This window comes from Vibrio sp. SCSIO 43155 (assembly GCF_023716605.1).
In the GTDB taxonomy this organism is placed as follows: Bacteria; Pseudomonadota; Gammaproteobacteria; order Enterobacterales; family Vibrionaceae; genus Vibrio; species Vibrio harveyi.
Genome location: NZ_CP071852.1, coordinates 1,669,777 through 1,727,447 on the forward strand (window position 1 = coordinate 1,669,777; position 57,671 = coordinate 1,727,447).

A 57,671-nucleotide genomic window follows, 5' to 3' on the forward strand; every position below is an offset into this window, starting at 1 on the left:
GTGACTGAAGACGCGGTATCTACCGACACAGTAGTGGCAACACTCGTTGTTGCTGATACAGATACGCCAGCAGATGAGCTTACCGTTCAGCTAGAAAACAACGCTGACGGTTACTTCGTGCTCGATGGTGACCAAGTTAAGTTGACCGATAAAGGTGTCGAAGCGGTTAACAATGACCAGCTAGATTTGAATAGCCTGACTGTCACAGCGTCGGTATCAGACGGCGTGAACCCGAAAGCGACAGACACGGATTCGTTGGACGTGGTTCGCGTAAACGACGCACCAACCATCGACGTCACAGCCATCGATAGCGTGACTGAAGATGCGGTATCTACCAACACAGTAGTGGCAACACTCGTTGTTGCTGATACAGATACGCCAGCAGATCAATTGACGGTTCAGCTAGAAAACAACGCTGATGGCTATTTCGTCCTAGATGGTGATCAAGTTAAGTTGACCGACAAAGGTGTCGAAGCGGTTAATAATGACCAGCTAGATTTGAATAGCCTGAGTGTCACAGCGTCGGTATCTGACGGCGTGAACCCGAAAGCGACAGACACGGATTCGTTGGATGTGGTACGCGTAAACGACGCGCCGACCATCGACGTTACCGCGGTTGATAGCGTGACTGAAGATGCGGTGAGCACCGATACAGTAGTGGCAACACTCGTTGTTGCTGATACAGATACGCCAGCAGATGAGCTTACCGTTCAGCTAGAAAACAACACCGATGGCTACTTCGTCCTAGATGGTGATCAAGTTAAGTTGACCGATAAAGGTGTCGAAGCGGTTAATAACGACCAGCTAGATTTGAATAGCCTGACTGTCACAGCGTCGGTATCAGACGGCGTGAACCCGAAAGCGACAGACACGGATTCTCTTGATGTCGTTCGTGTGAATGATGCACCGACCATTGATGTCAAAGCGGTTGATAGCGTGACTGAAGATGCGGTGAGCACCGATACAGTAGTGGCAACACTCGTTGTTGCTGATACAGATACGCCAGCAGATGAGCTTACCGTTCAGCTAGAAAACAACACCGATGGCTACTTCGTCCTAGATGGTGATCAAGTTAAGTTGACCGATAAAGGTGTCGAAGCGGTTAATAACGACCAGCTAGATTTGAATAGCCTGAGTGTCACAGCGTCGGTATCTGACGGCGTGAACCCGAAAGCGACAGACACGGATTCGTTGGACGTGGTTCGCGTAAACGACGCACCAACCATTGACGTTACCGCGGTTGATAGCGTAACTGAAGATGCGGTGAGCACCGATACAGTAGTGGCAACACTCGTTGTTGCTGATACAGATACGCCAGCAGATGAGCTTACCGTTCAGCTAGAAAACAACACAGATGGCTACTTCGTCCTAGACGGTGATCAAGTTAAGTTGACCGATAAAGGTGTCGAAGCGGTTAACAATGACCAGCTTGACCTAGACAGCCTAACGGTAACTGCTTCGGTATCAGACGGCGTGAATCCGAAAGTAACAGACACCGATTCGTTGGACGTGGTTCGCGTAAACGACGCACCAACCATTGATGTCACAGCGGTTGATAGCGTGACTGAAGACGCGGTATCTACCGACACAGTAGTGGCAACACTCGTTGTTGCTGATACAGATACGCCAGCAGATGAGCTTACCGTTCAGCTAGAAAACAACGCTGACGGTTACTTCGTGCTCAATGGTGACCAAGTTAAGTTGACCGATAAAGGTGTCGAAGCGGTTAACAATGACCAGCTAGATTTGAATAGCCTGACTGTCACAGCGTCGGTATCAGACGGCGTGAACCCGAAAGCGACAGACACGGATTCGTTGGACGTGGTTCGCGTAAACGACGCACCGACTATCGACGTTACCGCGGTTGATAGCGTGACTGAAGATGCGGTGAGCACCGATACAGTAGTGGCAACACTCGTTGTTGCTGATACAGATACGCCAGCAGATCAATTGACGGTTCAGCTAGAAAACAACGCTGACGGTTACTTCGTCCTAGATGGTGACCAAGTTAAGTTGACCGACAAAGGTGTCGAAGCGGTTAACAATGACCAGCTAGATTTGAATAGCCTGAGTGTCACAGCGTCGGTATCTGACGGCGTGAACCCGAAAGCGACAGACACGGATTCGTTGGATGTGGTACGCGTAAACGACGCGCCGACCATCGACGTTACCGCGGTTGATAGCGTAACTGAAGATGCGGTATCTACCGATACCGTAGTGGCAACACTCGTTGTTGCTGATACAGATACGCCAGCAGATCAATTGACGATTCAGCTAGAAAACAACGATGACGGTTACTTCGTCCTAGATGGTGACCAAGTTAAGTTGACCGACAAAGGTGTCGAAGCGGTTAATAACGACCAGCTAGATTTGAATAGCCTGAGTGTCACAGCTTCGGTATCTGACGGCGTGAACCCGAAAGTAACAGACACCGATTCGTTGGACGTGGTTCGCGTAAACGACGCACCGACTATCGACGTCACAGCAGTTGATAGCGTGACTGAAGATGCGGTATCTACTGACACAGTAGTGGCAGCAGTGACCGTTGCTGATACAGATACGCCTGCAGATGAGCTTACCGTTCAGCTAGAAAACAACACCGATGGTTACTTCGTCCTAGACGGTGACCAAGTTAAGTTGACCGATAAAGGTGTCGAAGCGGTTAATAATGACCAGCTTGACCTAACTACCTTGTCTGTTAGTGCTTCGGTATCTGACGGAGTGAACCCGAAAGCGACAGACACCGATTCTCTTGATGTGGTACGCGTAAATGACGCACCGACTATCGACGTCACAGCGGTTGATAGCGTGACTGAAGATGCGGTATCTACCGACACAGTAGTGGCAACACTCGTTGTTGCTGATACAGATACGCCAGCAGATGAGCTTACCGTCCAGCTAGAAAACAACACAGATGGCTACTTCGTCCTAGACGGTGATCAAGTTAAGTTGACCGATAAAGGTGTCGAAGCGGTTAATAACGACCAGCTAGATTTGAATAGCCTAACGGTAACTGCTTCGGTATCAGACGGCGTGAATCCGAAAGTAACAGACACCGATTCGTTGGACGTGGTTCGCGTAAACGACGCACCAACCATTGACGTTACCGCGGTTGATAGCGTAACTGAAGATGCGGTATCTACCGATACCGTAGTGGCAACACTCGTTGTTGCTGATACAGATACGCCAGCAGATCAATTGACGATTCAGCTAGAAAACAACGATGACGGTTACTTCGTGCTCGATGGTGACCAAGTTAAGTTGACCGATAAAGGTGTCGAAGCGGTTAATAACGACCAGCTAGATTTGAATAGCCTGAGTGTCACAGCTTCGGTATCTGACGGAGTGAACCCGAAAGCGACAGACACGGATTCGTTGGACGTGGTTCGCGTAAACGACGCACCAACCATTGACGTTACCGCGGTTGATAGCGTAACTGAAGATGCGGTATCTACCGATACCGTAGTGGCAACACTCGTTGTTGCTGATACAGATACGCCAGCAGATCAATTGACGATTCAGCTAGAAAACAACGATGACGGTTACTTCGTGCTCGATGGTGACCAAGTTAAGTTGACCGATAAAGGTGTCGAAGCGGTTAATAACGACCAGCTAGATTTGAATAGCCTGACTGTCACAGCGTCGGTATCTGACGGAGTGAACCCGAAAGCGGCAGACACGGATTCGTTGGATGTGGTTCGTGTGAATGACGCCCCAGAATCTACGCCAACAACTGTGACTCTGAATGAAGATGCGCAGGGCGCAGATGTATTGCTTGATTGGGCATCTTTCGGTGTGACGGATGTGGATTCTGCAGACGCTTCACTATCGATTCAGATTACCTCGCTGCCGAATGACGGATTACTTGAGTACAAAGACGCTCAGGGTGATTGGCAGGCTGTTCAAGCAGATCAAGTTCTCGATAAGTCGCAGTTTGACGCTGACGGTGTGAGATTTACTCCGGAGACAAACGAGTCTGGTGATAGTAGCTTTGGCGGTACCAATGTTGGTGATCAATCTGGTCATTATGCTCAAATTGGCTTTAAACCAACAGATGGTCAGAACGAAGGTCAACAATCGACGCTAACCATTGATGTCACCCCTGACGCTGATGCGCCAACCTTGAGCACCGTAACGCCAGGCTTGTCGGTACCTCTGCAAGAGTTCAATGTTACGTCTTGGAACAACGTCGTAGTGGGTTCTGGTAATGGGCTAGGTGTCACAGGTCAGGTTCTTATCAATGCAATTGATGCTCTTGATTCTGCTAACGGTAATCAATCCACAACTTCGAATGTGCAAGATACGTCGTCTTATGCGACAGCCGCAAATGAAGCAGTACTTGTGACAGGATTGGTTTACCTAGAAGCGGGTACAAGCTACGACTTCACTGGTCGCGCGGACGATAGCCTTGCAATCACAGTTGGTGGGTCATTGGTCGATGAAGCTCGTTGGGGTAATGCTCAAGGTACAATTACGGGGGGTGCATTCGTACCTACTGTTTCTGGATTCTACCCGCTAGAGATTTACCATCACAATCAAAGTGGTCCGGGTAACTTCAACGTCGATGTTTCTATCAATGGTCAAGCGCCAGTTAACCTAAGCAATAGTAACTTGGTTGTGGTTAGTGATGTTAACGCGTTAGACGCGACTGATATCAGAACCTCTGCACTACAAGAAGTGAATGGTGTTGAAGTCTACGAGACCTACCAAGTAAACGAAGGTCCTCAGGATACTGCGATTCCTCTATCTGAAATTAGAGCAAATCTAAATGATACTGACGGCTCAGAATCGCTTGAAGTGACATTGAAAGGTATTCCTGTAGGCGCGGTGATCTCGGATGGCACTAACTCAATTACTATTGCTAGCGCGGATGCGGTAGATGTAACCGGATGGGCGCTAGACGGACTGACGGTGACTCCTCCTGCAGGTTCTCATGATGATTTCACTATCACGGTAACTGCGACAGCAACAGAAGAGTCTAATGGTGATACTGCTGACTCTACGGCGACGATCAATGTAGTTGTGCATGAAAACTTGCCAACGAATACAGCAAGTGATGTTGTTACAACAGACGAAGAACAGCAGTTACAAGGTAACGTCCTGCTGAATGATTCAGATGGCGATAACGTTCTACTGGTTGACCATATCACGGTTAACAACACTAATTATGCGGTTGGTCAGACGGTATCGCTGAGCAACGGCACGCTGGTTGTGAACCAAGATGGTAGTTACACGTTCGACCCAGTAAAAGACTGGTCAGGTGACGTACCGACAATTACGTACACGACAAATACTGGAGCGACAGAAACACTAGATATTGACGTCGTAGCGGTAGCAGATAAGCCAACAATCAGTATCTCTGTGGGTGATATGTCGAAAACCGACGCGGTTGAGTCTAATCACAGCTTGGTAACATCGGCAACAAACAATACGCCGGCTCAGAACAAAGTCATCGCAGATGCAATTGGTTTAGATGGCGTTCAACAAGGAGTGAATCCGGTCGCGAATGTAGCCTTGGGTAGTAACAATGACACTTCAGATACTGATTCGTTATTTGTCGGTACAAATTACAACGACACCTTCTATGGTGGCGCTGGTGATGATGTCTTTGTTGGTGGTCGTCAAAATGACTCTTTCTACGGTGACGATGGAAGATCTACAACGCAATATGATGGTAAAGACACGGTTTACCTAACTGGTAACTTCAGTGACTACCAGTTTACGTTTAAGAACAACCATAGTGGCCAAGTTCCGTATTGGATCTTCCTAGACAAGCGTTCAATCGATTCAGAAAATGACAATACGGGCTTTGAGGACCGTGGTGATCACCTGTACGAAATCGAGCGCGTTGTCTTTGCGGATAAGGTGATTGAGATAAATAAAGATGGCACTTACGAGGTTCTACAAGATCGTTGGGTGCCGATTGAAGTGGATGTTGACTTAGCTGACACTGATGGCAGTGAGTCATTAGCTCAAACTGTCCTTGTTGATGGTCTACCTGATGGTGTTGAGTTGTACGTCAATGGTCAAGCCGTTGCGGAAGAGCCAAGCGGTGGCTATATCGTGAACCTCGATTCTCAAGGCCAAGCTAACTTTGATGTAAAAGTACCGTACGATTTTGAAGGTAGCCTGGACTTCCCATTAAGTGTCACTGCAACATCGATTGAGTCATCAAACAATGACCAAGCGACTGAGACCGAATCGGCTCAAGTTTCAGTTCGCGATTACGAATACGTTACCGGTACGCACGGTGATAACGATATTACCGGTACAGCTGATGACGACATTATTGTTGGTGATGTCCAAGGTCTGCAGATTGTTGAGGGCGAGGATTACAACATTGCTTTTGTTCTAGATACTTCAGGCAGTATGGGGTATGACGTAGGTAAAGCAGAGGCTGAGATTCAAACGGTTCTTGATACCTTGATCAGCAGTGCTACCGGTTCTCATTCGGGTAAAGTGAATGTCTTGCTAACAACGTTTGCAACGAATGATAAGTTGCTGTTGGAAGTTGATTTGAGTGACCCAGACGCTTCAACGAAAATCGCGACTGCATTTGCAAACAATAGAGACAATGGCAGTGGTAACACAAACTATGAAGCTGCATTTGATTCAGTGCTAGATTGGTTTGCAGGTAAAGATAGTGATGCAAATAACGTCACATACTTTATCTCTGATGGTACGCCGAACCAAGCTGACCACAATAGCGCTTATGATTTGGTTTCGATGACTAATGTGGTGATTGGTGCTGAAAATGGCAAAATTATTACTTTGGGAGACGTGTTACCAAGCGATTATCAACGTGGTGATGTTGTGACTTACAACAACCAAACGGTTATTGCGAGCAACACAGAGGTTTATTCTTTGTCGACTGGCGACCGCCTTGGCTACATGTACAGCAACACGGGTTACTATGACTACAGCAATAGTGTTACCGCTCAAGCTGATAATATGTACAAAGCATTGGAAGAGTTCAGTGAAGTGCATGCGATTGGTCTTGGTAACAACTTGGACGCAAGCACACTCGAAAACTACGACTCAGACAATACAGTGCGAACCAACATTGATGTTTCACAGTTGGCTGAAGTTATCCTTGGTAAGGAAGTTGCTCTGCTTCAAGGTAGAGATGACATCGATAGTCAAGCTGGTGACGATATTATCTTCGGTGATGCAATTCGATTTGGTTCTAGTGATGAACAAGGTGTATCCGCATTACAAGAGTATGTTGCTGGTCAATTAGGTAAAGATGTTGGTCTTGTTACCGAGAAAGATGTTCATAACTACATTACTGACAACCAAGCTGAATTTGAGCAATCTCGTTCAAGCGACCGAGCGGATAACCTGTCTGGAGGTGAAGGCAACGATATCCTATTCGGGCAAGGTGGCTCAGATACGCTGGACGGCGGTATAGGTGATGACATCCTGATCGGTGGTTTGGGTAACGATATCCTTACCGGTGGTGATGGTGCAGACATCTTCAAGTGGGTGGATGTTGCAAATGAGACAGATACAGTAAAAGACTTCAATGCAAACGAAGACTCTCTTGATTTCTCTGACTTGTTCGAGGATCTATCTAAGGATGAACTTGGTTCGTTACTGGATGATCTGAAGTCGGGTGATCACGCTGGCGATGTTGGTAATTACCATGTGGAAGTTACGCAAGATGGAGCAACAGACTCTAACTTGAGTATCTCTAAAGGTGGAACGACATTAGATATCCATTTTGATGGAGCAAGTGTTGATGACGTCACTTCACACCTGATTGCAAGTCTGGATTCTCAACTTAAAGATATGTAATCAAACCAACTGAAGGTATGAAAAAAAGGTCTAGCGTAATGCTAGACCTTTTTTGTTTTCAGTCAGGTATAAGCCTTTATTGGCGTTTTCTGTGTTTTACTACAAAGTGTAGATGTCATGCTCTCGAAGCAGGTACAACGCGAAGCAAGCTGCGAGCATTGGCCACGCAGCAAAGAACAGCAGGTTGTTAAATGGGTCTAGGTATTTAGCAAACGAAGAAAAGGTTGAGCCAGCATGTAAAACTAAAATGGCGAGGTAGGTTATATTTTTCCATAAGCCAGCGACAAAAATCCCAATAAATACTAATTGGGCAAGCCCCATCGCGACAGAGATTCCACTTGAAATGTCTAAACCATAAAAGCCGGCAAATACTTTCATTGCGTGTTCTGGAACAAAGACTTTATCTAGTGCCCACATAATAAACACCAAGGCGATACTTAATCGCAATGCTAATAATCCTAGTCCTAACTGTTTTTTGAGTTTAAGTGGCAGTGTTTCTTTCATTTGGAGTCCTTTAAAGAGTAATGAATAAGTTCTCAATGGCAGACCGCGGTTTTTCTTATCTGATTACAACGGGATATGTAAATATTCGTGAATTGGTTATCTTGAGAAGCAAGTCCGTACAGGGTGATCCCGCTTGAGCACTAAAAGCGCGATGAACAAAAAAGCCGACAGAGTCGAATTCTGTCGGCTTTTGATTTACAGCGGTTTACTCAACGGACAAATACTCAGAAGGGGATTTGTCTGGTTTTGGTAGTTTCATTGCCGCTACGGCATTGAAGCCTACTTGTGTTAAGCCACCAGAGTAATCAACACTGCCATTTGGTAAGTTGGCTTTAGTTTCTGATGGATTCCACTTGCGGAAGTAATCTGTCAAATCGTACTGGGTTAAATAAGACGTACACGCCATCAGCAAATCGCCTTGGCTTAACTGGCTGCTCTGCGTTGAACAGTAGTTAATACCGTGGTCACCAACACTGTCACCACGAGCTTTGCGGTGAGCCAACTTGAAGAAGTTCCAACCCTGATCTTCACCAAAAATGCTTGGTTTAGATGCTTGATTAGAGTACCAAGTGTCAATGTCAAAATGATCTTCTGCCCAAAGCTTCAACTGACCGAACATGGCTAAGCGCATACCGACATCTGCCTCACTCCAAGCGTGACCTTCAAAGCGGTCTAGCCATAGAGGTGACTTAGATAAGTCACTTGCGATGCGCTCCATGAGTGGTGTGGTGTTACGTTGTTCCTGCATGTATAACGCAAGGATGTTGTTGGTTACCTCGGTTGAGCCAGCCATCATAAATGGTGCTGATGCTAAGTTATGACCTACCTCGTGCCATAGTAACCAATCATTCGTTGGATTCGTTGGGACCTTTGTCGATGTCGGCCAGTAGCTGTTGCTTTGTACTGGGTAACCAGAATGTGCTGCACCAATAGAGATTTGTACATCATTCACAAAGCGGTGTCGGTTAGCCAAGAGAGCATCATAGGTAAATCGACGATGCTTGCCATCTTCCGTCACCTGATCGCGTCCGTAAAAGTCGCTTGCATGATTTGCGAAGGCGTTCAGTTCATCAGCGAATTTAGGTACATCAGTTTCCTGTACGTTGTTGACAGGAGTGGTGTAGATGAAATGACCAGAATCGATTTCGGCAAGTGGTACGTCAGCATTGATGTTGTTTACCCATTTGCCATCTTTCCACCAAGATGCTTGTAGTACGCCGTTAAAGTTGAACGTCACCACATCACCTTGAGCAGTTTCAAGAGGCTGGATGTAAATCAAACCACCATAAGGGACTTTAAAGGTTAATGACGTCCCGTCATATTGGAAGGTCTTCTGAACGCGAGGTGGACGTTTCAAACTCAACTCATGATTCGCGCGCCCTGTCAGATCATCAACTAACGCCACGTTAATCGAAGCTTTTACGCCCCCGGAAATCGTCACATTTTCAAGTTGTGGAGCCCATAAACCTGTCGATTGCATACTGCCAGCGGTGCCAATTACGGTTTTGTTGTTAGTGTGAATATCGACACTAGCCGAACTTCCAGATTGCAATGGTCGACCTGGGTAGCCTGTCGTATCGACACTGATGTCTAAATCCCAGTATGAGCGACCTAGCATCATGCGAGTTAACGGTTTTTCCATCCAGTTTAGTGGGTAAGAAGGGTTAAGTTCGCCTGATTCTGTAATCATTGACCATTTAGCTAACTGCTCTTGTGTCTCTTGACCACATGCACTTCCGCCTTGGTGAGTGTTGTTAGTGTAACAGTTCAGTATTTCGACTGCGCGTTTGAAGCCAAGCTCGTCTTGTACGTCCTGTTTATACTCGTATTGTTCGTCATTCCATAGCCAAACTGATAGGTTGTCGTAAGTTGATGTTAACTCCGCTTGCGACAAGCGTTCACCAATCTCACCTTTACTACGGTAGTAAAGCTCGTGAGAGAATAAGCGATCAATGTTTGCACCTAGGTTTGCAGCCTTGACCATACTATCGACGACTTCAGGACTCATTTCATAGCGAGTGAAGTCAGGACGATGGTGGTTACCTCGGCTCGGAATACCATGACCTTTACGTACTTCAATACAGTTAACTTCGTATTGGTATTCGTCCTCACACAATGGCACGCCTGGGAAGTTCTTTTGCAGTTCCGCGATGGCTGTTTGTTTCTCTTGCTCAGATTTCACCATGTGGAAGGCGTAGCGCTGATGCTCTTGGTCGTCAACAGTTACCTTGTACAACGGAATCTCAAGCGTTGGCATGTCGATATTGCCAGGCCATGTGACGGTGCCATTGTCATTGATTTCAATTTTTGTGGTATCGGCATAACGCTCATAAACCACAAGATCGAATTCCGCCACTGTGTGTAGGTTAGGGACGTTTGGACCCGATGTACTATGACACCAATAGCTATCTGAACAAAGAGACTGGAAAGTCTTCGCAACGTTTGCACCGCCTACAGAGACGCCAGCGGCATCAGCTAAACGAGCGATAGGCTCAGGATTACTTTCCTCTAGAGCATCAAAGAAGATGATGTTGCCGCCGTTGTTTACATATTCGATCAGCGCTGTGACGTCATCTGCATCCAACTTAGGCTGTTGAATATCAGAAACGACGGACTTAGTATCGTAGCCATCGGTTTTAATCTCATAAGATTGAAGCAGTAATAGCGGAGTCGTCGTTGCATCAAGAGTGCTGAATGAACCACTATTTAGCAATTCCATATCACCAAGTTGGTAGCTTGGGTTAACGAAGAAGTCGTAGATTTGACCCTCTTTGCGATCCCAACGGAAAGCGTGCCCCTTGCTGATGTTTGTCGCAATGGCAATCGAATCCTGTGATGCGTTTGGTACTAGCCAATTGATCAAGTTGCCGAACATCTTTTGCATGCTGCCGTTGTCGGTACGAGTATCTGCGTCTTGAGCAACTTGGTTGTGTGGCGTGCTGTAGCGACATGTTTGTTTCTCGCTTTCAATGCCCAAATCTGCGCCTGCCCAGTAGTTTTCTGGACACGAGAAAATAGAGGTGTACATCGCGTTACCCAAGAACACTACTTTACCTGAACCAATCATACCCGCGGTCATGGTTGGTAAATTGAAGGTCGCTGTTTGTTTCGAGATTTTTTCCGGACGCTGCATCTTGACTGTCGATGTTTCATCAATGGTCGTTGCATCTACGATGTAAGCTTTCTTGTCTTTACCTGAGCCACGTGTCCAAGCGGCCTCTTCACCAAAAGGAAGCCAGTAACTGTTGTCATTACGTGGCATTAGCACTGGGAATGCTTCATTGGTTAGGTTGAAGTTACGCATTGCACGTGTATAACCAGAACCGCCCCAACCATGGTTATCATGGAAGATGTGCACGCTATCCACGCCTGCATAAATTTGATGCAGAGATTGCGTTACATAATTGCTCCCTGTAGCGCGAACGGTACGCAACATAGGTGCCGCAAAGCCTGACCACTGTGGTGCTTGTTTCAACTGTCCATCGATGATCTGCGTTAAACCTTGGCTAAACTGTGCAGCAAACTCGTTTGGCGTCGTGAAGTTAGTACCTTCAATCTTTGCGCCGTTTGGTAAGCTAAGGTTGATCAGTTCATTGATTACGTTAGGGTACTGCGCAAATACCTGACGAACGTTATCGTTGATCTCAATGTTGCTGTCAGTCTGAATACCATAACGATGAACAAACGCCTCTAGGTTTTGTTTTACCAACGGATTGTCACTTAAATCCGCAAGTTGGTAATTCACTTTATTGCCTTTAACTTGCCCGAGTGTGAAGGTATCGATACCAAAGATCAGGTTCTCGCCCCATAGGTATTCAAACTCGCCGTTTGCATCTGTCATACCACGTGCAGAGTGGCTGAAGAACTCAACACCTGCAAGGGGGTGGCCTTGCGAGTCCGTCAAGCGACTTGTCGTTAGTGGCTTGTTAGCAGCGCTTGGTTTGTATTCATAAGTTGCTTCGGCGTTGGCAGAAACAAACGACCCGGTTAAGTTGTTACTTGCACCTGGGGTAACTTCTGGCTGAAGCTCTGGATCAACGTGTGCGCTTGGTTGCCCACCTTCATTCGCGACACTTGGATTGAGAAACTCATCAATCGCCGCTTGATCTTCGCTTCGATACAGGTCTTGGATATCGTAGCTGTTGATTTCATCTAAACACACTTGTGTATCTTGAGTAGGGCATGTGTCGATCTTGTTTAACAGCTTAGTGACATTACTTGCGTGTTTACCTAGCACATCTTTAAGATCATACGCTTGAGTTAACTCAGATGGTTGTGAACCTTCACGTGTTTGTTCTGGCACTAGGTAGTTGAACGTACCTAGAGGAATACCACCGAATTGACAGGTGAATGTGCCTTCAGAAGCGGTATAAGTGAAGTAGCCTGACTCACTGATATCTTGATCATCACACTCAAGATCACCGGTTAACTGTTTACTATGAATAAACAGCTTACCTTGATAGATATTGTCCTCGATATCAGGTATTTCTGGAGTTGGGAGTTCTGTTGAGTTGTTGCTTTCATCGCCACCGCAGCCAAACAGCAGCGAAGCGACAAGGATTGAAAGAAGACTTCGTTTCAAAGACTAAACCCTTATGAAGTGCCATCATCATTTGGATGGCGAGTTGGTTGAGAGTTACTTTATTTTAAAGCTCAAATCTATCGAGATTATGCTGTTAAGTAATTAACTTTTAGTAAGTTTTTAGGGCTCGATAAATGCGCGCGCATTCTAGTTTTAAAAGCGGCAGGAGGGAACAAAAAGATTAGCTTTGTATTGAACAAATTTTCACAACTGAGGGTGGGATTCACAGAATGAATAAGCCTAGTGGTTAGTTGGACTTTCTTTTCTGCAAAAATAGCGTACAGTTTGTTGGTTTTTCACTGAAATCATCCGATCATGACCAACGCAAAACTCCTTCTTATTCGTGGTTTACCAGGCTCTGGAAAAACGACGCTTGCTAAGAAATTGTCCAAACAGCTCAAAGCTAAACACTTTGAAGCTGACATGTATTTTGAGAATGAAATTGGAGAATACGTTTTTGATGGTACCAAGCTAGCGGATGCCCATGAATGGTGTTTTCAACAAACCCGTAAGTGGCTTAATAAAGGTAAGGTGGTGATTGTCAGCAATACCTTTGTTCGTCATTGGGAAATGAAGCGCTACCTAAAGTATTGTGAGAAAAAGCAAATTGAAGTGGAAGTGCAGGTATGTCGTGAGCAATATCAAAGCATTCATGATGTGCCATTGGCGACGATCGAAAACATGCGTCGCCAATGGCAAGAATAACGTTTTAACCTCTTTTGGTCTCAAGAATACTACTGACCCCTGCCATCGATCATTACAACCAATGTTTTGCTCATAATGGCGATGTCCATCGAAATCCACGAGTAAAATGAGCTTAAGCTCAATGCGTAGCTGTGGTCGAAGCCGACTTTACGGCGAACATCCTCAATACATGAGTCGTAGCCTTGATTGACTTGTGCTAACCCTGTGATGCCTGGTAGAACACCGTAAGTGCGTTCAACAAAGTAAGGAATCTCATCTTCTAGCTTTTGGTAAAAAGCAGGGCGCTCAGGACGAGGACCAATCAACGACATTTCACCTTTTAGCACATTGAATAACTGTGGCAGTTCATCTAAGCGTGTCTTACGTAAGAATCGACCGACAGGTGTGATTCTTGGATCATTCTCTGAAGCCCATACCGCGCCGGAACGTTGCTCGGCATCGACATACATAGTGCGAAACTTCATGATTTCAAACAAGTCCATCTTGTCTGGTGTACAGCGCCCAACACGAAGCTGACGATAAATCACAGGGCCTTTTGAGTTCATTACAATTGCTAACGCAATCAAAGGCATAATCGGCATGGTGACGAGCAAGATGAGCAGTGAAACAACTACATCGAAAGCGCGTTTTGCTAGATGAATATTTGAGTCGTAGCGTGAAGTTTTCATGATGCTTTCCTTATTGATTAACGCGCTTCCAGCGTCCGTTTTCCATTCCAAGTAGGTAGCGTAGTCCGCCTGCGAAGTTAGCTATGTGTCCAACCACTAAGTAATTGATTAACTTAAATGGCTTAAACAAATTTAATACTGGTACTAAGTAAGTGAAGAGAGCAACTGAGTAGACTGCCAGTTGTGCCAGCATTAGAAATTGAAACGCTGGGTAGTGAATTAGCAGTAATGAACTCACCAAACACATGATCATTAGGTAAGGAGTCGCAAGACGCAGTACCTTTCCTGATAAAAATGCAAATGCAGTGCCACGATAGCGGGGTAACAGCAGCTTTTTAAGTTTCAAGAACTGCTGCATATTGCCTGCAGAGATGCGTAGACGTCGTTTGAAGTCAGAGTTATCAGAGCTTTCTTCTAGCTCAAGAGCCAGCATCCTAGGTTCATAAATGGATGCATAACCTTGTAGTACGATACGCATTGGTAAAATGAAGTCATCGTTAATGATCTCAGGTTCGAGCGGCGTGAACAGTTTGGTTCTAAATGTATAGAACGCGCCGTGAGAACCAATGGTTGAGCCAATCAACGACTCTTTGTATTTCACATTAGATTGGTACTGCCAGTAAGCTGCTTCACCTTGGTTTTGTGTCGCCATGATTTGATAAGTCGCATTGACTACACCGATATTCTCATTTTGATAGTGTTGGCTCGCTAGCAGTAAGGAATCACAAGAGACTAGGGCAGAAACATCACTAAGGACGGTAATCTCAGTGGTTATGTTTTTCATTTCAGAGTTGATGAGCGTCACTTTGCCACGATTGATTGCGTGGTCTCGAATGATGAATAAAGTGTCAGCACAGATCGCTTCTTGAATGGTGTTCTGTGCTATCTCTGCTGTGTTGTCGGTGCATCCATCACAAGCAATGACAATCGTTAATTTATCTCGCGGATAGTCAAGGCTTGCAAGGTTTCGGATCTTTTCTGCGATCCATTGTTCCTCGTTGTAGGCAGGTACAACGATTGTCATCGTAGGTAAGATGCAGTCGTTTTTGGATGCTTTGTAACAACGCTCTTTTACCGTTGCTTTCTTCGCTACCTTGCGCTGTTCACGACGTGTTGAAAGCCAGTTCAGAACAAGAGGGTAGCCAACGTGATGGTAGACAATTAATAGCGCAGACAAAACGAAGCCAGTGGTCCAAAGTAAATCAATCATAAGTCCTCTCCTTGAGCTAACATCGCGTAGCGGTTAACCATATTGCGGATATCGAAATGCTTAAGAATATGGGCTCTAGGCGAACGCGGTATTTCTGATAAATGCTGTGACAATGCATCCGCTAGAACGGGAACTTTATTTGGCTCAACCAATGCGCTTGTTTGTGGGCATAGCGTCTCTTTTACCGCACCAACATCACTAGCAATGCAAGGGACGCCGCAGGCTTGTGCTTCTAAGGTTGAAAGTGGAAAACCCTCTTGAAGTGAAGGTAGACAAAAGACATTTAAGCTTTGGTAAAAGTGCGGCATGTCACTAACCAAGCCCAAGAACGTTACTCTGTCTTCCAGTCCCAAAGTGCGTACCTGCGCTTCTAATAACTCTCTTTGGCTACCGTTTCCTGCAATGGCAAGGTGTGTATGTGTTGGTAGATGTGAGAAGGCTTTGATTAGGATCTCTTGCCCCTTAACGGCTTCTAAACGACCTGCTGTTCCGACAATGAACTTATCAGTGGGAAGCGAAAAGCGCTCACGGGCTTGGTTTTGATTACCATTGGTGAACTTTTCACAATCAATCCCATTATGAATAGTGCTGACTCGAAGATAGCCTAGCTTGTTGGTTATTTGGTCAGCGACAAACTCAGCGTCTGCAACAACTTGGGGGCGAAGACTCTTGAGTAATACTGTTTGTAATCTAGCTGCTTTTTGGTTGTTTAAGTGCCAAGCATCATGCTCCGTGTGGATTAAGGTTTTAATGCCTAGCAATCGTGTCGCAATCCCGCCATACAGCAAGGGACCGATATGGTGAGTATGAACCACATTTGCGTTGAGTCTTTTGAGTATATGTTTCAATGCTCGGAGTGTGGTTAGGCTAAAACCTGGCGCTTTATCGAGAAAGCAAAGTTGATCTCGGTAATCCAACAACTTACTCCAATGACGAAATGCAACCGTTTTGTTCCCCTCAAGACTGACCACAAAAACGGAGTCTTCTGCTTTAGCAAAACGAAGCATCTCTAGTACCAGAGTTTCTAATCCGCCGGGGGCGAGATGTTGGACGACGTGTACAATCACATTGCCGTTCTTGGTTGATGTTCGAGTGTCTGAGTTTTCCATTCCTGAGTCCTCGATATATTTGTTTTTCTACATGTTGACTTGTGCACGCTATGTGCCAAAAATTAAAGTAATTAAAAACAACAAGTTAATGATTTGGACGTGCTGAACATCAAAATGAGAAAAGAATATTCTCATTTTGAAATTCAGAATTCGCGGATGAAAGAAATTCCCAGTTAATTGCTTGATTTAATGGGAATGGGGATGAGAAAGCACTCAACGAACGAGTGCCTTCACATGATGCTGAAATTTAAAATTCTGGCTAGAAGATTACTTTAGGGATAGTGGTAATCACGGGGACGCCCAAGTGTTGTTCAAGGGATTTTCGTGAGCGAATCGAGTTATCTGCCAGTTCCGCAATGGTTGCTAATCCGATACCTAATCCAGCACCACCAATGAACCCTAAGATAACGAACATAAAAGCGGGTAAATTGGCTGGAATTGTGGGAGTGTAGGGCTCATCAATGACTTTCACGCGTTTATTTTCTTCAAATACACCCAAAGAACCGGTGAGTTGGGCCATTTCATAACGTTCAACCAGTTCTTCGTACAATTGGCGTTTGACTGTCACATCTCTTGCCAGTCGATTGATTTCAGTTGCGGTGCTACCAAATCGATTCGCATTGGTTTCTAACTCTTGAATCATGCTTTGCAGACTCGCTGTCTCTTCTTGAAGCGATTCATATCGACCGCGCATGATTTGCAATTGATGGAGCTGAGAAACAAGCAGAGGTTGCGCATCACCAATATTGCTTACCGTTGCGGTGCTGGCGATATCCCAAAGCTGGTTACTGTTCATCTCAGGTTGTTTTGAGTTGAGTAGAACGGCGCGCTCTTGTTCTAGGCGATTCAATTCTCGCAATTTTCCTTGGACCATACTGTGCGCTTCTGTGTACTTGGCACGAAGTAGGGTTAGTTCACTGCGGATCTCGATGATTTGCTCTTCAATTTTACCAATCACTGGGTTGGTCTTAGAAAGTTGTTGGTCCAAGCTGCCCAAGCTGCGTTTTACACCAGCCAGTTCCGCTTCTTTCTCTGCCAATGTCTGCTTTAGGCTCGCTAAACGAGTCAGGCTTTGTGCCTGCATCTCTGGTGTTGCGTGCGAATAGGCGTTTTTGTATTCGGCAAAGGCTTGCTCGGCTTTATCTAGTTCCTCACGACGTTTATCAATATGCATGGTAAGAAAGTGGCTTGAGTCTTTAATCGAAGATCGCTCAGGGGCAAGAAGTTGTTCTACAAAATGATCGCTGACGGAGCCAAGTATATCTTCCATACCTTCAGACTTACTGCTGGTTAACTGGATTTGAATGAAGTCTTTACCAAGCTGTTGCACCGTGAGGCGATTGGCAAGCTCTTTAATGATGGACTCTTGTTCTTTCGGTCCCATGGTGTCATCAATCAAGCCTTGTTCTTGAGCAACCGAATACAGCACATGACGGCTTTTCAATAGGGTACTTAACGCGCTCAAGCGATCTTTCAGCATGGTTGAGACGGCAAGATCTTCGAGGAATGGATTCATCTTGGCTGTTTCTTGAATCAGCATACTAGTGTGTGCCACATATTTCGTTGGCATCATTTTACTGACGACAAAGCCTAAGATAGGCAATACCAACATAGGAATAACAATCAGATAGCGACGTCGCCATGCACCATGCAGTAATAAGGTGATGTTGTCTCTTAAATCGTTCATAACGCCCTCACTAATCGCTCAACTTGACGTGCTCTTGATTGCCAACTTTGTTGTTGGATGATCGAGAGTGAACCCTCTGGTGGTGGGAGTAAGTGATTCAGGCTCGCACGAACATCATCCACATCTGCCACAACATGCAGCATGTGTTGGTAGGGCTTAAGTGCTGGGAAAGCCGTACTGATGACCGGTGTACCTGTTGCGAGGTATTCCAATAATTTAAGTGGATTACAGGCTTGAATTTGCGCGTTATCAACGAATGGCAGCCAGCTCGCATCCCAATGTTGTGAGTAGCTAGGTAAATCTTGATGTGCTCGAGGTCCTAGGTAATGGACGTTGCTTCGTTGTGGCAACGGGTTGTGAGGAAATTCATTTGGACCAATAAAGACCAAGTCCCAATCCTGCGCTTGATCGGCCACTTGCTCTATCAAACGGTAATCTAACCATTCTGATAGGCTGCCGTAAAAACCTAGTACCTTACGACCATTGTTTGGCATATCTTGCGCTTTCGCCGTTGGCTCTGAAAACAAACTGAAGTCCACACCATGCGGTAGAGTCACGGTTTTCTCTTGCGGAAGCTCCGCGGCAAGCTTATCGCTGGCAGCCAAAATAAGGTCTGCGTTCTCAATCAAGTCAGCTTCATGTTCCAAAATGGTTCGATGATCGACACCCGCGAGTGCGCCAAAGTCATCACCACAGTAATAAACAATGCCTTTGGTACTCATTTCTCGACAAATATCCACAGCGGTAGGCAGTGACGTCCAAAAAACGGCATGTTGAAAGCCGAGCTCATTCAGTTTTTTGCTCAGTTGATGTTTCATCATTTTCGTCGCGACGCTACGTGCCCATTTCGATTTGGGAGCAGGGATCGTCAGCAAAGTGATGGTGTGGATGTTTGAGACATCCTCTCGGCCGAAAGGCGTTTGAACCTTGTCTTGTTGTTTGAATGATCCAGTCAGTTTGGTGACGAGGCGTTTAGCGTCTTTTGGTGTGAACTTTGGTTGTCTTAAGCCAATCGAGTTGACCCAAAGAATACGATGGTTATTCGCTAGGTGCTTTATCAGATGTTGAGTGGAAGATGGCAAGCCGCCGAAGTCTTCTCCAAATACTACGATATCTGTCATCGTTCTCTCCTTGAGCCAATTGATTCGTTGTTGTTACTCAAAGACGTATCACGATGCGTGCCAAAGACTTAAAATTATCTAAAACAAGGGGTTAGGTTATTTCTTAATTTGAGAAGGTGACGGTTTCTCATTTTGACAATCAGTTTGAACGATGCGATTTATCACTATGGTTAGTGCCGCAAGTATGTAAATCGGCCAAGTGAAACCTTGAGTGAGGAATGTCCCCGAGACTATGGTGCCGATAAGTCCGCTTAATACGGCGTTTGCACCTACAGATAAGGTGAAGTGCGACTTCTCAGTCAGAAGTGAGATTGAACCTAATGACGTTTTGACCAGAGAGACAATCAGAGTAATGAAAACCGCTAAACCAACAAAGCCGGTTTCAGCCAGTACACCAAACCAAGTACTGTGCACCGCGTGGTTAATGCCATCCCAATGCGGGCTGTAGAAGAAGTAGTTGTAGTAGAAGTTCTCTAAACCAACGCCGGTTATCGGATTGTCGAGTGCCATTTTGAAAGCTGCTTCCCAGGCGTACAAACGTCCCATTGCCGAGGCATCAATACCGGCTTCTGCAGCGCCGCCCGATGCTCGCCCAGAGATCCCAGCAACAGCGTAAAGAATCAAAGCCGCGACTAAGCCTAGGAAGACAACCAATGCCTTGCTCTTGATGTGTTTGAACGCGAAATACGCGAAGACTGAAAGCGCTCCCAATAAACCACCGCGGCTTTGTGTCTCAAGGATCGACATAAACAAGATGATACAAGTGAGCAGCGCAAAACCTCGCAGCCACATGGACGACCGTTTCTCGACCAATTGGCTCACCGTAAAGGCGAGGGGGAACATCAAAACCAGCGCCAAGTCATTGGGGTCGCCTAATACCGAGCCGAACGAACGACCAATCGACACACGCGTTCCTTCAACAATATCAATGCCGTTAGTGGCGTTATAAAGTGCAACAAGTCCGACCAACAACCCAGCAACGATAATCGCTTTTGACATTTGTGCGAGTTGTTTGGGGGTGGTGATAAGCCAAGTGATCGCCAGTGTCATCACAATGATCTTCCAGTACGTATTCTTGAACACCGTAATCGCGATGTCGCGTGCTGAGGCGAACACAATACCGATGATGACTAACGCCCAGAAGATGAACAGCCACTTTAAAGAAGGGTGCCAGAAGACCGATAGCTGACGACTGATTAACAGATGAAAAGATAACGCGCCAAGTGCGCCTAAAGACAACAACAATGGGATTTTGAAGTTGTAGATAACGGGAAACGCTTCGTGTATTCGAAAGAAAGAGAAGATGATGAACAGAGTCACCAGCCAAAAGGTTTGGTTGAGGACAAACAAGATGGCAAGCGGAGCAAAACAAATTGCGACAATTAAAATTGGATGCGGCATCACTAACCACGCTAAAGCGATGACCACAGTAACGGTTGTCGCAGCGATGATTTGGGTTGGTCTCACATCCGTGGCATTCATAACGTCACTCTTTTCGCTTCCGTTCTTAATCTCATCACAAGATTGCTACGTGTTTCCTTAGACATGTATCGGAAGGCGGTACCAGCAAACAGTGTGCATGTCAGAATGCAAATCACAATCGCACTTCCGATGGATTGAGTAGAGTAAAGCAGGAACAGTGCCACTCCTGAGATGATTTGTAATGCGACCATCAAACTTAGGTGGAAAGGAAGGTACATGCACTGTTGTCCAATCACGAACGTCATCGCCAGTTTGGCTAGTTGCGCGTAGTAAAGCGCGATGAATACGCCATAAATACCAAGAGAAGAAAGCGCAAATAGAAGAGTAATTGCGACGCCTGCGGCAACAACGTTGGTTCCCAGCAACCAACGAGTGCGACGTTTATATAGAATCGCGATGTTCAGTAGCTCGCTCCATTCTTTGATCATGGCGATTGGCAGAAGGAACAATGTGTAAAGCGCGGCTTCTTGATACGTTTCTGGTAAAAACTGGCTGATCATAATGAAGGCAAGGGTCGCGACTAGGACCGTGAGTGCAGCAATATAAATCATGCCGAAGTGAGAAATTCTTACAGCTTCTTTACCACGATTACGCTCTAGATAGGCGAAGCGACGTGGCATCCACCACATACCGAATGGTTGAACCAAAATACACATGCCAATGGCAAACTTCACCGCAATCGCGTAAACACCAAGTGTTGCTAGTGAAGCGTTCGCACCAATGAACCAACGCTCGGCACCGTTCAAGCAAAAAGCGACCAGCGCAGACATCATGACAGGGATGCAGTAATGCAGATGTTGCTTTGCGATCGCCATGTCAGGCATGACAACTCTGTATTTATTGATAATGTGTAGCCAGGTAAATTGGATAACGGCAGCCAGTAGACCACCAAGCAAGACAGAAATGACGTGTGGGTGAATCATCAAAGCGGCGACAATAAATACAACTTGAAGAACGGTGGTGGTCACCATCACGCTTAGCAGTGTTTTCGCTTTATCATCTTGCATGCGTAGCCAAGCAGTACCGATACCAATCGCGCCTTCCAAGATAATTGCTAACATCAGCACGATGAATTCAAATTGAGAAAACGGACTAGGAATCGGGGCAACTAGAATCGCAAACAATAAAACCAAACCAATCGCCACTGCGATCCAAACAGAAAGCGAGTAAATTTGGTTGAGCATGGTCACTTTCTTCTCGCCGTCTTTCTCTACACCAACAAAGCGGTACAGTGCTTCGTGCATTGCCATGCTGGCAAGTAGGGCAGTCACAACACCAAAAGAGGTCAGTAACTCAAGTTTGCCCATTTGCTCTGGCGAGAGAAACTGAGGAAGCACTGGCAGCATAATTAAGCTGATGCTTTTGTTGATCACCAACGCAATAGCGAACAGTGACATATTGGTCATGGCTTTAGACATGGTCATATCCTTTGACGTTGTCGCGCTTCTTTGCACTGTCTTGAGCTTTATTGGTCGGGTCAGTACAAAGCTGTTGGGTAATATCGAAGTAACAACGTTCTGCGGTGTATAAACTCGCAACGTTTAGTGCTTCCATCCCCATGGTGACTTTTAGCCAAGGTGCTTCGTTTAAAAGTCGAATGGCATTGTGAAGAGAAGCGGCGTCTTTCGGTGTGTACTTGATGCAGTTCTTTCCATGGGTTAACACTCGATCCCAATAGCTGTCGTCATGTGGAATCACGACACACATACCAGCGGCTAACGCCTCTAAAATTGATAACCCAAACGGTTCGTTCTCACTGGTCGACACAAACACACCACACTGTGCTCGTAGCTCGTCAAGGTTGTCTGGTGATTCGTGCCATTCAACGTTTGCTTGAGTGAAATCTGGCTTTGAACATTCAACGCCTTCAATGTTAGGTTTGATGTAACAGATGGTCGCGTTTAGGTTCGCTGATTCATCCAACTTCATCGCGTCGAGCAACAGGTCAACATTCTTCCATTTCAAGAGGCTGGCAGCCCAGAACACTCGATTAGAAATCGGGTTCGCTTGCTTTGGTGCGCGTTCTGAAGACAAGCCGTTCACAAACGAAGAGGTGTTTAAGGTTGTCCAAAAGCGTTCTACCGCCGGTTTTGGCATTTTTAAATAGGCAGCAAGCGCATCAATCATGGAAGCACGAGTGTTCGATAAATAATGAATCGCAGACGCTTTTACTAAGCAGTAGCCAGATGAGCGAGACACGCCGACTGGACCATGCACCATTTGCACGATAGGTTTGCGATTGAACAGACGAAGCAGGTACAAAGGCATGTCGTTGTTTGGTGAAGACAAACCCATAAACCAGTCGAGTTTGGGTAGTTTGAACGTGACCAAAATCAGTTGCACCAGGTAAAAACAGTTCATCAACCAATAAGCGATACCATGATGAGACGTGATTGGAGAACGCTTGATTTTCAATACCTGTACGCGAGGGTTTGAGCTGAATGTGGCAGTCCAGTGTTCTGGATTTGTCGTCGCGACATAGCTAATCACATCACGTTGGTCACACTGTTTAATCAACTCAGCGTTGGCAATTTTCGAGCCGCCTTGCATTGGGATGGCGTCAAACATCAATACACGTTTCATGGTGAGCTCCTTAGTTGATGTTTAACCAGCGCGAAATTGGTTTCATGCAGTGGCTGACAGGCATGGGTGTCAGTTCTTTCTGCGTCAGTTCATCGCGGTAAATATCTTCAATCGCTTTGACTGAGGCAGAAACCGTCAGGTGCTGATTCGCGTGTTGATGCGCATTCTCGGCTAGCTTATTTCGTAGCGGCGCATCTTGAATCATCTGCTGAATCGCATTTAACAGACTCGCCATACCGTGATTGGCGAACAATAGGGCACTGTGGTTGTGCTCAAACAATTCCGGGATACCACCTGTTTTTGGTGCGATGATTGGTAGCTTTGCTAGTGCCGCCTCACCAAGAACAAGACCAAATGCCTCTTCGTAAGCTCCACTGATGAAGGCATCTACATTACCTTTCATCCAGTCTCCGGCGTTGTGTTGTTCCCCAACAAAATGCACACGATCCTCCACACCCAAATCAACGGCTAGCTGCTTCAATGCGATACGTTCTTCACCATCACCAACAATCACCAAATGTGGATTATGTTGATGGTAATTGTGCATACGCATGGCTTGGATTAAGCGGTCAAAGCCTTTGCGTTTAATGAGAGAGCCAACCGAAATAAAGGTGAACGCTTGGTGAGGAATACCCAGACGATCTTTGACATCGATAGGTGCATCGTGACTCTCCAACGACACGCCGTTATGAACGACATGAAGATGTTCTTCTGGGTAGCCATCTTTGAGAATCTCGTGACCCACATCTTTACTCACGCAAATCAATTTTGGAGAAAGGTGCAGACCCAATGAGAAGCGGTCACGCAAGGTGTAGTGGCAGTGAAGTTGCGTTACCAAAGGGATGTGATTCATACGAGCAGCTAGGCACATCCACTGACATGGACCTCCACTGTTTACGTGGACAAGGTCGATGTTGTGTTTTTCGATCAACGCTGTGCCTTGTTTGATCAAATCGTTCCAACTGCTAATGTCCCAGCGAGGCGTGTTCCAACCTCCAACAAGGCTGAAGTTCGAATGTTCCGCTTCGATGCCTAAGGAGTGGCATCTCTTAATCAAAGGTTCGCAGTTTGACCAGACAATTGGTTGGTACTGGTCGCGGTCAATATTAGTGATGAGGTCAAGCAGTACGACTTCGCTGCCGCGAATCCAGTTATCACCATAATGAACGTAAAGAATGCGTTTTGGAGTAGTCATAGTCGTTACCTCGGTTAGCCAATCTGTTTGGATTAGCTATTGCAACCGAGATGCCAAAATATGCTATTGATTTAAGTGTATGTTTTTGAATGGGAAATTCAGTGGGGGCGAAGATTAGATACGAAACTTCTCAATTTGAGAATGGATATGCATCAAGTGTGATTCTCAATTTGGTAGCGTTCAATCAGAATAGGAATGATGCTGCGAGAGGAATAGTGCGCTTTGATGGTCTCAATCGCTTTGTGGCGCATTGGGTATTGTTCGCTATGACTCATTTCCAACCAGTTATTGATCTTGTCGGTTAGCGCCGGAATATCGTGGGTGAGGAATCCATTTTGACCATCTTGGATCAAATCAGGAAGGCGACCAACGTCAAGGCTTATCACAACGATTCCACGAGCCATCGCCTCTAACGCCGCCATTGGCAAGCCCTCATAGCGCGATGAAATGACGAGGACGCTGATATTACGCCAAACGGCATCCATGTCACTTTGATGACCGTGAAATATCACGTTAGCAGGTGCGCTTTCTACGAGCCTCGATTTTTCTGGGCCGTCACCATAAATAGAGAACTCAATATCAGGAATTTGACGGGCAATATCAATGAAGCGGTCTGCGCCTTTCTCATGGCTTAGACGACCAACAAATGCGATTTCTTTGTAGCGACAATGCTGTTCGGGAATCGTGACAAAGTTATTGAGCAATTCTGATTGAGTAGGGAGCTTGTCTTGAATGGTCTGACTCACAGCGAAGCTGTGATCAGAGAGTCGTGCGGTATATCGATCGAGCCAGTCATACGCCCAAACTTTGCCCGTTGGTGTTTCACCGGCGTGGTAGGTGGAGACTAAACGGGGAAAAGTACGAGTGAATAGCTTTGCGCTTCTGGCTAACAGTGCCGCTTTGTATCCATGGGTGTGAATAACGCTGGGTTGATGCTCAGCCACCGCGCCAGTGATCTGTTTGACTGGAATGGTTTTCGACCGTTCTGACTTTGGGCACAGGTGCCACAAATAACTCACTGGGATTTGAGCTTGGTTTAATTTGCCGATAAGTGGTGCTGGAGGATCGTATTCCACCACCAACACAACTCGTGCGTTAACATGAAAGGACTGCAACCCTGTGGCGAGTTCGACTACATGGCTTTCAATACCACCGTAAATACGGCTATCCAGCAGAATCCAAACTTCGCCGACAACTGGGATCTCAAGATTGTTCGAGATTAGCTTCATCCGCTTCCCACGCTTGTTTTTTGCGATACACAGTGGAAGGGCTAAGCTCCAACATCACCGCCGCGTTAAGCACGTTACCATCACAATACGCAATGGCGTTTTGAATCGCCTCTCGCTCAACTTTCCACATTGGACGAATGGTGCCATCGGAATTGAAGTAAGGTGATGACACTTGCGCCGCAGGGCTTGCTGGAGGCGCTTCGTTCGTAACCATAGTTGAGGAGAACTCTGGTTGCACGGATGTTTCTACAGGCGCACTTTCTAATGGTTGTGCTTGCATTGGCGTTGCAGCGGTGACTGGATTTACGTTGGCTACTTGAGCACTTTCAACATGAGGTGGGGTGACAGTGCGAGCTTTTGACGGTTTGCGAGTCAGTTGAGCGGGTAGGTGTGCGAGCGTCACTTTGTCATCGTCATTCAACACGACAATGTTGCGAATGATGTTTTGCAACTGACGCACATTGCCTGGCCAGTCGTAGTGCTTAATCACATGTTGGGCTTCGCTATCGATATTGCGGAACTTCTTCTTATCCTGCTTCGCGTATGTGGTTAAGAAATGCTTAGCTAGCGTGACAATGTCACTACCACGTTCACGAAGTGGCGGCATATCGATTGGCACAACATGCACACGATAATACAAGTCTTCGCGGAAACGACCTTCTTCCACTTCGGTCAATGGATCTCGGTTGGTTGCACAGATAATCCGAACATCCACCTTCATCTCTTTGGTGCCACCGAGCGGGGTGTAGGTTCCTGTTTGCAGAAAACGCAGTAACTTTTTCTGCATTTCTAATTCCATCTCGCACAATTCGTCGAGGAACAGGGTTCCGCCGTGGGCTAGCGTTGCGGCACCTTTACGGTCTGTGGTTGCACCGGTAAATGCGCCTTTAACGTGACCGAAAATTTCACTTTCCATCAAATCGCGAGGGATAGCACCACAGTTAATCGCAATGAAAGGTTTGTCTCTGCGATCGCTTTGTCTGTGAATGGCTTCTGCACACACTTCTTTACCCGTACCACTTTCACCAACGATAAACACGCTTGCAGAGGTTGGAGCAACCGCGTCAATGGTTTTATACACAGCTTGCATCGGTAGGCTAGAGCCAATAAAACCGTGGTAGTTGTGGCGATCGAAGGTCGATTGAATGTTCTCGACGAGATTTTCTAACTTCGCTCGTTTTAAGTGAAGAGCGACTGAGGTTTTTAAACGGTCTGCATTGATGGGTTTCTCTAGGAAATCTTCCGCACCTTTCTGAATCAGATTGACCGCGAGATCTACGCTGCCGTGCGCCGTTGCGATGATGACAGAGGACGGGATCTCGTTTTCATTAATCCAGTCCAACACGTCTTCACCCGACATGTCCGGAAGCTTTAGGTCGAGAATGATAAGTTGCGGTTTGCTGCGTTCAATGAATTGAATCGCCTCACGTCCCGTTTCTACGTGGAAGATGTCGTAAGGCTCATCCTTGACGTACTGCTTATAAAGTATGGCTAGTGAAGTAGAGTCTTCTACCAGTAACACCCTTGGTCTCATAATCCTTTCCCAACTTTCTTCAATTCGTTGTTTTAGTGCGTTAAGTCGGCTTGAGGTTCATGCTGTCGTGATGAGTTTGTTTTTCTTGCCTCAAGCTGATGGCTTCTTTTCGATTCTCATTTTGAGAATCTTTCTATTTAAGTATTAGCACACGCTGTGAGGATTGCAGAAAATTCTTTATTTTTTAGCTAATTAAATCCCTGAAATTTGTTGTTAGTCTTCAAACCCTTGCTCTTTTCTTTGGTTTAGCGCGGTAAAAGACTGTTCTGCCAGTTCTGGTAAGGATTGGCAAAGTTCAAAAGCTTGTTTTGTATCACCTTCAACACAGTATTTCTCGATGGTGCGAGCGTGACGCGATAGAGTGCGATTCCCCAAGGCAAGTGCAGAGCTACCAAGCGTGTGGACTTCAAACTCCATCGCTTCTTTGTCTTGGCTGTTGAGTGCCTGTTGGATCTTTTCGACGCGCTCACGAGATTCCTCAATATAGTGCTCGATTAAGGTAGGCATGATTTCCGCACAGGTGTCTTTGATCATTTGCTGAAGAATCAACTCATCGACCAATTCTTGCTCTAACGTTACATCAGTTTGAGTATTCATAGTGCGCGCTCCCTATAAGGTAAATAATTCGCTGTTCTTTATTTGCTTCGATATTTTCGCTTTCAGCTTCTCTGGCAAAAAGCGCAGTTTTTTCACCTGACGAATCAGTTCGTCTTTTAGACCTGCGTTGTGCTTCATGTTCAGCACAGCGCCTAGCAGATTGGCATTGCTGGTTTCTAATAGCTTTTTAGCTTGGTCGATTTGGCTCGTAGTCGTTGAGCCGTAACTGGCAACCAGTACACAAGTATCACAAACGCCTGCAACGACTTGGGCAGGAATGTTGCTGCGGTTCATGCTCAGCAGCGGTGAAGTGTCAATTACCACTCGGTCGTATTGCTCAAGCCACTTATCGACCGCCTTTCGCAACATGGTTGGATCGCGATAGGCGAGTTGTGTGCTCGCAAGGGAAGGGACGGTCAACCCAACCAGCGTCTGGTGGTCTTCCTCACGAGAGATCAATTGTCCGACTTCTTCCGGTTCTTCTTCAAAAGCATGAACCGTGCTGTAAGCGGGCTTGAACAGGTTCAAGTCGACATAAAGTGTTTTATGACCTGCAAGAATCAAGCGTTCTGCCAGTGCGGAAGCAACAGACGTAACCCCATCTTCAGACTGACAAGCCACGACACTAATTGACTTGTAGCCCTTGAGTTCACTTTGAAGATAGATTTGCTCAATCTCAGCATGTGTTGCAGGAATAGTCATTACAGCGCTCCTATTAACACTATGGTGGTGGTGATTTGTAGCAAGTCACGTAAACCAGCACGGGCTTTTTCGGCAAAACTTTCGTCTTTGTGCGGCACGTAAATCGTATCACCGGCACGAATCACAGGTAGGTCGTAAATGTTGGCGGTTTTGCTGAATTCAACCAAGTTAAACACGCGTGCCTGACCTTGGCAGCAAGACATGTTAACCACACTGATCTTCTCAACGTAAGCGCTGTCACTCGGTCCACCAGCTTCAGCAAGCAGGTCAAGAATGGTCATGTTGTCATTGAAAACATAGCGACCCGGTGCATGTACTTCACCCAGTACACGAACTGTGGATTCTTTAGAGCGATCAAGCCAGTTCTTGTCTTTCTCTGGAATGTAGATGGTATCGCCAGGACGTACATCTGGCAGAATCGATTCATCGCCAGTTTCAAAGTAAAGCGACAGGTTAAGTTTGCTTACTTTTGCATACCCCAAGCCACGATGCGTCACTCGGATGTTATGAATGTCGGCATCTTTGGTAGGGCCGTCAGCCGCAGACAAGATATCTAGGAAATGCATCTCTTTGGTAAAGCGGTAACGACCCGGCGCATTGATCTGACCGAACACATAAATTGATGCATCAGAGCTTTGGCTGACCCACTGTGATTTGTTGTCTGATGGATCGTCTGGTAACGCATGAACACGAACCACTGTGCCTGCTGATACACTTGGTAGCTTAGAATGTGGCGAGCCTTGTAGGATGTATTTATCCAAATCAAACTTGGTCACTTTACCGTTGTTGGAGATTTCGATCTTACTGGTGTCCGCACGGCGAGTAGGACCGCCCACATGAGCAATCAAATCGATCAAGTCCATTTCGTCTGACCATTCGATACGACCCGGGCGAACGACTTCACCCATTACAGCGACTGCACGACTTGGTGCAACCTTCAACCATGACTTTTCATTCATGTCGGTTTTTTCAGGGACGAAGATAGCGTCACCCGGTCCAACCGTCGGTACTTTTTGCTTAGATAGCCCTTCGGTGTGAGCGGTTAAGTCGAAATTGATGACACCACCATCCGCTTTGATAACGCGGATTTGGCGAGATTCTGCAAAACGTGTTGGACCACCTGCGTTGGCAAGAATGTCCATGAAGCTCGCACCTTTCTTACCTTCGTAGGCACCAGGGTGAGCCACTTCACCCATTACATAAACCACGTTTGCGCCAGCTTTAATCTCTTCTTCCTGCTTTGGCACAAAGATGGTTGCACCCGGAAGGATCTCTGGCAGCAAGCTCTGGTCGCCTGTATCTAGGTAGCGCTTAAGGTTAAACATAATCGGTGTGTTGTTGGTGATAACGCGGATTTGTTCCACACTAGCGTAACGAGTCACACCGCCAGCGCGCATAACCACATCGACAAGTGTCGTGTTGGGTTTGTAGGTAAATGAGCCCGGTGCGTTTACTTCACCAAACACTTTGATTGCGCGAGCAGAATCGGCACTGTCGCCTGAGTTTGCTAGTTTCGCTGCATCGAATTCTTGTTCAATATTACCCACCAACGGTGAAGCAGGGACGAAAAGAACGTCCAATGATTCTAGAGTTGGAAGCTTTGAATCGTCACCGGTATCAAGAAAGCGTTTGTAGTCGAACTCAATGTTCTTGTTACCACGCTTTACGATGATTTTATCAAGCTGAGCACCAGCACGTAGACCGCCAGCTTCGTACAGGAACATTTGAATATTGGAGCCAGATGGAAGCGTATATTCACCCGGCTTAACCACGTAACCCTGTACTGAAATCAAAAGTTGTTGTTGTTTGATGAACACACGTGCGTTGCTTACATCGCGGAATACAGTTTTAAGGTTGTCGGTAATGACGTTCTGAAGCTGAGTCTCGTTGTAACCCGCAACAAAAACTGGACCGATTTCTGGCAGATTGATGCGACCACGTTTATCAACTTGAAAACCTTTATTCAGAGATGCTTCACCGGGCAGGTTGATTTGTACCAAGTCGCCGACTTTAACCACGTCATCTTCCGCTGCCCAAGCTGTATTTATGGTGATTAAGCACAGCATCAGTAGGGTGGTAATGACTTTGAGGATTCTCATAGTGTGCCTCCCATTTCTGCGCTTGTGTCTGAATTAGCATTCAGTACTTCGATGCTCACACGGCGATTAGTCAAACGAACCGCTGGTGTTTGCCCTTCGTAAAGAGGCAGTGTTTCGCCCACAGATTTGGTTTGCACACGGTCAGAGGTGATGCCGAATACATTCAAGTAACGCTTAACTTGCTCTGCTCGGTCTTGAGCCAATTTTTGGTTGTATTCCGGTGTGCCTGTTGCGTCTGCATGCCCGGTCACGACTAGCGACAAAGATGGATGGTCACGAAGGATATAAGCCGCCTCAGCAAGATGTCCCATGTATTTTGGGTTGATCTCCGCAGAGTCGACAGCGAATTGGTTGTCTACATTCAGAAGGTCATAGATGTCTGCAACGATGTTTAGGTCACTGCGCAATGCCTCGATGTCTTGCGGTGGTTTACACGTAGTTTGCGACAATACGTAATCGAGCTGTTGCTCAAGTTGGTTTAGGCGTCGGCGTTGAATCACGATGTCGTTGGCTACATCAAGAAGTAGTCCACCTTCCAACTCACGAGCGATACGGTTTTGTTTCTCGAGTGCCTGCACTACTGCAGCAGGAAAACACCAGCGTGCGCCTTCTTGAATCAAAGCATCCAAGTGCAGTTTGGTTAGTTGCCAATCGAAACGTAAACCGTGCTCAGGGCCAAGAGGTTCGTCGGGCATCACTGGTGAAAACTGATAATTCTCAATTGAAATATCTTGGTAGCTTTCAGCCATGCCACCCTTTCCATGATCAGGGTAGTTAAACGTTGAGCACCCAAACATGCCGACAACGAGACTACAAAACACACTTTGTCGTAAAAGATTCACCATGCCAACCTCCGTATTAACCGGTATTTTTTTAATGACCTTTTGAATTGACCGGGATAGCGTGATTGATGCGTAACAGGCTCATGATCTCCAATGGCTGTCCTGATGCGTTTTCAATAATCATGCTACGCTCACGTTCAACTAGGCGCTTATATAGATAAACAATGGCACCAATCCCTGAAGAATCAAGAAATTGGACGTGTTGCAGATTGATTTCTACTTCCTTGTGATCATCACTGTGAATCACCTCATCAATTTGATGTTGTGCTTGACGGCAGCCTTTTGCATCTAGGTCACCAAAAAATTCGATGGTTAGCGTGTTTGGGGTAGTTTCAAGTTTACGTAGTTCCATGATGCTTTCTCCATTTATTCGATTTCCTGAATTGGGTAGAGCAGGGAACGTGCCAAAGAAAAAAACCTTTAATTACAGTATATTAAATATAATAAAAACGATGTTTCATATTGAGAATCTGATTTTTCTCAATATGAGAATCAAAAAAGTGAACTGTTTTCAGGGTTTATAAATGCAAATTCGGTCTGATCTTTATGTGTTTAGTTGCAATTGTTTGCTTATGGGTATTGCATTGGATCGTAGAACTTTAAATGTGAGGTAGGTATTTAATGGGAGGTACGGTTCAATAGAGGTGCTTTTTTATATAAGGTTCCCGCATGCCATTAAGAATGACATTGATTGCCCTCGCTGTAATAGCTTCCGCCCAGCCTCATGCTGATCCAAATTTACAACCACCTGTTTCACTCGCTGATTCGTACCAAGATGGAATTGATGTTTCCCAATATTGGTATAGTGAAAAGCTTGACGGCATTCGTGCTTATTGGACGGGACAACATTTAGTGACACGAAATGGAAATCGCATTTACGCGCCAGATTGGTTTACTGGTGTCTTACCAGAATATCCCTTAGATGGCGAGTTATGGGCCGGGCGGGGCAACTTCCACCTTGTTCAACAAACCGTGTTAGATAAAACCCCAATTGAAAGTGCATGGCAACGTATCGACTTTATGTTGTTTGATATGCCTTATTCGGCGGGTGACTACAGGAAACGTTACTACAACATTCAAGATTTGGTATTTGCCATCGACGTACCTCATATTAAGTATGTTGAGCATCGTGCGATTCAAGATGAGAAACATTTGTTCGAACAACTTGACCAAATTTCGCAATCTGATGGTGAAGGTGTGATGTTGAGAAAGGTATCAAGCCGTTATCAGGCGGGAAGAGGCAGTGATTTACTCAAGCTTAAACGCTTTGAGGATGCAGAAGCGACGGTCATCGGTTATAAGCCAGGAACAGGGCGATTGTTAGGTATGATGGGGGCGGTACTGGTAAGGTTAGCTGACGGCACAGAGTTTTACATTGGCAGCGGTTTTACTGATGACGTGAGGAAATCCCCGCCAAGAATTGGGGCAACGATTACTTTCCGATACAACGGTTATACGCATAACGGTAAGCCAAGATTCGCGCGATTCTTAAGAGAGCGAGTGCCTCATTGATGATGCTCTATTGGCTTCCAACTTGAACACCACATCTTTTGAACAAACTTTTCCAGAATTGCACGTGATCCATGGTCTGAAGTCTGAACTGCTCATGTGCATTTTCAATTCCGTAACTTGCACCGTGCGCCGCCATTCTCTGTTCGACTAAGTTGATTCCACCATCAAGTTGCTGATAGGTACTATCGACAAACGCCATGTATGGTTGAACTTCGGCGATATAAATGGACTGAAAGACGTTCCTCAAATAACGAAATTGCGTGGTATCACGATTCGCACCACAAATAATTTTGTTTTGGTTTGCTTTAAGCATTTGCGTGGTTTGTTCTAGCCACTGGGTCGCATCAATGAGTGTGTAATAGAGTCGACCAACAAGGCGTGTTTTTTCAATCTCTTCTTGATAATTCACTATGGTTACGTCGGGTAAGCGCGAAAGGGTGCGATAAGGTGTTTGATACATCTCGTCCAGCACAAGGAAAGCGTCTCGCACATGGGCAACTTGGTCTTTACTGCCCAACGGTAACCATTCAGAGCCAGTAAGTTGTTTGCGCATCGCATCGCTGGTAAGCATCATATTGTCGAGGTGTATTGTTAGATGATGCCATTTCTGATCGTACAAGCCGTTAAGCTTTGCACTTTCTTCATCACTTAGAGGGTAATCACTCAAACAGCCATTCAACGTTCTAAGCAAACTCGTTTGGTAATCGAAGTCATAAAAAGCATCTTGGACCTTACCCAGTTGCGAGTTCTTTTCTGCGAGCAAGTTAAACAGACCACATTGGCGTAATTGGTAGCTTTCTAGCAAACCAAGTGATAGGCGGGGGAGCTCTTGGAATAGCTCTCTTTTATCAGGAATGGTAACGGCAGGAGAGGCTTCTAGTTGAGATTCTGATACATCTAACACATTCGCCAGGCGTTGATTGTATTTTTCGAATACAGCTTTCTCTGGGTTAAACCATTCGTTACACCCACCGAGTAAGGTTGTCGTTAGCAAAAGCACCGTAGCAACAAGTGAACTTCTCACAGCATTTCCTTTTTAATCACTCAGATAAGTATACTTTGTGACACGCGGGAGAGATCAAAAAAGCCAGCGAGTGCTGGCTTTAATGTTTGGGGCGTTGAAGTCCGAATTATTGCTGAGAGAAGTTCAGTTGTACTTCTGGATCTTGGCGGTGCATCCAACGTAGACGAATACCTAATAGGAACGCCGCTGAAGAAAGACCAATGATAAAGCCTAACCAGAAGCCTTGAGCTCCCATTGGTTCCACAATCCAATCTGTACGTCCGAGCACATAGCCGATTGGCAAACCAAGCAACCAGTATGCGATAAAGGTACGATTGAAGATAGCACGCATGTCTTTGTAGCCGCGCAGAGCACCGGCCGCTATCACTTGCACCGCATCTGTACATTGGTAGATTGCTGCAAACAGCAATAGCACCATCGCCAATTCAATTACCTCTGGGTTATTGGTGTAAAGCAGGGCAATTTGTTCACGGAAGATGACAGTTAGAATCGCTGTCATCATAGCAAGCGCAAGACCCACCATGACACCTACGCGAGACGCAACACGAGCACCATCGACGTTTTCTTCACCCAAACGGTGACCAACGCGAATACTTACTGCAGCACCCACGCTCATTGGTAACATAAATACCAGCGAAGAGAAGTTAATTGCGACTTGGTGTGCGGCAACAATGATCGAACCTAGTGGCGAGACCAAAAGTGCAACCACAGCAAACAGGGTAACTTCAAAGAATAACGCCGCAGCAACCGGAAAACCCAGTTTGAACAAGCGAATCTGTGCTTTTAGTTGAGGCTTGTGGAACTCACCAAACAGGTTGATGCTTTTTAGTCGAGCAGACGTCGTCACGTATAGAAGCAGCAAGCCAAACATAACCCAGTACACAATTGCCGTAGCAACACCACAGCCCACGCCGCCAAGTGCCGGCGCTCCGAATTTACCGTAAACGAAAATCCAGTTCAGTGGGATATTCAGCATCAAGCCAATAAAACCAATCACCATCGCTGGCTTGGTCAGAGACATACCGTCAGTAAAGCTACGCAAGGTTTGGAACAACAAGAATGCAGGTACAGCGAAGATCACGGCATGAATGTAACCCACCGTCTTTTCTGTCATAGCGGCTTCAACGTCCATAAACCCAAGAATGAACTGCGTTTGGAATAGTACGCCGATAATAGGAATACTGATAAGCAACGCAAGGACAATGCCTTGTTGGATCTCAAATGGGATTTTAACGCGTCGACCAGAGCCGTTCAGCTGAGCGACTACTGGTACAAGCGCCATTAATAAGCCCACACCAAACAGAATTGATGGAAGCCAAATACTTGCTGCCACAGATACCGCCGCCATGTCGGTCGCGCTGACGCCACCAGCCATTACGGTATCCACAAAGCCCATGCCTGTTTGCGCGACAGAAGCGATCAACACAGGGGTTGCTAATTTGATAAGACTCGATGCTTCTTCTTTATAGCGATGCACGAAATACTCCAGAGCGGAACAATATGTTGTAAAAGAAATTATTTGAAAAGATAGAGAGCGCTTGAGGACAAAAGACGTGATGAACTGATCTGATGGTTGATTTTAGTCACTATAAGGTGAAAAAATGCCTCGAAGGAACTCCGCGCAGATGATAAACAATTGTATGATCAGATACCATACCCACAAGATGTGGATTTTTGGTTAATTGATAGACGATTATAAAAATCATCTGCGGACGTTTGTCTTGGCTATCAGTCGCTTCTAAAAAATAGGTAAAAAGTATGTTTACAGGAATCGTTCAGGGTACGGCTAAAGTCGTTCATATCGACAAGAAAGATCGTTTTCAAACTCACGTTGTTGAACTTGAAGGCGCGCTAAGTGAAGGTCTTGAAATTGGTGCCTCTGTTGCGCACAACGGTTGTTGCCTTACAGTAACGAAAATTGAAGGATCGCAAATCAGCTTTGACCTAATGCAAGCGACGCTAGCGCTGACCAACCTTGGCGAATTGACAGCAGGCGATAGTGTGAATATTGAGCGCGCTGCTAAGTTTGGTGATGAGATCGGCGGTCATAGCATGTCAGGGCACATTAGCTTAATGGCAGAAATCGCTGAAGTGATTGATACACCAAACAACCGCACGATTTGGTTTACGCTACCACAAGAATCAATGAAATACGTACTTGCGAAAGGGTACATTGGTTTAGACGGATGTTCGCTCACGATTGGTGAAGTCGAAGATAATCGTTTCTCCGTTCATTTAATTCCAGAAACGTTAGAGAGAACCCTATTCGGGCGTCGCCAAGTCGGTGAAAAGATCAACGTAGAATTTGACCCACAAACACAAGCGATTGTTGATACGGTCGAGCGTGTATTAGCAGCGAAGCAGCTTTAAGTCTGTAAGAAATAGCGAGCTTGGTTTATCGAGGTAGTCAAAATAAACGGACATAAATAACAAAGGAGCACTTGCGGCTCCTTTTCATATTTCTATTGGGGGGGATTTGCGTAATTACTCGTAATTGTCGTCAATGAACAATTCAACTTTCTGCTGCAATTCATCAACTTTCATGTTGAGATGAATAGCATGACAACAAGCCGGACAGTCATCATAGAACTCTTGGTTACCGTTACTTGCATCGAGGGTGATGCCGATTGAGTGCCCACAATGGGGACATTTCACATGTCTTTCAGTGTAATTTTGCATACATAAACTCCTAGTATTGCAGGGCTTTTAATACTTTGTTGTTTAGAAAATACAGCCCTTAGTTACTCGCTTGCCTCTTAGGGTTAGAGATACAACGTAAGCCGAGTTACTTAGAATATTAGGCGCTATGGTTGCTAATTGAGTCGAAATAAGTACAAAAGTTGACCCCAAACCCAACGTTGGACTTGAGGTCATTATCTAGGGTGATATGCGTCGAAAATTTACACTCAGTAATGATCTTTCCCTTCCAAATCAATAGGAAATTATCTTCTTAATTATCGATTGCGCTTGCTCAAGGTAATGCCCGCCGAATAGGTTGCAATGATTCAAGATGTGATAAAGATTGTAAATGTCTTTGCGTTCTTGATAGCCGATTGGAAGTGGCGCAACTGATTCATATCCTTGATAAAATTCAGGTTGAAAACCGCCAAACAGCTCGGTCATCGCAAGGTCACATTCTCGATCTCCCCAATAACAAGAAGGGTCATAACAAATAGGGCCCGCGGGTGTGAGCGCCACATTGCCATTCCATAGATCACCATGCAGTAGGGAAGGTTGTGGGGAGTGATTAGCGAGAAGCTGTTTCACGACGTCAATAAAGTCATCGATGTCTACCAGGGAAACGCCTTTCTCTTTAAGCAGTTGCAACTGCCACCCGATGCGTTGCTCCGCGAAAAATACTGACCACTTTTTATGCCATTGGTTTGGCTGAAGTGTAGAACCTATGTAGTTGTCTGTATCGAAGCCAAATTCTTTCTGTTCACCCCATAAATGCAGGCGCGCTAATTGTTCACCAAATTTAAAGCTGTTATCGCTATCTTCAAGCGTTTTAGTGGGAAGGAAATTGAGGATGATAAAACTGTGCGTTTTGGTTTTACCGACCAAAACGACTTCTGGGACAAATAGAGTAGAGGTTTCGCGCAATAGGTGAAGGCTTTCTGCTTCTACTTCAAAATTGGCTAAGAAATCCCGATCATTAACTTTGACGAAATAGCGCTGCTCTCCGTCATTGATCATATAGCTTTCACTGATGTCTCCACCGGAAAGTTTCACCTTCTCGGTGATCTGATATTCGAACATCAAGGTATCAGAAAGCTGTTGCGATATTGCTTGCCACATACAAAACCTCGCTTATCTATTTGACCAACAATAGTTTAGGATAAACGGCGGAACATTGACGCGCAGTTAAGCAAACTTCGACAATAATTCTTCCGCATATAGTAGAAAATGTTTATAAGTGTGAATCACGTCGCCTATAACCCTATGATTTATCGGCTTAACATATGGAGCTAAAACAGCACAGCTAGTATTATTATTTTTTTGACTTTAGTTCCATTGGTGGCATGAAAATACTGATTTGTGATGACTCGGCGGTCGCACGAAAGTTGATTACCCGATCCATCGTACAAGATACATCATTACACCTACTCGAAGCCCAAGATGGTCACGAGGCATTGAAAATCCTAGCGGAACAAAATATTGACGTTTTGTTCCTCGATTTGACCATGCCAGTCATGGATGGCTTCGAAGTACTAGAGTCCCTGCCTGTTAGTCAATACCAAACCAAAATTGTCATCATTTCGGGTGATGTTCAACAAGAGGCTAAACAACGCTGCTTAGATCTTGGGGCGATGGATTTCATTGCTAAACCATTATCCGAAGAACAGGTTATTCCTCTCTATGAAACGCTCGGTCTTCATTATGCCGTCAGTGCTCACACTGAAATTGAACCTCAACATACGTTAGAAGTTACGCCGTTAGCAAAGTTCCGTGAAGTTGCCAATATTGCATTAGGTAAGGGCGCTGCAATTATGGCGGACCATCTACGTGAGTTTATTCAATTGCCGGTCCCTCACGTTGGTCCATTGTCTTACGGTGAATTACATATGACGCTGGTGGATGTGATTGGGCGAGACAGCTCAGTTGCGGTGGCACAAAGGTTCGTAGGGGGAGGTATACACGGAGAGGCGTTGGTTTGCCTGCGTGGTAAAGATATCAACCAAATCGGCGAACGACTCGGATACTTACTTGAATTCACGCCACACAACGAAATCATCCTTAATGTGTCGAACTTACTGGTGTCTTCATTCCTAACTTCTCTTGGGAGCCAGTTAGACAAGCAGTTTTCGTTACGCCAACCAGGAATCATCGAGAACATTACCCCTTACAGCGAAGAGAAAAACGAATCTGGTGAACTCTTTACCATTGAATACACCTACATGGCAGAATCACTCGATTTTGAGTGCGAAGTTCTGTTTTTGATAGATAAATCATCCGTAGACATCATCTATGACATCATGGAGCTAATCTAATGTCCGAAATCACGCTGGACATAGCAGACTTTCACTGGGTTACCCAAATTCTGGATACCATGGACTCTGGGCTTATTGTCCTCGACCAAGACTATAAAGTCTGCGTTTGGAACAGCTTTATGCAGTCGTACAGTGGTATTTTGTCGCAAAACATTCTTGGAGAGTGTTTATTTGACCATTTTGAAGATCTTCCGAGAAGGTGGTTAGAGACAAAACTCAAGACATCAGCAGATTTAGAAACACGTTCATTTTCTAGCTGGGAAAACCGACCATACCTTTTCAAGTTCAACAACTTTTCTCCGGTTTCTAACAGCAGCAACTTGATGTTCCAAGACATTGTGATTACGCCATTGCGCTCGTTGTCAGGTGAAATTAGCCATATTGCAATTCAGATTAATGATGTTTCAGAAACGGCGCGTAACCGTATCCATTTGAGAGAAACTAACCAACACTTATCGGAAATCAGCCGTAAAGATGGTCTCACCGGTCTATTTAATCGGGCTTTTTGGGAACAATCTCTGAAGGACGAATTTGCGCAACTTAAAGTGATTGAAGGGGCGAGCTCGTTAGTGATCTTTGATATCGACCATTTTAAAAAGGTCAACGATACCTATGGACACCACACGGGAGACGAAGTGATTCGTCGTACCTCAAGCTTGTTACGTAAAACGGCGCGTAGCAGCGATGTATGTGGTCGTTTTGGTGGTGAAGAGTTTACGGTTTTGCTGCCACACACCAATCAAGAGCAAGCTTGTTACTTTGCAGAACGTTTAAGAAAGCGAATTGAACAAGAAATCGTGAAAGTTGAAGACTTTTTGATTAACTACACGATCAGTATCGGCGTTTGCGAGTATAAATCGTATTTCGAAAGCCACACACAATGGCTTAAGAGTGCCGATGCTGCGTTATATCGCGCTAAAGAAAATGGTCGAAACCAAACTTGTAGTCATGAAGACGACTAGGGGATACTAGGGATTGTTGAACTTTTGTAGTTAAATTTTATTCGAGATAAAGGCGTTTTAATCGCGACGAGAGGCTTGTCGCCTAGTCATTTTAAGTAAATGCCTCTGCCTTGTATAAATAACTCACAAACTGCTGAAAGCATCAGCTCGAAAGGTGAACAGTACCGAACTCAATTGGTTGAAAACCATCCAGTTAGTGCGTCAACTCTCATTAATATGAAATAAGTTAATGAAATTTTCTCGGCATGTCTTACTATTGAAACTATTTCGCTTTCAGCTTCGAAGGCTTGCATTAAACGGAGAAAAACAGTGGTTGTAGAAACCGATGGATATCTCGCTCTAATTGAGCACTTGTCACTTAACTTAGATATTTTCACGTCTGAAATCGGTGACACAGGATCAGAAAGCATTGAAGATGTTGTGACTGACATGGTTGCATCGAACATCATGGCGATATTCGAGCAAAACCCAGAGTTGCATTCAAGCGTGCGTTTTAAGTTGCTAAAAGAGGCAGATGCGGTCGTTGAAGATTTGGGTGAAGTACTTGCGGGTGTATGGTCAAAGAAAGCGACAAATGAGCAGATTGCCTTTTTGGATGAGTACATCGCATTAGTTAAAAACCTGTTTGATACCGCGGTAGCGACCTACGACTGATTCTCTTCTTGCGTCATTCAAATTCAAGAAGAGTTACATTGTAACTCTTCTTACTTGCCAAAATTTCGATGCCCAATATGGGTTGTCGATTCTCGAAATGATCACGCCTTTTGAAGTAGAAGCGTGCATGAACTGTTTGTTCCCAAGATAAATGCCCACGTGGTATGTGCTTCGTTTGGTTTTGAAAAATACCAAATCACCTTGTTGGGCGTCCGACCAACTCATTTCTACACCTTGTTTAGACTGTTGGCGGGTAGTACGCGGCAGCGACATTTTGTATGCCTCAACAAACGCTTTTTGAACAAAAGCCGAACAGTCGATGCCTGACTTTTTAGTTCCACCTAGTCGATAAGGCGTGCCTTCCCACTCATTATAGAATTGGTACAAATCCTGATTGTCGGACAACAGCTGATTGACGGGCAGGGAGGCGTTGACTTGTGTTTCTGGATCTGGACCTGACGAGCACGCACTGAGTAGCACACTGATTATTAAAGGAAAAAATAAATGACGAACCTTGCTCACTGGTCATCTCCATGACTTAAAACTGAAATATTAGCGTCATAATCAACACCTAGTATGGGCTGAAAATCACGTTTTTGTCTCACTTATGTGACGAAAAAGCGGACACGTTGATTCAAACTCAGGAAAGAACATCCATTGATTATGACAAAGCGCAAACGTTTACGCCTTTCTTTTTCACTGATTCAAACTATCAGTGCAACATTTCTAACTATCATCGCACTTGTTATAGCCCTTTCTGTCTCAAGTTTCAAAGGAGTGGAGCAGGTGGGTGACCAATTTAATGCCTTGTCTCAAAAAGCGTTACCAATGGCAATGGCAAACGCGACACTCACAAGGAACGTGTTGGAACAGGTGAAACTGCTTAATTATGGAATGCAAATAACCGATCCTAATGAACTTCCTTTGATTACATCTCAAATCGAAGAACTGGCAAGTCAAAGCGACGACCTAATCGAGCAAACGTCCGGCGTTGCTGATCATCTCTCCAGTATGCTCCAAGGAAATGTCGCAGAATTCCATCAAATCACCAACTCCATTTTATCCAAACAGTCTGCGGTGATTCAGATGCAAAGTGACATTAACTCGGCTGTTGGCGGGTTTCGTTACGGTCTTAGTTCGATTGGACCTGAGATGAACCGCATCAGTTCATTTCTTAGTAACGAAAATCCTGAATCGAGTGATGCAGCAAATCGTTTTATCGCCTCTGCAAGTTCAATGGAAAGCACTTTCTTGGTCATGATGATGCAAACTGAGCTAGGAAAAGCGGAGCGAGAATACAAGGAGATGCGCAATCGCATCGCTGGCATCAATCTCGCTTTTGATGATTTCAAAGAATGGCATCCAGAAGTTAACGAGTTTGCTAGCCTCATTGCGCCTTATGAAATGGTACAGGCGGGCTTCAAGGACGATGGTGTACTCCGTTTAATATTGGCAAAGTTGGAAAGGAGTGAGCAGCAAAAAGCTGAGTTTCAACGTGCCTCTCAGCTTTCAAATGAAACCATGTATTTACTCGATCAAGTGTCTGATGCGGCCTCCGCTTTGATCAAAGAACGTGAAACCGTGGTCCAGAAAACAATTAAAAACGTTATTTTTATGGTGGTTACTGCCGCTGGTGTTATCTCTCTGGTCATCCTCGCAACGTGGTTTGGGCTAAGAACGTGGATTAATCGAGGTCTTAGAAATATTCTGAATCGCTTGTCGGCATTAACAGAGCATGACTTTCGCGACAAAGCTCAAGAGGTAGGTCCGTTTGAACTCAAAGAAGTCGCACGCAAGCTCAATCTTGTCATCGCCTCAACGCACGACTCTATTTCTACCGTGACTCGTAATTGCGATATCTTGTACCAAACTGCAGAAATCAGCCACGGTGCTGCTGAGCAAACAAATCAAAGCTTAACCACGCAAAATGAAGCGTTAATGAGCATGGTGACGACGATCACTCAGTTAGAAGCGTCGATTCGGGAGATTGCATCGGTCACTAATGCTTCGTCTGAAGATTCGTATTTAGCGACGGAGCATACAGTGAAAGGAGTGAGTGTTGTGGAACAAAATCGCCTGCGTTTGGAATCACTAGAGAGCTCTCTCAACACAAACGAACAATCTATGATGGAGCTCGATCTGCGCGTAAAACAAATTCGTGAAATGGTTGACATGATCAGTGGCATTGCTGACAACACTAATTTACTTGCGTTGAACGCAGCGATTGAAGCAGCGCGTGCAGGAGAGCAAGGAAGAGGCTTTGCGGTCGTTGCCGATGAGGTTCGTAAGCTCGCCAGTGATACCTCGCAGCAAACCACCAATATTCGTGAAATGATGAATGAGTTAGTTATCGCAGCGGATCGTTCTCGGAAGGCTGTGAATGATTCACGTGAGGAAATGTCTTCTGCGTTGCAGTCAAGTCATCAAGTGAAATCTACCTTTACTGAAATTAATGAAGCGGTTCAGCTTATCCAGCAACGTGTCGACCAAATTTCTGTTGCGACAGAAGAGCAAGAACGCGCTACCGCTGAAGTTTCTCAAGCTATCTCACACCTTTCTGAGCAAGGTGAACATACCAAACTTCAGTTGGAAGCCATGGTTGAGAGCTCGGAACAAGTCGCAGACATCGCAGGGCATCAACAAACGATGCTGCATAAATACGAACTGCTTAAAGTGAGTTGATCCAACATTAGGTAAGAGCAACCGAACTTCCTATACGACCAAAGGCAGGGTAATCGCTCTGCCTTTTTAATTTTCGACTCCAAGAGTGAGTGACCTAAATCGCAAATTGGCTCATTGCACCCAAAAAGCAAAGGTAATCTAACGCCAACCGATATACGTTGAAGTTGGTAAGCTTTTCTGCGCTAGGTCACTTGCCTTTGTACTTAGAAGAAGCGAAACAAATATGCCTTCAGAGCGAGGAGGTACTCTTTGGTCGATAAAGTATGTCCAGTGGTATTAAGAGACCAAAATAACGAGATTCTTCTTTTCAAACATCCTCTTGCAGGCGTTCAGTTGGTGAAAGGCACTGTTGAACCCCTCGATTACGACTTCTTAAGTGCGGCAAAAAGAGAATTGGCAGAAGAGTCGGGGATTGAACTGGTCAATCAAACAACCTACTTAGGGGCTTGGGAGAGTGGGTTTCAAGAGCAGATTTGGCATTTCGTTTTGTGTGAATGTGAAGCGTTGCCGGAACAGTGGGTCTTCCACACTCAAGATGATGGTGGGCATGATTTTGAATTCTTTTGGCATAAGGTGACAAAAGACATTTCTTTTCGTGCGCACCCTGTTTTTCAACATGCTTTAGAGCAAGTTCGTGAGTTTATTCGTCTTGAGGCAATGAAGTGAAAGTTGGAATCGGTAATCACACGAATGCTGAGTTGTGTCAAGAACTCAAAGAACAACGTATTCAATTCAATCAGTTTACCTTACAGCTGTTTGAAGACCAAATGATACAAACCAAACAACGTACCCAGACATTGTCTGTATTGGTAACAACGCCTTCGGAATTAAGGGCTCCTTTTGGAGCAACGCTGGCTGAGCTTGTTGCTCATGCAGCTCTGAAAGGGCTAGAGCCTTGTCCGCCCGCCGTCGCATCATACTTGTTACTTCAAGGTATTTCGCTCACAAAAGATGAATACATAATGCTCGCTTCTTTGCCTCTTGCTCAGGAAGAGACCTATCCCAGAGGTTTATATCTGCGTAAGCGGGATAATGGTGTGTGGCTAAGAGGTTATCGATGTGAGGATGCCTTTATCTTTCCGCCTTCGATGAAGTTTTTGTTCATTGACTTAAAAGCACCACAAGAGGGATAACTTTGACCTACGTTTACCATCGCGTACCAAGCAACTTGACGGGAGACCGATTGAAACCTCTTAACTGCTTGAAAGCGTCACACCCGAACTTGTATCAACAACATGTCAAGAAATACGAGTATCGCCCGCAAGCTCTAGAGCGTCGTGTTCATGGGTTGGATTGCTATTGGAATGACGTGCTTCACTTTACACCGATTCATCCGGGCAAGGTACTAGAGGGATTGAGAAAGAGCGGCCTTGAGACGACAACGCTAGGTCGTTGGTTTCGGTTTGATGTGAGGGAGCTTGGCTTTGATAAAACCAATACCGTGATTTTCTGGTCGCCCAATCAAGAATTTGGTGATTGGAAAGAATCAAAAGAGGATTTTATGCCTTACAAAGAGACCGAACTTTTACAACTCAGCGAACTTCCGAGCAAAACGCTATGCTTTTATCAGGAGCGAATTCATAAGGAAGAAGTGCCATTGTTATTCTTTCGTACCCCTCACGTACTGTTTAAAGGCTCTGTCGGTCTCAAAAATGGTCATGAAATTACAATTGTTTAGCTGACTTCTATATGCTTTGCGCATTCATTCAGATAAGGAAAGGAAACTATAATGGATAAATTCGTAGTGTTTCTCCTATGCCTTTGCCTGACAGTAGGTGGCGTTATTCACCTTTACGACAATATTGTCGATGGCTTTTTGCCTTACGATTTTGCCCCAGGCTGGTTAAACATGTATTGGAGTGCTTTGGGTCTCTTAGATTTGCTTGCCGTGTATTTGTTGATCAAGCATCGACGGACCGGGCTGCTTTTAGTTTTATTGATTATGTTAAGTAGCGTAGGCTTTAACTCGTATGCACACTATGGATTGGGTATCTTCGAGAGCAGTGGACAACTGCAATGGCAAACGTTGCTATTAGGATTTTCTATTGGGGTATCAATTTGGTTGTGGAATTCGCAAAAGAATCGTCACTCTCGTCAGATATTCCGTTAACTTTTTGACATTACTTATTTTTCAACAGGGAAGTGTTATGGATAACTTTAAGGAGCTGGCGAGCTTCGGTATTTTTGCTGCGCTATCAGGCTTTAGCTTTGGTGCCATCTTTTTTGGTATTGCATTTGTATACGCAGCAATAAATAAACAACAAGACGTGAGTGTACTCGCCATCTCATCGATTATTCTGGGGATTATCGGCTTGTTTGTCGGCGTCACTCAATCAAACAAGAAACGTAATTTGATTAAAGCCTAAAGATTTCTATTCAATCCTAAATACACTGGGGTGAGTAGCGGTTGCATGTTCGTGATACATATCATCGAGGTAGGTCAGCAACTCATCTTCTTCTAGAAATGGCGGCACTACCAAATCTCTGATTGGGCGCTTTATCGATGTTTCTGAATCGATATAAAGCGTCCAAACCCCATCTTTGCATTCCGCAAGCATGACTTTTCCAAACACATTCACTTTCATTGAGCGGCTCATGAGGAAGACTTTTCTTTGTAACGAAATGGCTGGGTAATCAGTTTATCTAATCTTTGCTCGTCTTTGTCGCGAATCTCTGGAACACCAATCACAACATCATCATGTCCTAACTCCGGTTGAGCTCGATATGTGCCAAACAAGCGATCCCAGATAGACAAGAAGAAGCCAAAGTTTGAATGTGTCTCGCGCACGATGACGGAGTGGTGAACGCGATGCATGTCTGGCGTCACAACCAACTTACGTAACGTCGCGTCCCAAGGCAGTGACAGCTTTGCATTGCTATGGTTAAACATGGCGCTGGCATTCAATACGATTTCAAACACAACGATGCCAATAGGAGAGACGCCTAAAGTAAACACAGCGGCGATTTTTACCACCATAGAGAGAATGATTTCTATCGGGTGGAATCGTGTCCCGGTTGTGACATCGATATCCAAGTCAGCATGATGCATGCGGTGAAGCTTCCATAGCGGTTTAACTCGATGGAAGACTAAATGCTGTAGGTAGATGATGAGATCGAGTAGCACAACGGTTATCAGCACATTTAACCAAGTCGGGAAGGCAAGAGCATTGAGTAGGCCCCAATGGTTTTCATAAGCGATGATGGCCGCTTGAAAGGCCGCAATCGGCATAACTATGGCAATAACGACACTATTTAGTGCGACCAATGTGAGGTTGTTAAACCAGCGAAATGAACGGTCGACAGTTAGGTGCTTTCTCGGTCGCTTGTTTTCCCACAGGGTGCACAGCAACAAAACACCAATGAAGATGCTGAGTCGTAGCCAAGAAGGGTCGTTAAATGCAGTTTCGGGCACACTAATTTCCTTGTTTGATTCGCTTATTTGTTAAGACCTTAACACTCCACCGTATCTTTCAACGAGAAGAAAGGAATGTGAATGTCCGTCCGTTTATCAGCATTTCTTGAGACTAACCCTCTATGCAAGTAGAATCGCGCTCTACTTTATGAAGACCCTAACAACTGGCACTTTCTATCCATGAGAATCCACGCTTTCCATCGTTTATACCAGCACCGTCAATCTATCTCAACGAAGCCGTTTAACGCTCGCGGTTGTAAAGTGGTTCGCTGTCCTTATTGTCAGGTTTCTGAACAATATTGTTTGTGCGAGATTCAGCCGAACATTGAATCCAATATTGCCTGCATGCTGATCGTATCGGAAAACGAAGTATTTAAGCCAAGTAATACTGGGCGTCTTATTGCTGATACGATTCAAGAGACTTACGTGTATCAATGGAATCGTACTGAGCCTTCTGAAGAGATGTTGGCATTGCTAGAGAACGATGCTTATCAACCTGTGGTTGTCTTCCCAGCAGATTACGTGGATGAGCCTGAACGTTTGTTGGACGGTTTAAATCCAGAGCGTTTGAAGACATCCGATGGCTCGGATAAAAAGTGGCTAATGATCTTCATTGATGGTAGTTGGCGTGAGGCACGTAAGATCTTCCGCCGTTCAGAGTTTCTTAAATCTTTGCCTGTGCTTTCTATTGAGCCGGAATCACTGTCTGAATACATTATGCGTCGCTCAGATAACGAGCAACACTTATCAACGGCAGAAGTGGCGACGTTAGTATTCAAACAGGCAGGTGAAGAGCAAGCTTCGGAGTGTCTGCAATTGTGGTTTGAAGCCTTCCGTGAAACCTACATGCTGACGAAAACTCGAGTAAAAACCAACTGGTCTCGCCCGCATCTGAAACGTTTCAAAGAGTGGGCTAAAATCGAGAGCTAACTCTAAGGAATGAACTTTTGTTGATGGCTTGTTGTTCAACTGGCTTCAACGAGGGGATAAATCTGCATTCCGTCACGGTTTGCAGGCGTACAGATATGGATAATGCCTAAAGTTTATCTTTTTGACTCCAGCATATTTTGGGAGTCGTTTGAGCATTTTAGGAGAGAATTGCATGTATTACGGCTTTGATGTCGGTGGCACTAAAATCGAGTTTGGTGCGTTTAACGAAAAACTTGAGCGTGTAGCAACTGAACGTGTACCAACACCAACAGACAACTACGATTTGCTGGTAGAAACTATCGCAGGTCTGGTTAACAAATACGATGCGGAATTTGGTTGTGAAGGTACGATTGGTCTTGGTCTTCCTGGCATGGAAGATGCGGATGACGCAACCGTACTAACGGTTAACGTACCTGCCGCAAAAGGCAAACCACTTCGTGCGGATCTGGAAGCTAAAATCGGTCGCAGCGTAAAAATCGAAAACGATGCAAACTGTTTCGCGCTTTCTGAAGCATGGGATGAAGACCTTCAAGACGAACCATCTGTACTAGGTTTGATCCTTGGTACGGGTTTTGGCGGCGGCTTTATCTACGAAGGTAAAGTGTTCTCTGGTCGTAACCACGTAGCGGGTGAGGTGGGTCATACACGTCTTCCTATTGACGCTTGGTTCCACCTAGGCGAAAACGCGCCTTTACTAGGTTGTGGTTGCGAAAAGAAAGGTTGTCTAGATAGCTACCTGTCTGGTCGTGGTTTCGAGCTTCTTTATGCGCATTACTACGGCGAAGAGAAGAAAGCAATCGACATTATCAAAGCAAACGCAGAAGGTGAAGCAAAAGCGGTTGAGCACGTTGAGCGCTTTATGGAGCTTCTCGCAATCTGCTTTGCGAACCTGTTTACTGCGACTGACCCACACGTTGTTGTACTAGGCGGTGGTCTATCTAACTTCGAACTGATTTACGAAGAGATGCCAAAACGTATTCCTAAGTACCTGCTTTCTGTCGCGAAATGTCCAAAGATCATCAAAGCAAAACACGGTGATTCAGGCGGCGTACGTGGTGCTGCGTTCCTAAACATCAAATAATCGTCTGAGTTTTCGGTAAGCGAAAATACATAAGACCTATATTGAAAGCCTCGTTTTCCTTTAAGGTGAAACGGGGCTTTTTACTTATAGAGTACGAACAAAAAGAATAGGTATAAAAAAACTCGCGACGAATCGCGAGTTTTTGTTTTGATCTGTGTAGCTTGGCTTATTTGTTCTTTTTGCCTACACCCAAGTTTTCTTTTTGAGCTAGGGTGATTTTGCTAAAGCCTAATTTTCTGAAGTAGTTATCACGGTAGTTGCGCACCGCTTTAGTATCAGATACTGCTTCGATTTGTTGCTCCATCTTTAGGAACTCAGTGATATCGATACCTTCTGCTTCTGCAACCGCTTCTTGAATATTGCGGTGTTGCTGGTATGAGAACGTCAGTTCTTTGTCTTGGTCTTTGTAAGTGTAAAGAATGGTGCGAGCCATAGCTGTCTCTCTGAAAAGTTTTTCTGTCATCAATAAAAAGGTCAGACGTGCTGACCTTCTCATTTTTAGTTGGGCTAGATTCTGCCTTGAAGTGGGATAATTGTCACGCTTTCTCCCGTTTTTACTGTATCAACAGCAGGGGAGATTTCGATCAGGCAGTTTGCCTCGCTCATTGAGCGCAAGATACCAGAGCCTTGTTTACCCGTTGTGCGGACCGTTAGACGACCTGTTTCGTCGAGTTCGTAGATACCGCGACTAAACTCGGTACGACCTTGGCGAGAACGGAGGTTTTCTGTGGCAATGGCACTGACTTTGAGTGGCTTCCAGCCTTGTTCACCTTGCATCTTACGCAGCGCAGGCTCAACAAAGTTGATGAATGAAACCATCACGGCAACAGGGTTACCCGGCAAACCAAAGAAAGGCTTATCGTTGATTTGACCAAACGCAAGCGGACGACCAGGGCGCATGTTGATACGCCAGAAATCAATTTGACCGAGCTTATCCAATGCCAGCTTAATGTAATCCGCATCGCCAACAGATACGCCGCCAGAAGTCATGACTACGTCGGCTTGCGCAGAAGCATTTTCGAGCGCTTCAATCATCAACTGCTCGTTGTCTTCTAGGATACCGAAATCCAAAATCTCGCAACCTAGCTTCTCTAACATACCCATGATGGTGAAACGGTTTGAATCGTAGATTGAATTCGCTTTCTGTTCTGTGCCTGGCGCTTGAACTTCGTCACCGGTAGAGAACACAGCAACTTTCAACTTGCGGAACACGTTCGCTTCGCCAAAACCAAGAGAAGCAATCATGCCCATCTCAGGAGAGGCTAGGCGAGTGCCTGCGGTAAACACATCGCTACCAATTGCTAAGTCTTCACCCGCTTGGCGAACGTTTTGACCAGTTTTGATGTTCGCGCCATTGAACGTGACTGTATCGCCATCTTGGGAAGCTTGTTCACGCATAACAACGGTATCACCATTGATAGGTGTTGGGGCGCCCGTCATGATCTTAACCGCTTGACCAACTTCTAAAGGCTGATCGTAAGCATGACCCGCCATCACTTCAGCAACCACTTGGTAGCTTTCACGCTCGATGTCATCACCGCGAATAGCGTAACCATCCATCGCTGAGTTGGTGTATTGCGGCACGTTAACTGGTGACACCACGTGGTCTGCTAGCACGCGACCGTATGCATTTTCAATCTTGCACGCTTCGGTTTCAGCAACTGTGTTCACCAAAGATAGGATCTTTTCTTGTCCTTGAACGACAGAAAGGAAAGCCGGAGAAAGGGTATCACAGCAAGCACCTTCTTTCTCTTTACTCTTTGGTGCTTTCGCCTCTTGAACATACTGAATAACGAACTGGGCAATTGCTTCAAGATCGTTGATGTTCATTTGTGGCAGTTCAGATCCCAATTCGCCGCTGTCTGAAGCAATCGCGATGATGTTTTCATCGTTTAGATAAAGCCAAGGCTTGCCGACTTCTTCACGGTGTAATTCGATCTTAGGAAAGGCAATGTTTTTGCAGCCTTCCACTAGAACCACGTCTAGCTTGTCTTCATCAAATCGCGTCAGTAGGTAATCAAACTCAGATTCTGACTCTGGTGTCTCTGTCATCAGCGCGAAGCGGTTACGAGAAGAGATCAGCATTTGCGATGCGCCTGCTTTACGTAGGCGGTGGCTGTCTTTGCCCGGTTGGTCGACATCGAAGTTATGGTGGGCGTGCTTTAGCATACCGATGCGTAAACCTGCGTCGGTCAACTTTGGTAGCAATGCTTCAAGAAGCGTAGTTTTGCCCGTACCAGAGTAGGCAGCAAAACCAAGAATAGGGATGTTTAGCGTGTGTTTCATGATTCGAGTTGTCCAAATTGCGCCAATTCTTCAGGCGTATTTAAGTTGACGAAACAGTTTGGTGAGTCGCTAAAGTCAACGTAACTGGTGTTGCACTCTTTATAGAGTAGGATGATTTTACGATCGCCACGTTCTAAAAACGCGGTCAGCTTTGGCAGTACGCGCTTGTGGTAAAGCGTGAAGACGGGCTGTTGGTGGTCGCCATCATGAGCAACCAAAATATCGGTGTCTTCTTTTACTGCATTGCAAAAACGTTCAACAAGATCAGTGTTGATTTGTGGGCTGTCGCAAGGGACGAAGCCAACCCAATCGGTTTCTGCATGAACCAAGCCCGCGTGGATACCGCCCATCGGACCTGGGAAATCTTTAAATTGATCGCTGAAGACGAAACCAAACGCACGGTAGGCGTCTTGGTTTCGGTTCGCATTGATTAGAATGCGTGGTGTTTGCGGAGATAAACGTTCGATAACGTGTTCGATGAGTGGCTTCTGATTCAGTTCGATCAGACCTTTGTCTTTTCCACCCATACGGCTGGCTTGACCACCAGCCAAAATGACCCAACTAGTTTGTGTTGGCTGAAGCATATGCGTTCTCTTGGGATGTTTCTTTTGGTATGACATACAAGAGTGGAGACTCTATCAAAGTCTTGTCTTTAATCCACCACTGTTTTTTACATAAATCCGTCAACGCGTTCGCTTGGTGGCTAGTCACAACAATACTAGAGCCACGATCAAGCAGATCTTTTGCCATGATAACCAGACGTTCAATCGACTCTTGGTCGAGAGAGGCACTTGGTTCGTCCATCAACAAAATCGATGGTTTTAAAATCCAAGCCCGTGCCATTGCTACGCGTTGCTTTTCACCGCCGGACAATACAGAGATGTGTTCGTCGGCTAAGGTTTCTAACCCTACCATGCGCAGCGCACTAATAACTTGAGCTCGCTTATCTTTTGCCGTGTCTTGTTGATATTTAACTCCATAAACGACGTTTTCGTACACAGTGCCGTCAAAAAGGTAAGGAGACTGATGGAGATAAATCACGTCAACACGACCATTGCGACGCGTCCACTTCTTCAACCAAGTATCTTTCGGTGCCACCACTTTACCCGTTGAAGGCTTGAGCAAACCCGCAAGGATCTTAAGTAAGGTGGTTTTACCAACGCCATTGTCACCTTTTAGGTAAATCGCGTCGTTTGGACCAATGGCTAATTCAGGGATGTGGAAAAGCACACGCTCTTTAAAGCGCATGGACAATTGCTCGGCGGTAATTTTTATAGTCATAATTCACCCTTACATTGGGTCGATGGCGAGTCGATTGCTTGCTTCATGTTCTTAGATAGCCTTTGCCTCTCATGCTCGATAAGAGGAAGTTGAGTGCTAACGCTAACGATAGTAATACAATTCCTAATGCAACTCCTTGCGCAAAAGCACCTTTACTACTTTCCATAGCAATGGCAGTCGGAATATTACGGGTTACGCCCATAATGTTGCCACCAACCATCATTGAACAACCTACCTCTGTGACGATTCGTGAGAATCCCGCAATGATAGCCGCCAATAAAGGAAAACGTGTCTCCCAGATCATAGTAGCAGCGATACGAGGTATTGACGCTCCTAACGTAATCGCCGTTTCAACCGCGCGACGGTCACTCGATTGAAGCGCACCGTGCATCATAGAAACCAGAACCGGAAAACAGACGATCATTTGTCCTAAGATCATGGCTTTTTGCGTAAACAGCATTTGCCAATCACCTAAAGGTCCCGCTCTCGATAGCAGCATGTAGAGCAGCAAACCGATTACGACCGTTGGCACCGCCTGTAAGGTGTTCACAATGGACAGCAAGAACCATTTACCACGAAAGTCGGTGTAGGCGAGGACAAAGGACATCAAAATAGACGGCAATACCACCAAAGATATTGCCGTAATAGAAACACTAAAGGAGACCGCAACGATCTCCCATAGGTCTGCATCAAAATTCACCAGTAAGCGCAAGGCTTCTAGTGTTGTATCAGCAAGATTCATATTGCGTTATTTGGTCTCAGCATTCGCAACGAACAATTGTTTACCATTCAGACGGAAGCTGTTGATCAGCTCTTGACCGTGCGGATTCACTAACCAGTCACTGAACGCCTTCGCACCTTGGTAGTTGATGGTTGGGTAACGCTCTGGGTTAACCAAAATCACTTGGTATGGGTTAAACAGTTTTTCGTCGCCTTGGAATAGAATCGCAAGATCCAATTTGTTTTGGTAAGCCAACCATGTACCACGGTCAGTCATGGTGTAGCCTTGCATCTCTGAAGCCATATTCAGAGTAGGACCCATACCTTGGCCTACGCTGCGGTAGCCACCAAAGTTTGGTTCCATCTTAGTTTGCGCCCAAATGCCCAATTCTTTTTTGTGTGTACCGGAATCATCGCCACGAGAGATGAAAGTTGCATCTTTGTTTGCGATCTCTTTGAATACGTCGAGTACGGATGCATCATCTTTCACTTGTGCTGGGTCAGACTTAGGACCAACGATAACGAAGTCGTTGTACATCAGTTTACGTGGAAGGACGCCGTAGCCATTCTCAACAAACACACCTTCTGCTTTAGGAGCGTGTGTCATTACCAAATCAACGTCGCCGTTTTCACCCATCTTCAGCGCTTTACCAGTGCCCGCCGCGATGATATCCACTTTGTAGCCAGTGTCTTTTTCAAATTGAGGAAGTAGGTAGTCCAGTAAGCCAGAGTGGTAAGTACTTGTTGTTGTTGCCAGGCGAATGTGTTCGCCATCTTGAGCTGAAAAAGCAGAGTAGCTTACAAGAGTGATTGACGTTGCAGCTAGAGTCAGCGCAATTTTTTTCATTTTAGTTGTTTCCTTTCCAATGATTCTTTGGCTTCTAAAGTCTTGGGTTACTAAAGAAGTCGCCAGAGCGTCATAGCGCGCTCATATCACAAGTCACCTTAGGGTGAGGGAGCGAGAAGCGATGATTACGCGTTGATCTCTCCCGCATCCTGAGACCACTTGGACACTCCATATAGCAAACAAGATGCCAACATTTTACAAGCTCAAAATGTTTGATTTATGCGCTAATTCATGGACTTATTTGCATAAAAATTTGCGTTGGTACAAAATGTCGCACTTTTTGTAGGGTATCTCTGTTTAAACTTGGTACACTCTGTCCCATTCAAATCCAACTGGGGTAAATATGTCTACTCAATCCCATATTAGTACAAACCAACAATACAACGCTTTTTCAGTACTGGTCGTTGATGACGAACTCGGTATGCAAGCCATCCTTAAAAAGGCTCTGGGCAAGCTGTTTTCTCAAGTCGATACAGCGGGCAGCATTGAAGAAGCGGAAGAGCTACGTAACTCACGCCACTACGATTTGATTCTGTTAGATATCAACTTACCGGGGCGTTCAGGGATTGAATGGGAAGAGGCGTTTGAAGATGACGACAAACGCGCGGATGTCATCTTTATGACAGGCTACGCGGATTTGGAAATTGCGATTCGAGCCCTACAGCTTGGTGCATCGGACTTTATCCTCAAGCCGTTTAACCTAGAACAGATGCTGAAAGCGGTCAGTCGTTGTATGGATCGCCGTTTGAACGAACGCATGCAATACGCGATGAAGCGTGACTATCAGCGTCACAACACCTCAGAGATTATTGGCGGTTCGGAAAAAACTCGCCAGCTCAAACAACTGATCACTCAATTTGCGCCGTCTCGCGCATCTGTCCTAGTGGAAGGTGAGTCGGGCACCGGTAAAGAGTTGGTAGCGAGAGGCATTCACCAAGCAAGCGGTCGAACAGGTCCATTCGTCCCACTTAACTGTGGCGCGATTGCACCAGAGCTTTTAGAGAGTGAGTTATTCGGTCATACCTCAGGGGCTTTTACTGGCGCTAAGAAATCTCGCGAGGGTCTTTTCCGCGTAGCCAATGGCGGCACATTATTCCTTGATGAAATCGGTGAGATGCCTTTGTCCATGCAAGCGTCACTGCTACGCGTGTTAGAGCAGCGCACCATTCGCCCGGTTGGTTCTGAGCGTGAAATCAGCATTGATGTTCGTATTGTCGCGGCGACCAACCGCAACCTGCAAGAAGAGGTCAACAAAGGTAACTTCCGTAGCGACCTTTACTACCGTTTGAACGTGCTGAAGATTGAAGTTGCCCCTCTACGTGAGCGTAAAACAGACTTGTTTGAACTGGTTCCATATTTCAGCAATATGCTGACCAGTGAGCTGGGTATGCAAGCACCGAAGTGGGCGCATGAAGATATGGAAGCGATGAGCGAATACGAATGGCCAGGTAACATTCGTGAACTTAAAAACCTCATCGAGCGTTGTATTTTGTTAGGTAAACCACCTGCGCATCACTGGCGTGAACTCAATGGCGGTCATGCTTTACCTAATGTCTCCATTACCGTGTCACACAGTGAAGAATTGCCAACCTTCAAAGAAGGCAAAGAGTTCTCTGGTGAAGGCTATCCAAACACTTGGACACTAAAAGAAGTGGAAAAAGCGCATATCCAACAATTGGTTAATTTGCACGAAGGCAACAAGTCGGCAGCAGCTCGAGATTTAGGAGTGGCACGAAAAACGCTAGAGCGTAAATACAAAGAGTGGGATTCTGAGGACGAGGATTATGCCGAGTAGTAGTTGGCAGCAACACAAAGGATTGTCTAAATGGACGTACCGATTCAAAACCATGGTGCGTTATCGACTGTTGATTTTGACATCTGCGCCAATCTTTCTAACGCTGATAGCCCTTATTGGCATTACGATCTATTGGTCGATTCACTATACGTGGCAAAACGCATTGTTAGACGTTTCGGAGCGTTTGGGTGTCGCGAATAACAGCATTACGCTGCTGCAACAAAAGCAGGCGAACTACGTGAAATCGTTCGCGGATTCTTATGACTTCCGTACCCGAGTGAATCAAAATGTCCCACAAGCAGAGTTGCAAAAGTGGGTGACTGCACAGAAAAAACGCTACGGTTTGGACTTTTTGTCCTTCCAACGTGTTAATTCGATGGAAAACAAATTCCGCTTTATGGATTTAACTAAGCGCGAATCTTTCTTCGATGTTCTCGACAGAAAAGAGTTGGAAAAGCTAGACCCTGAACTCGCCAAACGTGCTGAAGTACCGATTCTAAAGAATGGTGGAGTGGAAGCGCGTGGCTTGGTGAGCCGAACTGTGATCCCAGTTTACAGCCAACAGAACGACTTAATTGGCTTCTTAGATGGCGGTTTGCTGCTTAACAACAGCACGGTATTGGTCGATCAAATTCGTGATCTTATCTATTTGAGTGATAACGACACCCTCCGTCCCGTGGGGACTCTGACGGTATTTTTGGATGATCTTCGTGTTAGTACTAACGTTCCCTTAGACAGTGACCAACGACTGGGGCGCGCTATCGGTACGCGGGTGAGTTCAGAGGTATACAACAAGGTATTGGCGGAAGGTGAGCAATGGGTCGATCGCGCGTTTGTTTACGATGCTTGGTACATCACTGCTTATCAACCAATCAAAGACCAGTACGACAATGTCATTGGTATGCTCTACACCGGTTACTTGATGTGGCCATTCGTCAAAGCGTATATGACAAATATCGTTGAGATCAGCTTGATTACCTTAATGTTGCTCTTGGTTTCTGGCGTGATGGTGTATCGTGGCTCACGTGATCTATTCCGTCCGATCGAGCGCATCTACAAGGTCGTGAAGCTTGTCCAGTTGGGCAAAGAAAAGCGCATTGGTCCATTAGGGTTGGATGAACACCATGAGCTGGCTCAGTTAGCGCGTCAGTTCGATAACATGCTTGACGCTTTGGAAGATCGTAAAGTCGAGCTGAAGAACTCTGCCATGGAGCTGGAAGGTAAAGTTCAACAACGTACGGCGAGTTTGAAAGACAAAACTGAAGAGCTTGAACTTCATATTCAACTGCTTAACCAAACCCGTGACAAGCTCGTCGTCAACGAAAAGCTTGCTGCACTGGGTGAGTTGACTGCTGGGATCGCCCACGAGATTAACAACCCAACCGCAGTGATTCTGGGTAACGTTGAATTGATTCAGTTTGAGCTAGGTGAAGAGGCAAGCCGCGTTCAGGAAGAGATTGATGCGATTCACGCTCAAATTGACCGTATTCGCAATATCACGCGCAGCTTGCTGCAATACAGCCGTCAGGGTGGTGTACAAGACGAAATTACGTGGCAACACGTGAATCCAATCATCGATGAGAGCATCACGCTGGTTAAAACCGGTACTAAGAAGCGTGATATTGAGTTTGTCACCGATTTACAGGCTCATACTTCGGTTGAGATCAACCGCCACCACTTGCTGCAGATTCTGGTGAACTTGCAGATGAATGGCATTCACGCGATGGACGGCAAAGGCAAGCTAACCGTCGTGAGTGAAGATTGGATTGAAGACGGCGAACTGAAAGGTGCCGCGATTCATGTCACTGACGAAGGTTGCGGTATCAAGCCAGAAAACTTGAGTCGTAT

48 protein-coding genes (2 of these 48 only partly in view) are annotated in these 57,671 nt (G+C 45.6%); 17 read left to right on the plus strand and 31 right to left on the minus strand.

All coding sequences use genetic code 11. From position 1 onward, the window contains the following. A protein-coding gene (locus tag J4N44_RS07520; protein ID WP_252045038.1) for an Ig-like domain-containing protein crosses the window boundary here: on the plus strand, positions 1–7,797 show its 3' portion. Its footprint begins 7,179 nt before the window's first position; only the last 7,797 of its 14,976 coding nucleotides appear in the window; its start codon lies beyond the left edge, outside the window; it ends in the stop codon at positions 7,795–7,797. Positions 7,798–7,896: 99 nt separating this feature from the next. Here J4N44_RS07520 and J4N44_RS07525 read toward each other — a convergent pair whose 3' ends face one another. Together J4N44_RS07525 and J4N44_RS07530 are read right to left on the minus strand one after the other, a co-directional pair. Then, on the minus strand, positions 7,897–8,301 hold the full coding sequence (locus tag J4N44_RS07525) for a hypothetical protein (protein ID WP_017817404.1): 405 nt from the start codon (positions 8,299–8,301) through the stop codon (positions 7,897–7,899). A gap of 205 nt (positions 8,302–8,506) precedes the next feature. Continuing rightward, positions 8,507–12,883 (minus strand): SslE/AcfD family lipoprotein zinc metalloprotease, encoded by a 4,377-nt coding sequence (locus J4N44_RS07530; RefSeq protein WP_252045039.1) that lies wholly within the window; start codon positions 12,881–12,883, stop codon positions 8,507–8,509. 315 nt (positions 12,884–13,198) lie between these two features. On the opposite strand from J4N44_RS07530, the gene J4N44_RS07535 reads away from it, so the two are divergent. Next, the gene (locus J4N44_RS07535) at positions 13,199–13,588 is read left to right on the plus strand and encodes an ATP-binding protein (RefSeq protein WP_053050518.1); all 390 of its coding nucleotides are present in this window, start codon (positions 13,199–13,201) and stop codon (positions 13,586–13,588) included. Positions 13,589–13,617: 29 nt separating this feature from the next. Here the strand turns inward: J4N44_RS07535 and J4N44_RS07540 are convergent, their stop codons facing one another. The 16 genes from J4N44_RS07540 to J4N44_RS07615 all read right to left on the minus strand — a co-directional run bounded on the left by J4N44_RS07540 (position 13,618) and on the right by J4N44_RS07615 (position 31,998). Further along, entirely contained in the window at positions 13,618–14,256 is a 639-nt protein-coding gene (locus tag J4N44_RS07540) for a sugar transferase (protein WP_050924393.1), read from the minus strand. Between the two features lie 10 nt (positions 14,257–14,266). Then, positions 14,267–15,466 (minus strand): glycosyltransferase family 2 protein, encoded by a 1,200-nt coding sequence (locus J4N44_RS07545; protein ID WP_252045040.1) that lies wholly within the window; start codon positions 15,464–15,466, stop codon positions 14,267–14,269. After that, a complete protein-coding gene (locus J4N44_RS07550; RefSeq protein WP_045489236.1) occupies positions 15,463–16,575 on the minus strand; it encodes a glycosyltransferase in 1,113 nt (370 codons plus the stop codon). Before J4N44_RS07550 ends, J4N44_RS07545 begins: the two co-directional genes overlap by 4 nt. Before the next feature lie 259 nt (positions 16,576–16,834). Next, positions 16,835–18,262, minus strand: a complete 1,428-nt coding sequence (locus J4N44_RS07555; protein ID WP_053053548.1) for a GumC family protein — start codon at positions 18,260–18,262, stop codon at positions 16,835–16,837. Beyond that, the gene (locus tag J4N44_RS07560) at positions 18,259–19,383 is read right to left on the minus strand and encodes a glycosyltransferase (RefSeq protein WP_252045041.1); all 1,125 of its coding nucleotides are present in this window, start codon (positions 19,381–19,383) and stop codon (positions 18,259–18,261) included. The genes J4N44_RS07555 and J4N44_RS07560 overlap by 4 nt, the downstream gene beginning before the upstream one ends. A gap of 96 nt (positions 19,384–19,479) precedes the next feature. Continuing rightward, on the minus strand, positions 19,480–20,865 hold the full coding sequence (locus J4N44_RS07565) for an O-antigen ligase family protein (protein ID WP_252045042.1): 1,386 nt from the start codon (positions 20,863–20,865) through the stop codon (positions 19,480–19,482). After that, a complete protein-coding gene (locus J4N44_RS07570) occupies positions 20,862–22,283 on the minus strand; it encodes a lipopolysaccharide biosynthesis protein (RefSeq protein WP_252045043.1) in 1,422 nt (473 codons plus the stop codon). The genes J4N44_RS07565 and J4N44_RS07570 overlap by 4 nt, the downstream gene beginning before the upstream one ends. After that, on the minus strand, positions 22,276–23,448 hold the full coding sequence (locus tag J4N44_RS07575; RefSeq protein WP_029788488.1) for a glycosyltransferase family 4 protein: 1,173 nt from the start codon (positions 23,446–23,448) through the stop codon (positions 22,276–22,278). The genes J4N44_RS07570 and J4N44_RS07575 overlap by 8 nt, the downstream gene beginning before the upstream one ends. Positions 23,449–23,458: 10 nt before the next feature. After that, entirely contained in the window at positions 23,459–24,643 is a 1,185-nt protein-coding gene (locus J4N44_RS07580; protein ID WP_009699886.1) for a glycosyltransferase, read from the minus strand. Positions 24,644–24,795: 152 nt separating this feature from the next. Next, complete coding sequence (locus J4N44_RS07585) at positions 24,796–25,872, minus strand: glycosyltransferase family 4 protein (protein ID WP_252045044.1); 1,077 nt, start codon at positions 25,870–25,872, stop codon at positions 24,796–24,798. Further along, a complete protein-coding gene (locus J4N44_RS07590) occupies positions 25,847–27,406 on the minus strand; it encodes a sigma-54-dependent transcriptional regulator (RefSeq protein ID WP_029788485.1) in 1,560 nt (519 codons plus the stop codon). The genes J4N44_RS07585 and J4N44_RS07590 overlap by 26 nt, the downstream gene beginning before the upstream one ends. 213 nt (positions 27,407–27,619) lie before the next feature. Beyond that, positions 27,620–28,003 (minus strand): Hpt domain-containing protein, encoded by a 384-nt coding sequence (locus J4N44_RS07595; protein WP_005440949.1) that lies wholly within the window; start codon positions 28,001–28,003, stop codon positions 27,620–27,622. 12 nt (positions 28,004–28,015) lie between these two features. Further along, positions 28,016–28,705: an AAA family ATPase gene (locus tag J4N44_RS07600; protein ID WP_045481186.1), complete on the minus strand. Its 690-nt coding sequence runs from the start codon at positions 28,703–28,705 to the stop codon at positions 28,016–28,018. Then, positions 28,705–30,804 (minus strand): SLBB domain-containing protein, encoded by a 2,100-nt coding sequence (locus J4N44_RS07605; protein WP_114322058.1) that lies wholly within the window; start codon positions 30,802–30,804, stop codon positions 28,705–28,707. The genes J4N44_RS07600 and J4N44_RS07605 overlap by 1 nt, the downstream gene beginning before the upstream one ends. After that, on the minus strand, positions 30,801–31,649 hold the full coding sequence (locus J4N44_RS07610; RefSeq protein ID WP_252045045.1) for an OmpA family protein: 849 nt from the start codon (positions 31,647–31,649) through the stop codon (positions 30,801–30,803). Before J4N44_RS07610 ends, J4N44_RS07605 begins: the two co-directional genes overlap by 4 nt. Positions 31,650–31,677: 28 nt before the next feature. Further along, the gene (locus J4N44_RS07615; protein ID WP_009700743.1) at positions 31,678–31,998 is read right to left on the minus strand and encodes an STAS domain-containing protein; all 321 of its coding nucleotides are present in this window, start codon (positions 31,996–31,998) and stop codon (positions 31,678–31,680) included. Between the two features lie 317 nt (positions 31,999–32,315). On the opposite strand from J4N44_RS07615, the gene J4N44_RS07620 reads away from it, so the two are divergent. Beyond that, positions 32,316–33,158 (plus strand): DNA ligase, encoded by an 843-nt coding sequence (locus tag J4N44_RS07620; RefSeq protein ID WP_045489269.1) that lies wholly within the window; start codon positions 32,316–32,318, stop codon positions 33,156–33,158. Positions 33,159–33,165: 7 nt separating this feature from the next. On the opposite strand, the gene J4N44_RS07625 is transcribed toward J4N44_RS07620, so the two are convergent. Further along, positions 33,166–34,182: a DUF3080 domain-containing protein gene (locus J4N44_RS07625; protein ID WP_252045046.1), complete on the minus strand. Its 1,017-nt coding sequence runs from the start codon at positions 34,180–34,182 to the stop codon at positions 33,166–33,168. A 106-nt stretch (positions 34,183–34,288) separates the two neighbouring features. Continuing rightward, positions 34,289–35,659 carry an MATE family efflux transporter gene (locus J4N44_RS07630; protein WP_005445850.1) on the minus strand — a complete coding sequence of 457 codons (1,371 nt, stop codon included), beginning with the start codon at positions 35,657–35,659 and terminating at the stop codon, positions 34,289–34,291. Between the two features lie 281 nt (positions 35,660–35,940). Here J4N44_RS07630 and J4N44_RS07635 point away from each other — a divergent pair, with 281 nt between their 5' ends. Beyond that, positions 35,941–36,552 (plus strand): riboflavin synthase, encoded by a 612-nt coding sequence (locus J4N44_RS07635; protein ID WP_005445847.1) that lies wholly within the window; start codon positions 35,941–35,943, stop codon positions 36,550–36,552. A 114-nt stretch (positions 36,553–36,666) separates the two neighbouring features. Here J4N44_RS07635 and J4N44_RS07640 read toward each other — a convergent pair whose 3' ends face one another. Then, positions 36,667–36,861 (minus strand): CPXCG motif-containing cysteine-rich protein, encoded by a 195-nt coding sequence (locus tag J4N44_RS07640; protein WP_005427574.1) that lies wholly within the window; start codon positions 36,859–36,861, stop codon positions 36,667–36,669. A 252-nt stretch (positions 36,862–37,113) separates the two neighbouring features. After that, a complete protein-coding gene (locus J4N44_RS07645) occupies positions 37,114–37,980 on the minus strand; it encodes a fructosamine kinase family protein (protein ID WP_009697764.1) in 867 nt (288 codons plus the stop codon). Between the two features lie 224 nt (positions 37,981–38,204). On the opposite strand from J4N44_RS07645, the gene J4N44_RS07650 reads away from it, so the two are divergent. The 3 genes from J4N44_RS07650 to J4N44_RS07660 all read left to right on the plus strand — a co-directional run bounded on the left by J4N44_RS07650 (position 38,205) and on the right by J4N44_RS07660 (position 40,789). Beyond that, complete coding sequence (locus tag J4N44_RS07650; protein ID WP_009697765.1) at positions 38,205–39,173, plus strand: response regulator; 969 nt, start codon at positions 38,205–38,207, stop codon at positions 39,171–39,173. Further along, positions 39,173–40,135, plus strand: coding sequence for a GGDEF domain-containing protein (locus J4N44_RS07655; RefSeq protein ID WP_005445843.1), 963 nt, complete (start codon positions 39,173–39,175; stop codon positions 40,133–40,135). The genes J4N44_RS07650 and J4N44_RS07655 overlap by 1 nt, the downstream gene beginning before the upstream one ends. A 309-nt stretch (positions 40,136–40,444) precedes the next feature. Further along, entirely contained in the window at positions 40,445–40,789 is a 345-nt protein-coding gene (locus tag J4N44_RS07660; RefSeq protein WP_005445842.1) for a DUF3802 family protein, read from the plus strand. Positions 40,790–40,822: 33 nt separating this feature from the next. Here the strand turns inward: J4N44_RS07660 and J4N44_RS07665 are convergent, their stop codons facing one another. Next, a complete protein-coding gene (locus J4N44_RS07665; protein WP_045489279.1) occupies positions 40,823–41,311 on the minus strand; it encodes an NlpC/P60 family protein in 489 nt (162 codons plus the stop codon). A gap of 141 nt (positions 41,312–41,452) precedes the next feature. Between J4N44_RS07665 and J4N44_RS07670 the strand changes: the two genes are divergently transcribed. From J4N44_RS07670 to J4N44_RS07695, 6 genes are all read left to right on the plus strand, one after another. Further along, positions 41,453–43,471 carry a methyl-accepting chemotaxis protein gene (locus J4N44_RS07670; protein WP_252045047.1) on the plus strand — a complete coding sequence of 673 codons (2,019 nt, stop codon included), beginning with the start codon at positions 41,453–41,455 and terminating at the stop codon, positions 43,469–43,471. Between the two features lie 249 nt (positions 43,472–43,720). Next, positions 43,721–44,137 (plus strand): NUDIX hydrolase, encoded by a 417-nt coding sequence (locus tag J4N44_RS07675; protein ID WP_045489287.1) that lies wholly within the window; start codon positions 43,721–43,723, stop codon positions 44,135–44,137. After that, on the plus strand, positions 44,134–44,604 hold the full coding sequence (locus J4N44_RS07680) for a hypothetical protein (RefSeq protein ID WP_252045048.1): 471 nt from the start codon (positions 44,134–44,136) through the stop codon (positions 44,602–44,604). Before J4N44_RS07675 ends, J4N44_RS07680 begins: the two co-directional genes overlap by 4 nt. 2 nt (positions 44,605–44,606) lie before the next feature. After that, positions 44,607–45,149 (plus strand): hypothetical protein, encoded by a 543-nt coding sequence (locus J4N44_RS07685; protein ID WP_252045049.1) that lies wholly within the window; start codon positions 44,607–44,609, stop codon positions 45,147–45,149. A 51-nt stretch (positions 45,150–45,200) separates the two neighbouring features. Beyond that, positions 45,201–45,581: a hypothetical protein gene (locus J4N44_RS07690; RefSeq protein ID WP_252045050.1), complete on the plus strand. Its 381-nt coding sequence runs from the start codon at positions 45,201–45,203 to the stop codon at positions 45,579–45,581. 37 nt (positions 45,582–45,618) lie between these two features. Continuing rightward, positions 45,619–45,837, plus strand: a complete 219-nt coding sequence (locus J4N44_RS07695) for a hypothetical protein (RefSeq protein ID WP_005445834.1) — start codon at positions 45,619–45,621, stop codon at positions 45,835–45,837. Between the two features lie 6 nt (positions 45,838–45,843). Here the strand turns inward: J4N44_RS07695 and J4N44_RS07700 are convergent, their stop codons facing one another. Both J4N44_RS07700 and J4N44_RS07705 read right to left on the minus strand, forming a co-directional pair. Beyond that, complete coding sequence (locus J4N44_RS07700; protein ID WP_049536023.1) at positions 45,844–46,068, minus strand: DUF7661 family protein; 225 nt, start codon at positions 46,066–46,068, stop codon at positions 45,844–45,846. After that, positions 46,065–46,883, minus strand: coding sequence for a sterol desaturase family protein (locus tag J4N44_RS07705; RefSeq protein WP_252045051.1), 819 nt, complete (start codon positions 46,881–46,883; stop codon positions 46,065–46,067). The genes J4N44_RS07700 and J4N44_RS07705 overlap by 4 nt, the downstream gene beginning before the upstream one ends. A gap of 180 nt (positions 46,884–47,063) precedes the next feature. Between J4N44_RS07705 and J4N44_RS07710 the strand changes: the two genes are divergently transcribed. Together J4N44_RS07710 and nagK are read left to right on the plus strand one after the other, a co-directional pair. After that, positions 47,064–47,813, plus strand: a complete 750-nt coding sequence (locus J4N44_RS07710; protein WP_252045052.1) for a tRNA-uridine aminocarboxypropyltransferase — start codon at positions 47,064–47,066, stop codon at positions 47,811–47,813. A 172-nt stretch (positions 47,814–47,985) separates the two neighbouring features. Next, a complete protein-coding gene (gene nagK / locus J4N44_RS07715; RefSeq protein ID WP_009697775.1) occupies positions 47,986–48,894 on the plus strand; it encodes an N-acetylglucosamine kinase in 909 nt (302 codons plus the stop codon). A 166-nt stretch (positions 48,895–49,060) separates the two neighbouring features. On the opposite strand, the gene J4N44_RS07720 is transcribed toward nagK, so the two are convergent. From J4N44_RS07720 to J4N44_RS07745, 6 genes are all read right to left on the minus strand, one after another. Continuing rightward, positions 49,061–49,327, minus strand: a complete 267-nt coding sequence (locus J4N44_RS07720) for a DUF2960 domain-containing protein (RefSeq protein WP_005377584.1) — start codon at positions 49,325–49,327, stop codon at positions 49,061–49,063. 74 nt (positions 49,328–49,401) lie between these two features. Continuing rightward, positions 49,402–51,180, minus strand: a complete 1,779-nt coding sequence (locus J4N44_RS07725; protein WP_252045053.1) for a bifunctional molybdopterin-guanine dinucleotide biosynthesis adaptor protein MobB/molybdopterin molybdotransferase MoeA — start codon at positions 51,178–51,180, stop codon at positions 49,402–49,404. Further along, positions 51,177–51,764: a molybdenum cofactor guanylyltransferase MobA gene (gene mobA, locus J4N44_RS07730; RefSeq protein WP_005441549.1), complete on the minus strand. Its 588-nt coding sequence runs from the start codon at positions 51,762–51,764 to the stop codon at positions 51,177–51,179. The genes J4N44_RS07725 and mobA overlap by 4 nt, the downstream gene beginning before the upstream one ends. After that, positions 51,742–52,461, minus strand: a complete 720-nt coding sequence (locus tag J4N44_RS07735; RefSeq protein WP_005445824.1) for an energy-coupling factor ABC transporter ATP-binding protein — start codon at positions 52,459–52,461, stop codon at positions 51,742–51,744. Before J4N44_RS07735 ends, mobA begins: the two co-directional genes overlap by 23 nt. 43 nt (positions 52,462–52,504) lie before the next feature. Next, positions 52,505–53,203, minus strand: coding sequence for an ABC transporter permease (locus J4N44_RS07740; RefSeq protein WP_005445822.1), 699 nt, complete (start codon positions 53,201–53,203; stop codon positions 52,505–52,507). A 6-nt stretch (positions 53,204–53,209) separates the two neighbouring features. Continuing rightward, positions 53,210–54,028: an ABC transporter substrate-binding protein gene (locus J4N44_RS07745; protein WP_005445821.1), complete on the minus strand. Its 819-nt coding sequence runs from the start codon at positions 54,026–54,028 to the stop codon at positions 53,210–53,212. A gap of 343 nt (positions 54,029–54,371) precedes the next feature. On the opposite strand from J4N44_RS07745, the gene J4N44_RS07750 reads away from it, so the two are divergent. Both J4N44_RS07750 and J4N44_RS07755 read left to right on the plus strand, forming a co-directional pair. Then, positions 54,372–55,823 carry a sigma-54-dependent transcriptional regulator gene (locus tag J4N44_RS07750; RefSeq protein ID WP_005445819.1) on the plus strand — a complete coding sequence of 484 codons (1,452 nt, stop codon included), beginning with the start codon at positions 54,372–54,374 and terminating at the stop codon, positions 55,821–55,823. Then, positions 55,813–57,671: the 5' portion of a sensor histidine kinase gene (locus J4N44_RS07755; RefSeq protein WP_017190154.1), read on the plus strand. 184 nt of this gene lie beyond the right edge of the window; only the first 1,859 of its 2,043 coding nucleotides appear in the window; the start codon lies at positions 55,813–55,815; its stop codon lies beyond the right edge, outside the window. The genes J4N44_RS07750 and J4N44_RS07755 overlap by 11 nt, the downstream gene beginning before the upstream one ends.

Excerpts from the sequence above, each read along its gene's own strand:
- J4N44_RS07525 (WP_017817404.1), bottom strand. The coding sequence starts at position 8,301 with ATGAAAGAAACACTGCCACTTAAACTCAAAAAACAGTTAGGACTAGGA.
- J4N44_RS07535 (WP_053050518.1), top strand. The coding sequence starts at position 13,199 with ATGACCAACGCAAAACTCCTTCTTATTCGTGGTTTACCAGGCTCTGGA.
- J4N44_RS07540 (WP_050924393.1), bottom strand. The coding sequence starts at position 14,256 with ATGAAAACTTCACGCTACGACTCAAATATTCATCTAGCAAAACGCGCT.
- J4N44_RS07545 (WP_252045040.1), bottom strand. The coding sequence starts at position 15,466 with ATGATTGATTTACTTTGGACCACTGGCTTCGTTTTGTCTGCGCTATTA.
- J4N44_RS07550 (WP_045489236.1), bottom strand. The coding sequence starts at position 16,575 with ATGGAAAACTCAGACACTCGAACATCAACCAAGAACGGCAATGTGATT.
- J4N44_RS07555 (WP_053053548.1), bottom strand. The coding sequence starts at position 18,262 with ATGAACGATTTAAGAGACAACATCACCTTATTACTGCATGGTGCATGG.
- J4N44_RS07560 (WP_252045041.1), bottom strand. The coding sequence starts at position 19,383 with ATGACAGATATCGTAGTATTTGGAGAAGACTTCGGCGGCTTGCCATCT.
- J4N44_RS07565 (WP_252045042.1), bottom strand. The coding sequence starts at position 20,865 with ATGAATGCCACGGATGTGAGACCAACCCAAATCATCGCTGCGACAACC.
- J4N44_RS07570 (WP_252045043.1), bottom strand. The coding sequence starts at position 22,283 with ATGTCTAAAGCCATGACCAATATGTCACTGTTCGCTATTGCGTTGGTG.
- J4N44_RS07575 (WP_029788488.1), bottom strand. The coding sequence starts at position 23,448 with ATGAAACGTGTATTGATGTTTGACGCCATCCCAATGCAAGGCGGCTCG.
- J4N44_RS07580 (WP_009699886.1), bottom strand. The coding sequence starts at position 24,643 with ATGACTACTCCAAAACGCATTCTTTACGTTCATTATGGTGATAACTGG.
- J4N44_RS07585 (WP_252045044.1), bottom strand. The coding sequence starts at position 25,872 with ATGAAGCTAATCTCGAACAATCTTGAGATCCCAGTTGTCGGCGAAGTT.
- J4N44_RS07590 (WP_029788485.1), bottom strand. The coding sequence starts at position 27,406 with ATGAGACCAAGGGTGTTACTGGTAGAAGACTCTACTTCACTAGCCATA.
- J4N44_RS07595 (WP_005440949.1), bottom strand. The coding sequence starts at position 28,003 with ATGAATACTCAAACTGATGTAACGTTAGAGCAAGAATTGGTCGATGAG.
- J4N44_RS07600 (WP_045481186.1), bottom strand. The coding sequence starts at position 28,705 with ATGACTATTCCTGCAACACATGCTGAGATTGAGCAAATCTATCTTCAA.
- J4N44_RS07605 (WP_114322058.1), bottom strand. The coding sequence starts at position 30,804 with ATGAGAATCCTCAAAGTCATTACCACCCTACTGATGCTGTGCTTAATC.
- J4N44_RS07610 (WP_252045045.1), bottom strand. The coding sequence starts at position 31,649 with ATGGTGAATCTTTTACGACAAAGTGTGTTTTGTAGTCTCGTTGTCGGC.
- J4N44_RS07615 (WP_009700743.1), bottom strand. The coding sequence starts at position 31,998 with ATGGAACTACGTAAACTTGAAACTACCCCAAACACGCTAACCATCGAA.
- J4N44_RS07620 (WP_045489269.1), top strand. The coding sequence starts at position 32,316 with ATGCCATTAAGAATGACATTGATTGCCCTCGCTGTAATAGCTTCCGCC.
- J4N44_RS07635 (WP_005445847.1), top strand. The coding sequence starts at position 35,941 with ATGTTTACAGGAATCGTTCAGGGTACGGCTAAAGTCGTTCATATCGAC.
- J4N44_RS07640 (WP_005427574.1), bottom strand. The coding sequence starts at position 36,861 with ATGCAAAATTACACTGAAAGACATGTGAAATGTCCCCATTGTGGGCAC.
- J4N44_RS07645 (WP_009697764.1), bottom strand. The coding sequence starts at position 37,980 with ATGTGGCAAGCAATATCGCAACAGCTTTCTGATACCTTGATGTTCGAA.
- J4N44_RS07650 (WP_009697765.1), top strand. The coding sequence starts at position 38,205 with ATGAAAATACTGATTTGTGATGACTCGGCGGTCGCACGAAAGTTGATT.
- J4N44_RS07655 (WP_005445843.1), top strand. The coding sequence starts at position 39,173 with ATGTCCGAAATCACGCTGGACATAGCAGACTTTCACTGGGTTACCCAA.
- J4N44_RS07670 (WP_252045047.1), top strand. The coding sequence starts at position 41,453 with ATGACAAAGCGCAAACGTTTACGCCTTTCTTTTTCACTGATTCAAACT.
- J4N44_RS07690 (WP_252045050.1), top strand. The coding sequence starts at position 45,201 with ATGGATAAATTCGTAGTGTTTCTCCTATGCCTTTGCCTGACAGTAGGT.
- J4N44_RS07695 (WP_005445834.1), top strand. The coding sequence starts at position 45,619 with ATGGATAACTTTAAGGAGCTGGCGAGCTTCGGTATTTTTGCTGCGCTA.
- J4N44_RS07700 (WP_049536023.1), bottom strand. The coding sequence starts at position 46,068 with ATGAGCCGCTCAATGAAAGTGAATGTGTTTGGAAAAGTCATGCTTGCG.
- J4N44_RS07710 (WP_252045052.1), top strand. The coding sequence starts at position 47,064 with ATGAGAATCCACGCTTTCCATCGTTTATACCAGCACCGTCAATCTATC.
- nagK (WP_009697775.1), top strand. The coding sequence starts at position 47,986 with ATGTATTACGGCTTTGATGTCGGTGGCACTAAAATCGAGTTTGGTGCG.
- J4N44_RS07720 (WP_005377584.1), bottom strand. The coding sequence starts at position 49,327 with ATGGCTCGCACCATTCTTTACACTTACAAAGACCAAGACAAAGAACTG.
- J4N44_RS07725 (WP_252045053.1), bottom strand. The coding sequence starts at position 51,180 with ATGAAACACACGCTAAACATCCCTATTCTTGGTTTTGCTGCCTACTCT.
- mobA (WP_005441549.1), bottom strand. The coding sequence starts at position 51,764 with ATGCTTCAGCCAACACAAACTAGTTGGGTCATTTTGGCTGGTGGTCAA.
- J4N44_RS07735 (WP_005445824.1), bottom strand. The coding sequence starts at position 52,461 with ATGACTATAAAAATTACCGCCGAGCAATTGTCCATGCGCTTTAAAGAG.
- J4N44_RS07740 (WP_005445822.1), bottom strand. The coding sequence starts at position 53,203 with ATGAATCTTGCTGATACAACACTAGAAGCCTTGCGCTTACTGGTGAAT.
- J4N44_RS07745 (WP_005445821.1), bottom strand. The coding sequence starts at position 54,028 with ATGAAAAAAATTGCGCTGACTCTAGCTGCAACGTCAATCACTCTTGTA.
- J4N44_RS07750 (WP_005445819.1), top strand. The coding sequence starts at position 54,372 with ATGTCTACTCAATCCCATATTAGTACAAACCAACAATACAACGCTTTT.